Annotated in this window: 55 protein-coding genes, 1 tRNA gene, 2 pseudogenes and 1 riboswitch (2 of these 59 running past the window's edge); of the genes and pseudogenes, 27 read left to right on the forward strand and 31 right to left on the reverse strand. The window is 60.8% G+C overall.

Annotation, left to right across the window (positions count from 1 at the left end; all coding sequences use genetic code 11):
• The 4 genes from ACY4LX_RS08125 to ACY4LX_RS08140 all read left to right on the forward strand — a co-directional run.
• On the forward strand, positions 1 to 27 hold the end of the coding sequence (locus ACY4LX_RS08125) for a TPM domain-containing protein (RefSeq protein ID WP_463259628.1). 930 nt of this gene lie to the left of the window's left edge; only the last 27 of its 957 coding nucleotides appear in the window; its start codon lies beyond the left edge, outside the window; its stop codon occupies positions 25 to 27.
• A gap of 34 nt (positions 28 to 61) precedes the next feature.
• On the forward strand, positions 62 to 820 hold the full coding sequence (locus ACY4LX_RS08130; protein ID WP_149657238.1) for a TPM domain-containing protein: 759 nt from the start codon (positions 62 to 64) through the stop codon (positions 818 to 820).
• Positions 821 to 848: 28 nt separating this feature from the next.
• A complete protein-coding gene (locus ACY4LX_RS08135; RefSeq protein WP_149657237.1) occupies positions 849 to 1466 on the forward strand; it encodes a TPM domain-containing protein in 618 nt (205 codons plus the stop codon).
• A gap of 319 nt (positions 1467 to 1785) precedes the next feature.
• Positions 1786 to 3000 carry a class I SAM-dependent methyltransferase gene (locus ACY4LX_RS08140; protein ID WP_149657236.1) on the forward strand — a complete coding sequence of 405 codons (1215 nt, stop codon included), beginning with the start codon at positions 1786 to 1788 and terminating at the stop codon, positions 2998 to 3000.
• Between the two features lie 133 nt (positions 3001 to 3133).
• On the opposite strand, the gene ACY4LX_RS08145 is transcribed toward ACY4LX_RS08140, so the two are convergent.
• Positions 3134 to 4024, reverse strand: a complete 891-nt coding sequence (locus tag ACY4LX_RS08145; protein ID WP_463259629.1) for a DMT family transporter — start codon at positions 4022 to 4024, stop codon at positions 3134 to 3136.
• Between the two features lie 337 nt (positions 4025 to 4361).
• On the opposite strand from ACY4LX_RS08145, the gene ACY4LX_RS08150 reads away from it, so the two are divergent.
• On the forward strand, positions 4362 to 4943 hold the full coding sequence (locus tag ACY4LX_RS08150) for a DJ-1/PfpI family protein (RefSeq protein ID WP_149657233.1): 582 nt from the start codon (positions 4362 to 4364) through the stop codon (positions 4941 to 4943).
• Positions 4944 to 4957: 14 nt separating this feature from the next.
• A complete protein-coding gene (locus ACY4LX_RS08155) occupies positions 4958 to 5263 on the forward strand; it encodes a ribbon-helix-helix domain-containing protein (RefSeq protein WP_149657232.1) in 306 nt (101 codons plus the stop codon).
• A gap of 281 nt (positions 5264 to 5544) precedes the next feature.
• Here the strand turns inward: ACY4LX_RS08155 and ACY4LX_RS08160 are convergent, their stop codons facing one another.
• Together ACY4LX_RS08160 and ACY4LX_RS08165 are read right to left on the reverse strand one after the other, a co-directional pair.
• Positions 5545 to 6492 carry a FecR family protein gene (locus ACY4LX_RS08160; RefSeq protein WP_463259630.1) on the reverse strand — a complete coding sequence of 316 codons (948 nt, stop codon included), beginning with the start codon at positions 6490 to 6492 and terminating at the stop codon, positions 5545 to 5547.
• A pseudogene (locus ACY4LX_RS08165) lies at positions 6489 to 6831 on the reverse strand (sigma factor-like helix-turn-helix DNA-binding protein). The gene ACY4LX_RS08160 and the pseudogene ACY4LX_RS08165 overlap by 4 nt, the downstream one beginning before the upstream one ends.
• Before the next feature lie 140 nt (positions 6832 to 6971).
• Here ACY4LX_RS08165 and ACY4LX_RS08170 point away from each other — a divergent pair.
• Complete coding sequence (locus ACY4LX_RS08170) at positions 6972 to 7316, forward strand: YegP family protein (RefSeq protein ID WP_123597168.1); 345 nt, start codon at positions 6972 to 6974, stop codon at positions 7314 to 7316.
• 268 nt (positions 7317 to 7584) lie between these two features.
• Here the strand turns inward: ACY4LX_RS08170 and ACY4LX_RS08175 are convergent, their stop codons facing one another.
• Entirely contained in the window at positions 7585 to 8604 is a 1020-nt protein-coding gene (locus ACY4LX_RS08175; RefSeq protein WP_463259631.1) for a DUF4917 family protein, read from the reverse strand.
• A 157-nt stretch (positions 8605 to 8761) separates the two neighbouring features.
• Between ACY4LX_RS08175 and yiaY the strand changes: the two genes are divergently transcribed.
• The gene (gene yiaY / locus ACY4LX_RS08180) at positions 8762 to 9910 is read left to right on the forward strand and encodes an L-threonine dehydrogenase (RefSeq protein WP_463259632.1); all 1149 of its coding nucleotides are present in this window, start codon (positions 8762 to 8764) and stop codon (positions 9908 to 9910) included.
• Here the strand turns inward: yiaY and ACY4LX_RS08185 are convergent.
• Positions 9907 to 11073 carry a multidrug effflux MFS transporter gene (locus ACY4LX_RS08185; RefSeq protein WP_463259633.1) on the reverse strand — a complete coding sequence of 389 codons (1167 nt, stop codon included), beginning with the start codon at positions 11071 to 11073 and terminating at the stop codon, positions 9907 to 9909. The two genes, yiaY and ACY4LX_RS08185, sit on opposite strands and share 4 nt — an antisense overlap.
• 17 nt (positions 11074 to 11090) lie before the next feature.
• A complete protein-coding gene (locus ACY4LX_RS08190; protein WP_463259634.1) occupies positions 11091 to 12317 on the reverse strand; it encodes an aminotransferase class I/II-fold pyridoxal phosphate-dependent enzyme in 1227 nt (408 codons plus the stop codon).
• Between the two features lie 201 nt (positions 12318 to 12518).
• Between ACY4LX_RS08190 and ACY4LX_RS08195 the strand changes: the two genes are divergently transcribed.
• The 4 genes from ACY4LX_RS08195 to ACY4LX_RS08210 all read left to right on the forward strand — a co-directional run bounded on the left by ACY4LX_RS08195 (position 12519) and on the right by ACY4LX_RS08210 (position 17299).
• Positions 12519 to 13427: a LysR family transcriptional regulator gene (locus ACY4LX_RS08195; RefSeq protein ID WP_463259635.1), complete on the forward strand. Its 909-nt coding sequence runs from the start codon at positions 12519 to 12521 to the stop codon at positions 13425 to 13427.
• Positions 13428 to 13672: 245 nt separating this feature from the next.
• Entirely contained in the window at positions 13673 to 14866 is a 1194-nt protein-coding gene (locus ACY4LX_RS08200) for a CaiB/BaiF CoA transferase family protein (RefSeq protein ID WP_123597175.1), read from the forward strand.
• A complete protein-coding gene (locus tag ACY4LX_RS08205; RefSeq protein ID WP_149657224.1) occupies positions 14863 to 15789 on the forward strand; it encodes a hydroxymethylglutaryl-CoA lyase in 927 nt (308 codons plus the stop codon). The genes ACY4LX_RS08200 and ACY4LX_RS08205 overlap by 4 nt, the downstream gene beginning before the upstream one ends.
• Before the next feature lie 178 nt (positions 15790 to 15967).
• The gene (locus tag ACY4LX_RS08210) at positions 15968 to 17299 is read left to right on the forward strand and encodes an MFS transporter (RefSeq protein ID WP_463259636.1); all 1332 of its coding nucleotides are present in this window, start codon (positions 15968 to 15970) and stop codon (positions 17297 to 17299) included.
• 77 nt (positions 17300 to 17376) lie between these two features.
• On the opposite strand, the gene ACY4LX_RS08215 is transcribed toward ACY4LX_RS08210, so the two are convergent.
• Entirely contained in the window at positions 17377 to 17865 is a 489-nt protein-coding gene (locus ACY4LX_RS08215) for a DMT family transporter (RefSeq protein WP_463259637.1), read from the reverse strand.
• A gap of 78 nt (positions 17866 to 17943) precedes the next feature.
• On the opposite strand from ACY4LX_RS08215, the gene ACY4LX_RS08220 reads away from it, so the two are divergent.
• Positions 17944 to 18858: a LysR substrate-binding domain-containing protein gene (locus tag ACY4LX_RS08220; protein ID WP_463259638.1), complete on the forward strand. Its 915-nt coding sequence runs from the start codon at positions 17944 to 17946 to the stop codon at positions 18856 to 18858.
• Between the two features lie 9 nt (positions 18859 to 18867).
• Here ACY4LX_RS08220 and ACY4LX_RS08225 read toward each other — a convergent pair whose 3' ends face one another.
• The gene (locus ACY4LX_RS08225; protein ID WP_178128989.1) at positions 18868 to 19173 is read right to left on the reverse strand and encodes a hypothetical protein; all 306 of its coding nucleotides are present in this window, start codon (positions 19171 to 19173) and stop codon (positions 18868 to 18870) included.
• A 164-nt stretch (positions 19174 to 19337) separates the two neighbouring features.
• On the opposite strand from ACY4LX_RS08225, the gene ACY4LX_RS08230 reads away from it, so the two are divergent.
• The 6 genes and pseudogenes from ACY4LX_RS08230 (at position 19338) to ACY4LX_RS08255 (ending at position 23845) form a co-directional block, all read left to right on the forward strand.
• Positions 19338 to 20075 carry a PA3715 family protein gene (locus tag ACY4LX_RS08230; RefSeq protein WP_463259639.1) on the forward strand — a complete coding sequence of 246 codons (738 nt, stop codon included), beginning with the start codon at positions 19338 to 19340 and terminating at the stop codon, positions 20073 to 20075.
• Between the two features lie 26 nt (positions 20076 to 20101).
• Positions 20102 to 20827 (forward strand): PA3715 family protein, encoded by a 726-nt coding sequence (locus ACY4LX_RS08235; protein WP_463259640.1) that lies wholly within the window; start codon positions 20102 to 20104, stop codon positions 20825 to 20827.
• Positions 20828 to 20920: 93 nt separating this feature from the next.
• Positions 20921 to 21560: pseudogene (locus ACY4LX_RS08240) on the forward strand (LysE family translocator).
• Between the two features lie 81 nt (positions 21561 to 21641).
• Positions 21642 to 22991 (forward strand): sensor domain-containing protein, encoded by a 1350-nt coding sequence (locus ACY4LX_RS08245; protein WP_149657217.1) that lies wholly within the window; start codon positions 21642 to 21644, stop codon positions 22989 to 22991.
• A gap of 117 nt (positions 22992 to 23108) precedes the next feature.
• The gene (locus tag ACY4LX_RS08250; RefSeq protein WP_463259641.1) at positions 23109 to 23267 is read left to right on the forward strand and encodes a KGG domain-containing protein; all 159 of its coding nucleotides are present in this window, start codon (positions 23109 to 23111) and stop codon (positions 23265 to 23267) included.
• A 74-nt stretch (positions 23268 to 23341) separates the two neighbouring features.
• A complete protein-coding gene (locus tag ACY4LX_RS08255) occupies positions 23342 to 23845 on the forward strand; it encodes a DUF4142 domain-containing protein (protein WP_463259642.1) in 504 nt (167 codons plus the stop codon).
• Positions 23846 to 23886: 41 nt separating this feature from the next.
• On the opposite strand, the gene ACY4LX_RS08260 is transcribed toward ACY4LX_RS08255, so the two are convergent.
• From ACY4LX_RS08260 to ACY4LX_RS08270, 3 genes are all read right to left on the reverse strand, one after another.
• Entirely contained in the window at positions 23887 to 24297 is a 411-nt protein-coding gene (locus tag ACY4LX_RS08260; RefSeq protein ID WP_463259643.1) for a low affinity iron permease family protein, read from the reverse strand.
• 170 nt (positions 24298 to 24467) lie between these two features.
• Positions 24468 to 25007 (reverse strand): AidA/PixA family protein, encoded by a 540-nt coding sequence (locus ACY4LX_RS08265; protein ID WP_463259644.1) that lies wholly within the window; start codon positions 25005 to 25007, stop codon positions 24468 to 24470.
• 124 nt (positions 25008 to 25131) lie between these two features.
• The gene (locus ACY4LX_RS08270) at positions 25132 to 25635 is read right to left on the reverse strand and encodes an inclusion body family protein (RefSeq protein WP_463259645.1); all 504 of its coding nucleotides are present in this window, start codon (positions 25633 to 25635) and stop codon (positions 25132 to 25134) included.
• Between the two features lie 393 nt (positions 25636 to 26028).
• On the opposite strand from ACY4LX_RS08270, the gene tam reads away from it, so the two are divergent.
• On the forward strand, positions 26029 to 26799 hold the full coding sequence (tam, locus tag ACY4LX_RS08275) for a trans-aconitate 2-methyltransferase (protein WP_463259646.1): 771 nt from the start codon (positions 26029 to 26031) through the stop codon (positions 26797 to 26799).
• Between the two features lie 145 nt (positions 26800 to 26944).
• Here the strand turns inward: tam and ACY4LX_RS08280 are convergent, their stop codons facing one another.
• Both ACY4LX_RS08280 and ACY4LX_RS08285 read right to left on the reverse strand, forming a co-directional pair.
• Positions 26945 to 27673, reverse strand: coding sequence for a class I SAM-dependent methyltransferase (locus tag ACY4LX_RS08280; RefSeq protein ID WP_463259647.1), 729 nt, complete (start codon positions 27671 to 27673; stop codon positions 26945 to 26947).
• A gap of 230 nt (positions 27674 to 27903) precedes the next feature.
• A complete protein-coding gene (locus ACY4LX_RS08285; RefSeq protein ID WP_149657209.1) occupies positions 27904 to 28167 on the reverse strand; it encodes a short-chain dehydrogenase in 264 nt (87 codons plus the stop codon).
• Between the two features lie 496 nt (positions 28168 to 28663).
• Between ACY4LX_RS08285 and ACY4LX_RS08290 the strand changes: the two genes are divergently transcribed.
• Together ACY4LX_RS08290 and ACY4LX_RS08295 are read left to right on the forward strand one after the other, a co-directional pair.
• Positions 28664 to 29365 (forward strand): zeta toxin family protein, encoded by a 702-nt coding sequence (locus tag ACY4LX_RS08290; protein WP_463259648.1) that lies wholly within the window; start codon positions 28664 to 28666, stop codon positions 29363 to 29365.
• A 42-nt stretch (positions 29366 to 29407) separates the two neighbouring features.
• The gene (locus ACY4LX_RS08295) at positions 29408 to 29587 is read left to right on the forward strand and encodes a hypothetical protein (protein ID WP_123507547.1); all 180 of its coding nucleotides are present in this window, start codon (positions 29408 to 29410) and stop codon (positions 29585 to 29587) included.
• 110 nt (positions 29588 to 29697) lie between these two features.
• On the opposite strand, the gene ACY4LX_RS08300 is transcribed toward ACY4LX_RS08295, so the two are convergent.
• The 12 genes from ACY4LX_RS08300 to ACY4LX_RS08355 form a co-directional block, all read right to left on the reverse strand.
• Positions 29698 to 29771 (reverse strand) — tRNA-Gly (locus ACY4LX_RS08300).
• Positions 29772 to 29950: 179 nt separating this feature from the next.
• Entirely contained in the window at positions 29951 to 30835 is an 885-nt protein-coding gene (locus tag ACY4LX_RS08305; protein WP_149657208.1) for an alpha/beta fold hydrolase, read from the reverse strand.
• Between the two features lie 312 nt (positions 30836 to 31147).
• Positions 31148 to 31840: a pseudouridine synthase gene (locus ACY4LX_RS08310; protein ID WP_463259649.1), complete on the reverse strand. Its 693-nt coding sequence runs from the start codon at positions 31838 to 31840 to the stop codon at positions 31148 to 31150.
• A gap of 34 nt (positions 31841 to 31874) precedes the next feature.
• A complete protein-coding gene (locus ACY4LX_RS08315) occupies positions 31875 to 32093 on the reverse strand; it encodes a cysteine-rich CWC family protein (protein ID WP_123507553.1) in 219 nt (72 codons plus the stop codon).
• Positions 32094 to 32098: 5 nt separating this feature from the next.
• A complete protein-coding gene (locus ACY4LX_RS08320) occupies positions 32099 to 33586 on the reverse strand; it encodes a sensor domain-containing diguanylate cyclase (RefSeq protein ID WP_463259650.1) in 1488 nt (495 codons plus the stop codon).
• 203 nt (positions 33587 to 33789) lie between these two features.
• Positions 33790 to 35556 carry an allophanate hydrolase gene (gene atzF / locus ACY4LX_RS08325; protein WP_463259651.1) on the reverse strand — a complete coding sequence of 589 codons (1767 nt, stop codon included), beginning with the start codon at positions 35554 to 35556 and terminating at the stop codon, positions 33790 to 33792.
• 24 nt (positions 35557 to 35580) lie between these two features.
• Complete coding sequence (gene uca / locus ACY4LX_RS08330) at positions 35581 to 39291, reverse strand: urea carboxylase (RefSeq protein ID WP_463259652.1); 3711 nt, start codon at positions 39289 to 39291, stop codon at positions 35581 to 35583.
• Positions 39292 to 39519: 228 nt separating this feature from the next.
• The gene (locus ACY4LX_RS08335; RefSeq protein WP_463259653.1) at positions 39520 to 40161 is read right to left on the reverse strand and encodes an urea amidolyase associated protein UAAP2; all 642 of its coding nucleotides are present in this window, start codon (positions 40159 to 40161) and stop codon (positions 39520 to 39522) included.
• 11 nt (positions 40162 to 40172) lie between these two features.
• Positions 40173 to 40898 (reverse strand): urea amidolyase associated protein UAAP1, encoded by a 726-nt coding sequence (locus ACY4LX_RS08340; RefSeq protein ID WP_463259654.1) that lies wholly within the window; start codon positions 40896 to 40898, stop codon positions 40173 to 40175.
• 14 nt (positions 40899 to 40912) lie between these two features.
• Positions 40913 to 41701, reverse strand: a complete 789-nt coding sequence (locus tag ACY4LX_RS08345) for an ABC transporter ATP-binding protein (RefSeq protein WP_463259655.1) — start codon at positions 41699 to 41701, stop codon at positions 40913 to 40915.
• Positions 41698 to 42513 (reverse strand): ABC transporter permease, encoded by an 816-nt coding sequence (locus ACY4LX_RS08350; protein ID WP_054615877.1) that lies wholly within the window; start codon positions 42511 to 42513, stop codon positions 41698 to 41700. The genes ACY4LX_RS08345 and ACY4LX_RS08350 overlap by 4 nt, the downstream gene beginning before the upstream one ends.
• A 17-nt stretch (positions 42514 to 42530) precedes the next feature.
• Positions 42531 to 43598: a putative urea ABC transporter substrate-binding protein gene (locus ACY4LX_RS08355; protein ID WP_463259656.1), complete on the reverse strand. Its 1068-nt coding sequence runs from the start codon at positions 43596 to 43598 to the stop codon at positions 42531 to 42533.
• Between the two features lie 63 nt (positions 43599 to 43661).
• A riboswitch (guanidine-I (ykkC/yxkD leader) is annotated at positions 43662 to 43762 on the reverse strand.
• A 274-nt stretch (positions 43763 to 44036) separates the two neighbouring features.
• Here ACY4LX_RS08355 and ACY4LX_RS08360 point away from each other — a divergent pair.
• The gene (locus ACY4LX_RS08360) at positions 44037 to 44306 is read left to right on the forward strand and encodes a hypothetical protein (RefSeq protein WP_149657199.1); all 270 of its coding nucleotides are present in this window, start codon (positions 44037 to 44039) and stop codon (positions 44304 to 44306) included.
• Positions 44307 to 44505: 199 nt separating this feature from the next.
• Positions 44506 to 44916 (forward strand): hypothetical protein, encoded by a 411-nt coding sequence (locus ACY4LX_RS08365; protein WP_348132217.1) that lies wholly within the window; start codon positions 44506 to 44508, stop codon positions 44914 to 44916.
• 55 nt (positions 44917 to 44971) lie between these two features.
• On the opposite strand, the gene ACY4LX_RS08370 is transcribed toward ACY4LX_RS08365, so the two are convergent.
• Positions 44972 to 46084, reverse strand: a complete 1113-nt coding sequence (locus ACY4LX_RS08370; protein WP_348132214.1) for an enoyl-CoA hydratase/isomerase family protein — start codon at positions 46082 to 46084, stop codon at positions 44972 to 44974.
• A gap of 132 nt (positions 46085 to 46216) precedes the next feature.
• Here ACY4LX_RS08370 and ung point away from each other — a divergent pair, with 132 nt between their 5' ends.
• Positions 46217 to 46912, forward strand: coding sequence for a uracil-DNA glycosylase (gene ung, locus ACY4LX_RS08375; protein ID WP_149657196.1), 696 nt, complete (start codon positions 46217 to 46219; stop codon positions 46910 to 46912).
• Between the two features lie 105 nt (positions 46913 to 47017).
• Here the strand turns inward: ung and ACY4LX_RS08380 are convergent, their stop codons facing one another.
• From ACY4LX_RS08380 to ACY4LX_RS08400, 5 genes are read right to left on the reverse strand one after another with little or no spacing between them, the layout of a single operon-like run.
• Positions 47018 to 48061, reverse strand: a complete 1044-nt coding sequence (locus tag ACY4LX_RS08380; RefSeq protein WP_149657195.1) for an AbrB family transcriptional regulator — start codon at positions 48059 to 48061, stop codon at positions 47018 to 47020.
• Positions 48054 to 49568, reverse strand: a complete 1515-nt coding sequence (locus ACY4LX_RS08385; RefSeq protein WP_149657194.1) for a tripartite tricarboxylate transporter permease — start codon at positions 49566 to 49568, stop codon at positions 48054 to 48056. The genes ACY4LX_RS08380 and ACY4LX_RS08385 overlap by 8 nt, the downstream gene beginning before the upstream one ends.
• 1 nt (position 49569) lies before the next feature.
• On the reverse strand, positions 49570 to 50028 hold the full coding sequence (locus ACY4LX_RS08390) for a tripartite tricarboxylate transporter TctB family protein (protein WP_463259657.1): 459 nt from the start codon (positions 50026 to 50028) through the stop codon (positions 49570 to 49572).
• A 59-nt stretch (positions 50029 to 50087) separates the two neighbouring features.
• Positions 50088 to 51065 (reverse strand): Bug family tripartite tricarboxylate transporter substrate binding protein, encoded by a 978-nt coding sequence (locus ACY4LX_RS08395; protein WP_463259658.1) that lies wholly within the window; start codon positions 51063 to 51065, stop codon positions 50088 to 50090.
• A 39-nt stretch (positions 51066 to 51104) separates the two neighbouring features.
• Positions 51105 to 52397 (reverse strand): OprD family porin, encoded by a 1293-nt coding sequence (locus tag ACY4LX_RS08400; RefSeq protein ID WP_463259659.1) that lies wholly within the window; start codon positions 52395 to 52397, stop codon positions 51105 to 51107.
• 235 nt (positions 52398 to 52632) lie between these two features.
• On the opposite strand from ACY4LX_RS08400, the gene ACY4LX_RS08405 reads away from it, so the two are divergent.
• Positions 52633 to 53304 (forward strand): response regulator, encoded by a 672-nt coding sequence (locus tag ACY4LX_RS08405; RefSeq protein ID WP_054046730.1) that lies wholly within the window; start codon positions 52633 to 52635, stop codon positions 53302 to 53304.
• Positions 53297 to 54451, forward strand: the 5' portion of a protein-coding gene (locus ACY4LX_RS08410) for a sensor histidine kinase (RefSeq protein ID WP_463259660.1). The gene runs 234 nt beyond the window's last position; 1155 of the gene's 1389 nt are visible here — the first part of the coding sequence; it begins with the start codon at positions 53297 to 53299; its stop codon lies beyond the right edge, outside the window. Before ACY4LX_RS08405 ends, ACY4LX_RS08410 begins: the two co-directional genes overlap by 8 nt.

Genomic DNA, 54451 nt, shown 5'->3' on the forward strand with positions numbered 1-54451 from the left:
GGTGGCGGGGCTTCCGGCAGTTGGTAGTGCGCCGGGGTGAACAATTAAGGAAGAGGTGCTGATGGGAATCTTCAAATCCGGCCTGGTGCTGTTGCTCTGGGTTGTTGCGATCACGGCCCAGGCCGAGTTGAAATTCCCGCCGCTGACCGGGCGGGTGGTGGACAACGCGCAGATGATCGAACCGGCGGTGCGCGAGCAGTTGACCCAGCAGCTCCAGGCCCACGAAACCGCCACCGGCGAGCAATTGGTGGTGGTGACGTTGCCGGATTTGCAGGGCACCGACATCGCGGACTTCGGCTATCAACTCGGCCGCGCCTGGGGCATCGGCCAGAAGGACAAGAACAACGGCGCGCTGCTGATCGTGGCCCGTGACGAGCGCAAGCTGCGGATCGAAGTCGGTTATGGCCTGGAAGATCGCCTGACCGATGCCCAGAGTTCGGTGATCATCAACCAGGTGATCACCCCGGCGTTCAAGACCGGCAACTTCAGCAAGGGCATCAGCGACGGGGTTGCGGCGATGCTGGTGGTGTTGGGCGGTAGTTCGCTGGACGAACCCTCGACGGTGTATGAGCCGCGCGGTGATGAGGACAGCGATTTCATCTCACGGCACCCCGGCGTGTTCATCTTTCTGGTGATGCTGTTCATCCTGACGATTTTCATCTGCCAGATGCTCGGTATCCTGCCAGCCGGTCGCGGCGGCTCCGGTGGTTCGGGAGGCGGTTTCGGCGGTGGTGGGTTTGGTGGCGGCGGTGGAGGTGGCGGGGGCTTCAGCGGTGGCGGGGGCAGTTTCGGGGGCGGCGGTTCGTCGGGCGGCTGGTGACAATAATAATGAGCGAGCGTTTATAACCATGGCATTACTGACTGAACACGAACAACGCAAAGTCGCCGAGGCGATTGCCCGGGTCGAGCGCGAAACCGACGCCGAACTGGTGACGGTGCTCGCGGCCCGCGCCGACGACTACGTGTACATCCCGCTGCTGTGGGCGAGTTTGCTAGCGTTGGTGGTGCCGGGTGTCGTGCATTACCTGACCGGCGTGCTGACCCTGCACAGCCTGTTGCTGGTGCAATGGGCGAGTTTTATCGTGCTGTGCCTGGTGTTCCGGATTCCGAAAATCACCACGCATCTGATCCCGCGCCGGGTTCGCCACTGGCGCGCCTCGAACCTGGCCCGGCGGCAGTTCCTGGAGCAGAACCTGCACCACACCGTGGGCAGCACCGGGATGTTGATTTTTGTCTGCGAAGCCGAGCGTTATGTGGAAATCCTGGTGGATGAAGGGATCTCCAGGCGCCTGGACAACAAGACCTGGGAAGGGATTGTCGCGGCGTTTACCCAACAGGTGAAACAGGGCCAGACGTTGCAGGGGTTTGTGACCTGCATCGAGGCGTGCGGCGAGTTGCTCAAGGTGCATGTGCCGGTGACGCAGGTGCGCAATGAATTGCCGAATCGGTTGGTGGTGTTGGGCTGAGGTCATTTCCAATCTGGAAGTTGATGTGCTTTTGTGGCGAGGGAGCTTGCTCCCGCTGGGCTGCGAAGCGGCCCCAAAACCGGCAACCGAGTTCTGTCGGACCCACCTCATCGTCTGCATTGCGACTGCTGCGCAGCCGAGCGGGAGCAAGCTCCCTCGCCACAGATATCGGTTCACCGCAAATACAGATATCGGTTCACCACAAATAATGCACTTGCCACGGATTCGCACCGTTCGGGAAATTACCCGTGCCCTCGCACCCCATCCCCCCTAAAATACCCGCCATTCCCGATTCGCACCGCCCGAGGCCGTTTTCCCCATGTCTGCTACCGCCACTCCCGCCAGCCTCGCGCCGGATCATCACGCCCAGTTCATCGACCTGTTGCAAACCAGCCTCGACGCCAATGCCTTCATCAAACTGGTGCTGGCCAAGTACGTCGGCAGCGAAGTGGATTTGCAGCGGCTGATCATCAAGCAACTCACGGTCAAGGATCAGCCGTGCCTGTCCTTCGTCTACCGCTACAAGACCCGCGACATCACCAAGAACTTCCCTCTGGCCGAAGGCGTGGCGACCATCGCCGGGCTGTTGCCGGAGGCGTTCAAAAATGCGCATTTACTCTCCCTGACCGACGAAGCCCAGCTCGAATACAGCAAAAAGGGCAAGTCTTCGCTGTTCAAGAGCAAACCCCAGCAATTGCGTGAAGTGCCGTCCGCCGAGCATAACCGCGAGAAGAACCGCTTCCTCGACCTGAACCGGCCGTTCCTCGCCGACCTGGGCGTGACCAACAGCAAGCACGAGCTGATCCCGGCGATGTCGCGCAAGTGGAAGCAGATAAACAAGTTCATCGAAGTGTTCAGCCATGCCCTGACCACTTCGCCACTGGCCCTGGACAAACCGGTGCGCGTGGCGGATTTCGGGTCGGGCAAGGGTTACCTGACGTTCGCGATCCACGACTATTTGCGCAACACCCTGAATGCCGAAGGCGAAGTCACCGGCGTCGAGCTGCGCGAAGAGATGGTCAACCTGTGCAACGCTGCCGCCGCGAAGCTGGAGCATCCGGGGCTGGTGTTCAAGTGCGGCGACGTACGCAGCGTCGCGCCGAGCGAGCTGGACGTGATGATCGCCCTGCATGCCTGCGACATCGCCACCGACTACGCGATCCACACCGGCATCCGCTCCGGCGCCTCGATCATCATGTGCTCGCCGTGCTGCCACAAACAGATCCGCCTGCAAATCCAGAGCCCGGCGCTGCTCAAGCCGATGCTGCAATACGGTTTGCACCTGGGCCAGCAGGCGGAAATGGTCACTGACAGTTTGCGCGCGTTGTTCCTTGAGGCCTGCGGCTACGAGACCAAGGTGTTCGAGTTCATCTCACTGGACCACACCAACAAGAACAAGATGATCCTGGCGGTCAAACGCGCCGAACCGGTGGACCCGGCGCAGCTGTTGGTGAAGATTCAGGAGTTGAAAGATTTCTATCAGATCACCGAGCATTGTCTGGAAACATTGCTGCGTTCCGACGGCTACCTCTGATCGCCACCCCCCTGTAGGAGCAAAGCTTGCTCGCGATAGTGATCTTGAGGACGCCATCGCGAGCAAGCTTTGCTCCTACAGGCGAAGGCGATTTTGAAGACGCCTTCGCCGGCAAGCCTGGCTCCTACAAGAGCTATGCTGTGGCCACCTGCGCCGGTTTAACCGCCGTCTTGCGCCCGAGCATCACCGTCACAATCACCCCACCCGCAAACAGCCAGGTAATCGGCTCGATGTGTTCGCCAAAAAACAACGCCGAAAACGCAATCGTGAAGAAGATCTGCAACAACTGGATCTGACTGACCCGCGCAATCCCGCCCATCGCCAACCCGGCGTACCAGGCAAAGAAACCGATGAACTGCGAGAACAGCGAGACGTAGCCAAACGCCCACCAGGTCTTGGCCGAGATCTCGCCCTGATGTTGCAGCGCCAGGTACGTCACCGGCCCGATCAACAGCGGCGTCGACAGCACCAGCGCCCAGCAGATCACCTGCCAGCCGCCCATTTCCTTGGCCAACCGGCCGCCCTCGGCATAGCCCAGACCGCCCACGGCAATCGCCCCGAGCATCAACAAATCACCGGCCTGAATGCTGCCGGCGCCGCTGATCAGCGCATAACCGAGCACCAACGCGCTGCCCAGTGCGGCGCAGGCCCAGAACGCTTTGGACGGGCGCTCATGGGACAGCCACGCGGCATACAGCGCCACGCACAGCGGTTGCAGGCCGTTGACCAGCGCGCCGTGGGACGCCGGCAAGGTTTGCATGGCCCAGGCTGACAACACCGGGAAACCGAGTATCACCCCTGCGATCACCAGGGTCAGGCCTTTGACCTGTTTCCAGGTCGGCCACTTCTCGCGCCGCCACAGCAACAGCATCGCCGCCGGCACCGCCGCAAACAACGCACGGCCCAGGCCGTTGAGCAGCGGGTGGATTTCCTGCACCACGATGCGGGTGAAGGGCAGGGTGAGGCTGAAGATGATGACGCCGAGCAGGCCGAGGGCCATGCCGGTGTTTTCGCGCGAGGACATGATGGGCAACCAGGATTCAGGGTGATTGGACGTGACTTCATCTAGCCACAAACCGCGGCGATTGCTCTGTTACAGCTAGGTGCGGAAATATCCGTACAGTTTGCCGCGATCTCTGTGGCGAGGGGGCTTGCCCCCGTTTGGCTGCGCAGCAGTCGCAGAACCTGTGCGCACGGTTTAACTGACGGAACGTGGGGGGCGCTTCGCACCCCAACGGGGGCAAGCCACCTCGCCACAAAAAACCATGTTGGCCGTAGTAGTCGGTTATTACCTGCCGCCGCCGATTAGGACTACCGTGAAGACTCCTGCACGCCCACGTATTCCCAGAGGAGTCCTTCCCATGGCTGCCAAGAAAATCCTGATGCTGGTCGGCGATTACGTCGAAGACTACGAAGTGATGGTGCCGTTCCAGGCGCTGCTGATGGTCGGCCATACCGTGCACGCCGTGTGCCCGGACAAGACCGCCGGCCAGACCGTGCGCACCGCGATCCATGACTTCGAAGGCGACCAGACCTACAGCGAAAAACCCGGTCACCTGTTTGCCCTGAACTTTGACTTCGCCAAGGTCAAGGCGGCCGATTACGACGCACTGCTGGTGCCGGGCGGTCGTGCGCCGGAGTACCTGCGCCTGAACGAAAAAGTCCTGGAACTGGTGCGCGATTTCGACAAGGCCGGCAAGCCGATCGCCGCCGTGTGCCATGGCGCGCAACTGCTCGCCGCTGCCGGGATCCTCGAAGGTCGCGAATGCAGCGCCTACCCGGCCTGCGCCCCGGAAGTGCGGCTGGCGGGCGGTACGTTCATCGATATCCCGGTGACGGAAGGCCACGTACAAGGCAATCTGGCCACTGCTCCAGCCTGGCCAGCCCACCCGAACTGGCTCGCCGGTTTCCTCGGCTTGCTGGGCACTAAAATCACGCTGTAACGAGGGACTTTTGCATGTGCGAGCTCTACGTCAAGGCCGATCCGATCCTCTACGAATCGCGCTCCCGCTCGCTGCGCATCTGCGGGGTGGTCACCACCCTGCGCCTGGAGAATCAGTTCTGGGACATCCTCAGCGAAATCGCCGAAGTTGACGGCATGACCACCAACCAGTTGATCGCCAAGCTGTATGAAGAGGTGATGGACTATCGCGGCGAAGTGGTGAATTTTGCTTCGTTCTTGCGGGTGAGTTGCATGCGGTATTTGAGTCAGCGGCGGGGGATGGCGCCGGGGTTGTCGGTGGTGCGTTCGGCGGCCAAATAGTTTATTGACCTTGCGGGCCTCTTCGCGGGCAAGCCTCGCTCCTACAGGTTTGGTGGTGTTCGACCATTTCGCGGACACCACAAAACCTGTAGGAGCGAGGCTTGCCCGCGAAGACGTCAGCCCAGGCGCCACAAACCCCGGATCAGAAGAACCGCGTCACACTCACCTTGGCATTGCGCCCCTGGCTATACGCCCGATCCCCACTCAACGCAGACCCGAGGAAGACGCGGCAGGCAAAAACACCTCACATGCGACTGCAAGATATTCTCATGTGAGGTGTTTCAGCGTGCTTCGATGCGCAATTGGCCATCGGCGAGGGTGACGGTTTTCACCGGAATCAGCGCCGGCAGCGCGTTGAGCAAGGCATCGGGATCATTGACGTCGAGGTCGCCGGAGACCTTGAAGCGCCCCAGTTTCCCATCGGCCAACAGCACCGGGCGGGCGCGATACAGGTTCAACTCATCCACCAGGCTGGCCAGTTCGCGATTGCGAAATGACAAGTGCCCGCTGCGCCAGTCCGCCACTTGCCCGTCGGTCAGCGTCTGCTGTTGCAGGGTGCCACTGGCCAGGTCAAACGCGGCCTGCTGTTGCGCGCCGAGCTGGGTTTGGGTCTTGCTGTCCGGGGCAAACGCGACCTGGCCGTGGGCGACGCTGACCACCACGTGCCTGGGCGTGCGCCGCACATCGAAAGCGGTGCCGACCACCCGCACCGTCGATTCACCGGTATGCACCCACAGCGGTCGCTCTTTATCCGGCGCCACTTCCAGATAAATCTGGCCCTGGTCGAGATAAACCTGGCGCTGCTGACTGTCGAAATCGATGCGCAAACGCGTATTGGCGTTGACCGACAAGGTGCTGCCATCCGGCAGATTGAACGTGCGCGAGCCTTTGGCCTGGGCCGCGATTTGTTGCTGATAGACGCCATGGGGCGTGCCGAGGTTGAACGCCAGAACGGCGCAGACCAACGCCGCCGCAATCGCCAGGGCTGGGCGCCAGACATTCGGTTTACGCCGCAGGCTGATTGGCGCCGGTTTGTTCTGTTGCTTGAGTTCGGCCAGGTCGGCCCACAGTTCTTCGAAGGCGCGGTAGGCCTTGGTGTGTTCCGGTACGCACATCCACAGCTCGAAAGCTTCGCGGTCGGCGCTGCCGTGCGCCTGGCGATTGCGCACAAACCAGCTGGCGGCCTGGGCGTCGATGCCGTCATCCGGCAGATCAGTGTCACGATTCATTCTGGCTGCTCCGTGCCTTTTTCGTGGTCCAGGCGTTGCTTGCAATGCAGCAGGGCGAAGGCGATGTGTTTTTCCAGCATGCTCAAGGAAACCCATGCGTTGCGCGATCTGTGCCTGACTCAGGCCTTCAAAGCGGTGCAGCATAAGGGCTTCACGGCGGCGCGGCGAGGGTTCTGCGAGCACACCTTTGAGTTGCTTCAGGCGTTGCAGGCGTTGCGCGCCGGTCATGTACGCCGCGTCACTGGGGTTATCCGTGCGTTTGCGCAGGTAATTCAGGATGTCCCCGTAGAACCGGCGAAAGGAATCAGCCGACAGCGGGGCGGGCGTGAGGCGAGACATGGAGATCCTGCTTGAGGCGCGGGTGCAGAAAGGTTGCGGGTGGCTGCCGCGTGAGGTCTATTCTCAAGCAGTGGATAAACCCCATGGAAGGTCTTTACTGTCAGGCAACTTTGGTTGGATCAATCGACAGGAGTGGCACCATGTCTGGATGGTATGAGTTGAGCAAAACCAGCACCGGTCAGTTTCGCTTTGTGCTCAAAGCAGCCAATGCCGAAACCATTCTGAACAGCGAGCACTACACCACCCGCGCCGCTGCCGATGGCGGCATCGCCTCGGTGCAGAAAAACAGCCCGCTGGATGAACGCTACGAGAAAAAGACCACCAAGGATGGCCATCCTTACTTCAACCTCAAGGCCGGTAATCACGAGATCATCGGCAGCAGCGAGGCGTACTCCAACGATGCCGCGCGGGAGAAGGGGATTGCCAGTGTGAAGGCCAACGGGCCGACGACGGTGATCAAGGACAAGACATTGCCGGTGCTTTGACGCGAGATCGATCCCACGCGCAGCAAAGGAATGCCTCCAGGGACGCTCCGCGTTCCAATGGGACGCGGAGCGTCCCGGGCTGCATTCCTTTGCTGCGCGTGGGAACGATCCTTAAAGAATGAAGAGTGCTTTTGTGGCGAGGGGGCTTGCCCCCGTTCGGCTGCGAAGCAGTCGTAAACCTGTTGGCACCTTTTTACTGAAAGACCGCTGAGGGCCGCTTCGCGACCCAACGGGGGCAAGCCCCCTCGCCACAAGTTCGGTGTTCTCTTCAGACTTCGACTGGAACCGTCAGCTTCGAACTCCCCAGCGCATGCGTCTTGGAATCAAAAAACCTCAACTCAACCCCCGTCCCCTCAAACACCTTCGCGTAATGCCGCTTCTGATGCTGAACAAACGCCTTGCTGCGCGGCTTGATCGACACTGCCACCACCTTCGGTTTCGCCTGGCGCAGCGCATGGATGATGTGGCTGTCCTGCTCGCCCAGCGCATGCCCGAAGATGCACAACCCCTCGCCATGCCCCAATAACTGGTCATAACAGAACGACAAATAATCCGAACTGCGGATGGTTTTGAGCTTGTCCTGCGCCGGGCCTTCGTTGACGAACAGCGGCACGTCGTCCAGGGTCTTGATGGTGTTGTTGATCGCAAAACTGCCGAGCAACGTGCCCTCGGTCGACTTCAATTTGCGCGCCGTGCCGTCCTGGTTGCGCACCAGGTGCAGGCCACCGTGCAGGTACAGCAAACGGGTTTTATCGGTGGCGCTGGCGCTCAAGTCGAAGCTTGGTTCATCGCCGTGAAACAGGTCAGTGATGGCTTCCGGCTGGTGCTGGAGCGCCCAGTTGCCGAGCAGATCGTAGTTGGTGGTGAACACCGTCCGATAGCGGCCCATCTCTTGATTGATCGTCGCCAACGTCGAAGGCACCACCAGCCGCCACGGGATGTGCACCGCGTGCACGGTGTTGATCAGCGCTTCCTTGATCGCGTAGTAGCGATTGCGCGGCGCGGCGGAGCTGACGGCCAGGGCCTTGTTGACGCGGCTGGTGATTTTCAGCGCGCTCAGCACTTGTTCGAAACTGCGGGTTTGCAGCGCATCGAACACGCTCAGCTCGGACTGGCTCAAGGGCTTTTCTTCGACGGTGCGGGCGTTTTCGAACAGCGAGTCGTAACCGAAGTCATCCCACACCGCACGGCTGGCGCCGTTGCCCAGCAGCAGGCCGCTGAACGAAGCGCTGGTGCGCAAGGCGTTCCAGTCTTCAAGTTGGGCATCGACATCCTGGAAATCGGTCATTGCGTTGGTCGTCTCAAAAAGCGAAGGGTCTGATGGGCGGCGACTTTATCACGACCCGCACTTGAGCCAGATCAACATACGCCGTGACTGATCGGTCGATCCTGTGCACATCCGCTGAATCGGAGCTGTCGATTCGGCCCCTCGCAGGAGATTCGCCATGAGCAGCACGTTTTTCATCCCCGCCGTGAACATCATGGGCAGCGGTTGCCTCGACGAAGCCATGGACGCCATCCGCAAGTACGGTTTTCGCAAAGCGCTGATCGTCACTGACGTCGGGCTGGCCAAGGCTGGCGTGGCGGCGATGATCGCCGAGAAGCTGGCGATGCAGGACATCGATTCGGTGATCTTCGACGGCGCCAAGCCCAACCCGAGCATCGCCAACGTCGAACGCGGCCTGGGCCTGCTCAAGGAAAGTAACTGCGATTTCGTGGTGTCCCTGGGCGGCGGTTCGCCCCACGACTGCGCCAAAGGCATCGCCCTGTGCGCGACCAACGGCGGGCAGATCCGCGATTACGAAGGCGTCGATCAATCCGAGAAGCCGCAACTGCCGCTTATCGCGATCAACACCACCGCCGGCACCGCCAGCGAGATGACCCGTTTCTGCATCATCACCGACGAATCGCGCCACGTGAAAATGGCCATCGTCGACCGCAACGTCACGCCGCTGCTGTCGGTCAATGACCCGGCGCTGATGGTCGCGATGCCCAAGAGCCTGACCGCCGCCACCGGCATGGACGCGCTGACCCACGCCATCGAAGCCTACGTCTCCACCGCCGCCAACCCGATCACCGACGCCTGTGCGCTGAAGGCCATCACCCTGATCAGTAACAACCTGCGCCTGGCCGTGCGCGACGGCAGCGACCTAGCCGCCCGGGAGAATATGGCGTACGCGCAGTTCCTCGCGGGCATGGCCTTCAACAACGCCTCTCTCGGCTACGTGCACGCGATGGCCCACCAATTGGGCGGTTTCTACGACTTGCCCCACGGCGTGTGCAACGCGGTGTTGTTGCCGCATGTGCAAAGCTTCAATGCATTGGTGTGTGCCGATCGCCTGAACGATGTGGCCCTCGCCATGGGCGCCGAGATACGCGGGCTCAGCCCGGAAGAGGGCGCGCAAGCGGCCATCGCGGCGATCCGCAGTCTGGCCCGGGACGTGGAAATCCCCGGCGGTCTGCGTGACCTCGGCGCCAAGCTCAATGACATCCCGATCCTCGCCACCAACGCCCTGAAAGACGCTTGCGGCCTGACCAACCCGCGTGCGGCGGACCAGCGGCAGATCGAGGAGGTTTTTCGCAGCGCGTTCTAAGCCTTTTTGCCACCCGGCGCGAACCTCACGCAGAGCATCGCGCCCAAGGCCAGCAAAACGCACAACACTGACAACGGCCAGGCCTGTTGACTGGCGATCAGGCTGGCGATGCCGCCGATCACGGCGGCCATCAGTTGGTGGATGAAACCGCTCAACGCCATCGCATAAGCCCCGCTGACCGGCGACCCCTCATTGGCCAGCGACAGGCTGATCGGATAATTCAGCGACTGGCCAAGCACCGCAAAGCAGTACGGCAACCAGAACAGCAACGCCACCGACGTCCCCGCCACACTCCCCAGCCACATCACCCCGCTACCGGCCAAAACCAGGCCCACGCCCAGCGTCATCAGCCAATGCTGACCAGTGCGCACCACGAAGCGATTCACGCCCAATGCCCCGAGAAAATACGCCGCGCTGATCGGCCATCCCAACAGCCCATATTCCACGGCAGTCCAGTTGAACGGTCCTTGCAGGATCAATGGCGCGGCGGTGTTGAACGCGATGATCACACCGTATCCCAGGCCACCGGCGAGGGCCGGCAGCAGAAACGCTCGATGACGCAAGATGCGCCAGTAGCTCGGCCAACTGGAGGATGGGCGGTGTTCGTCCGTCAGTACCGGGAACGCGACCCGCGCCACGATCCCGGCCATCAGCAGACTCACCCCACCCAACAGATAAAAAATCGCGGGCCAACCCAGCGCCACCTGGATGATCGACCCCAGGTACTGCCCGATCCCCAGCGCCACTACAAAGGAAATCGAAATCCACGACAGCGCCTTGGCCAGCAAGTCGCCGCGAAAACTGTCGCGGATCAGCACCCGGGCCATCACCGAAATCCCGCTGGCGCCAACGCCCTGGAGCAAGCGAAGGAACAGGAACGACTCCAGCGTCTGGCCCAGGGGCAGGGCCAGGTTGCCGACCCCATAGATGCCAAGCGCCGCGAGCAACACCGGTTTACGCCCGATGCGCTGGCCCAGGCTGCCCCAGAACAACATCGGCAGCGCCATGCCGATCAGGTACACCGCCAACCCCCACGACACTTGCGACGCATCGGCGGACAAATGCCGGGCGATCTCCGGCAATGCAGGCAGGTAAATGCTCATGCCCAATTGCGCGAGAAAAACCGTGCTGCAGGTGACGAGGAGGGTGGTGCTGCTCTTCATGGCATCTTCCCTGGGTTTCAGTGGCCGACATCCTGGCCGTGGGTGCGCAACAGTTCGATGATGAGTTCACAAAAGTGGCGGATCAACCCGGGCTCCATGTCGGCCCGCAGGGTAATCCGGATGGCCGCCTGACCTTGCGCCACCACCGGGAAAAACACCGCCGAAGTGAAGAAGCCGAGGTTGGCCAACTCGGTCGCCAGGCGGTTGGCCAGCGCCGCTTCACCACAGCGGATCAAGCGAATCGCCATGTTGCTGCGGTGCTGCTCGGTGCGGATCAGGCTGTCAAAGAGCCGGATATTAACCTGAAGTTTTTCCTGCAATGCGCTGAATTCCGCCGTGCGATGCAGCTTGATCGAGGCCCGGCCGGCACCGATCGCCGCACTGTTCAGGCTTTGCGACCAATTGCTCGGGCCGCCGTAACGTTGAATGAGCTTCCTCTGCCGTTCGTTGCCGAACATCACCAGGCCACCGCTGGCGCCGAACGATTTGGCCAGTGACGCGACGATCAGGCAGTCATCGTCAAGGGCGTGCAGCCTCGGGCGGACCAGGCCAGCGCCGGAATTGCCGACGGCGGACAGGGCGTGGGAATCATCCAGATAGAGAAACAGCCCGTAGCGATCCTTCAGGTACAACAGACTGTCCAGGTCCGCCACCCCTCCCATGCTGTAAGCGCCGTCGGCGACATACGCGACCGTGCCGTGCTGCTGGCACTGCTTTTCCAGGAAGTCCATGTCGTTATGCGGGCTGGTCACCACCCGGGTTTCGTCGGCACACGCGGCCTTGAGGTGGTTCATCGAGTAATGCGCCAAGCGATCGAACACCATCACCGGCGGGCGGTTTTCAGTGAACACGCCGCTGGCCAGCAGCGGCAGGATCCCGGCACTCGCCGCGCTGCACGACAGGGTGCTCAGGCATCGGGCGCCGAACAGGTCGGACAGTTCGCTTTCGTACTGGTCCAGGATCGCCAGTTTGCAGCGGTTTTTCGAATTGGCGACGCGCAGGGTGCCGGTTTCCCACAAGGTGCTCATGGCGCCTTTGAGCAAGTCGGGGTGGTGATCCAGGCCCAGGTAGGACGTGGTGCAGAAGTGATGAAACGCCCGTCCGTACTGGTCGACCATGCGGTTGGCGCTGCGGATGTCGACGTTGAGCCCCGCGACTTTTCCGGCTTCGGCGGTTTCCCAGTCGTAATCGGCCAAGGCGATCAGTTTTCGATAATTGGTGAAGATGTTGGCTGTCTGGTCCATAGAGAGTGTTGCTCCTTGTGTGATACAGCGTGTTTGTGTGTTTCCAGACTTTACGGAATGCGTCGGGAGCGTTGAATCGGCCGATTCCTGCATGTTTGAGTGTTACAAGAGATTTACGTGTAGGACGGTGGCGTGTGAGGCTGTGGGCCAAAACCGGGCTATCCTGCCGACTCAGCCGAACCCACGCCATCGAGCCCACCCATGCTGCAAAAAAGCCTGATCCGCCGCCTCGACCTGATCACCCTGCAGTTATTCGTCGCCGTCCACGAAGAGGGCACGCTGACCCGTGCTGCCACGCGGGAAGCGATCGCAGTGTCGGCGGCCAGCAAGCGCTTGATGGAGTTGGAGGAGGCGTTCGGCATCAGTCTGTTCGTGCGACAGGCCAAGGGCATGACCCTGACGCCGGCCGGGGAAACCCTGTTGCACCATGCCCGGCAGATGTTGTTCAACGTCGAGAAAATGGGCCTGGAATTGGGCGAGCACAGCCACGGAATTCGCGGGTATGTGCGGATGCTGGCGAACCTGTCGGCGATCATTCAGTTCTTGCCCGAAGACTTGCGCGACTTCTCCGAGCGGCATCCGCAAGTGAAGACCGACCTTGAGGAGCGTCCCAGCAGCGGGGTGATTCAAGGCGTGCTGGATGGTGTGGCGGACCTGGGGATCTGCTCCAGTGACAGCGACGTCAAAGGCCTGCACAGCGTGCTGTATCGCCAGGACAAACTGGTGGTGTTGATGCCGCCGGATCATTCCTTGGCCAGCCGTGAAACCCTGGCCTTCGCCGATACCCTGGACAGCGATTACGTCGGCCTGCATGCCGCCAGCTCGATCAACATGCGCACCCACGCGGCGGCGCGCAAGGCGGGCAAGGTGCTGCGGTTGCGGATTCATGTGCCGGGATTTGATGCGATGTGCCGGATGGTCCAGGCCAACATGGGCATCGGCATCCTGCCGCAAAAGGCCTATGAATTGTTTGGCCGGGCGCTGGGGTTGCACGCGGTGCCGTTGACCGATGACTGGTCGGATCGGGCGTTGATTCTGGTGGTGCGCGATGAAGCGGGGTTGTCGCCGGTGAGTCGGATGTTGTTTGAGCAGTTGCGCGGGCATGCCTGACAGATCGTTGTTGGATGGGCCGGCCTCTTCGCGGGCAAGCCTCGCTCCTACAAGGGCAGCGCCCGGCGTGAAACACCACCAAACCAGTAGGAGCGAGGCTTGCCCGCGAAGGCGGACCTGAGGTCGCGGTAATGTCGGCCGAGCGTTCGCGTTTCACGAACACCCCTTGCCAACTGAAGGTTGGATTACCCACCCCCCGGTCCTCTAGCCTTGGCACATAGTCCAAGAATAAGAGGTACCCCGCGATGACTGCCCCCCTGAGTGCAATCAAGGTGATCGAGATCGGCACGCTGATCGCTGCACCGTTTGCTGCGCGCATGCTCGCCGAGTTTGGCGCCGAGGTGATCAAGATCGAAGCCATGGGCCAGGGCGATCCCCTGCGCAAATGGCGAAAACTGCACGAGGGCACCTCGCTGTGGTGGTACCTGCAATCGCGCAACAAGAAGTCCCTGGCGCTGAATCTCAAATCCCCTGAAGGCATCGAACTGGTCAAGCAATTGGCGACCAGCGCCGACGTGCTGATCGAAAACCTGCGCCCCGGCGCCCTGGAAAAACTCGGCCTGGGCTGGGACGTGCTGCACGCCCTCAACCCCAACCTGACCCTGGTGCGCATCTCCGGCTACGGCCAGACCGGCCCGTACCGCGACCGTCCGGGCTTCGGCGCCATCGGCGAGGCCATGGGCGGGATTCGCTACACCACCGGCACCCCCGGTTCACCGCCGGCCCGGGTCGGGGTCAGCCTCGGCGATTCCCTGGCGTCGTTGCACGCGGTGATCGGCGCGCTGATGTCGCTGCTGCGGGTCAAGACCGGGCAGGGCGGCGGGCAAGTGGTGGACGTGTCGTTGGCCGAAAGCGTGTTCAACGTGATGGAAAGCCTGGTGCCGGAATACGACATGCAAGGCCACATTCGCGAACGCAGCGGCGGCGCGCTGCCGGGCATTGCACCGTCGAATACCTACCTGACCGCCGATGGTGCTTATGTGGTGATTGCCGGCAACAGCGATCCGATCTACAAGCGCTTGATGAACGTGATCGGTCGCAGCGATCTGGCCGACGCCCCGGAATTCGCCCACAACGACGGCCGCGCCTTGAAAAGCAATGTGCTCGACGCCGCCATCACCCACTGGACCAGCAGCCTGCCCATCGATGACGTGCTGGCCGCGCTGGAAGCCGCCGAAGTCCCGGCCGGGCGCATCTATTCGGTGGCCGACATCGTCGCCGATCCGCACTACCAGGCGCGGGACATGCTGCTCAACGCCGACCTGCCCGGCGGCGCCACGGTGAAGATGCCAGGCATCGTGCCCAAACTCTCGGAAACCCCCGGTGGCGTGAACTGGTCCGGGCCGCAACTGGGCCAGCACACCGACGGCATCCTTGCCGGGCTGGGCCTGACCGGCTCCGACATCGAACGGCTGAAAGCCGCAGGAGTGGTGCAATGATCACTGACTTTTCCCAGACGCTGATCGTGCAGGAAGTCTCGCCGCGCGACGGTTTGCAGATCGAGCCGACCTGGGTTGAAACCGCTGACAAAATTGCGCTGATCGATCAGCTGTCGCTGGCCGGGTTCAGCCGGATCGAGGCGGGATCGTTCGTCTCGCCCAAGGCCATTGCGGCGTTGCGCGATGGCGAGTTGGTGTTCAAGGGCATCACCCGGCAACCGGGGGTGATCTACGTCGCATTGATCCCCAATTTGAAAGGCGCGCAACGGGCGTTGGCGACAAGGGCGGATGAACTGAATCTGGTGATGTCTGCCAGCCAGACCCACAACCTGGCCAACATGCGCATGCGCTGTGAAGACTCATTGGCGGCGTTCGGCGAGATCGTGCAGTACGTCGACGGCACACAGGTGCGCCTCAACGGCAGCATCGCCACCACGTTTGGCTGTCCGTTCGAAGGCAAGATCGATGAGGATCGCGTGCTGCAAATCGTCGAGGCTTATCAGGAACTCGGCATTCAAGGCATCACCCTGGCCGACACCACCGGCATGGCCAATCCGCGGCAAGTGGATCGACTGGTGCGGCGGGTGTTGCAGCGGGTGTCGCCGGCGGACCTGACCCTGCATTTCCACAACACCCGCGGTCTCGGTTTGTGCAACGTGCTGGCCGCCTACGAGGCCGGCGCCCGCCGCTTCGACGCCGCGCTCGGCGGCCTCGGCGGTTGCCCGTTTGCCCCGGGCGCCTCGGGCAATATCTGCACCGAAGACCTGGTCAACCTGTGCGATGAAATCGGCATCCACACCGGCATCGACCTGCCGCTGCTGCTGAAACTGTCCCGAGGCTTGCCAGCACTGCTGGGCCACGAAGTGCCCGGCCAACTGGCCAAGGCCGGACGCAACTGCGACCTGCACCCAAGCCCATCCTGACACCACCGAATACTCCCTGTAGGAGCGAGGCTTGCCCGCGAAGAGGCCCTCACATTCAACATCATCGTTGACTGACACACCGCCTTCGCGGGCAAGCCTCGCTCCTACAGAAAAACGATTACAAACCAGACAACAAAAACAATCGGACACCCACGGGCAGTCCGCCTGGAGAAACCCCATGAGCCTCAACGTACTGGAGGCGGACGCCAGCCCGTCCGTTAGCCACGATGTCGAAAAAGCCCTGGTCAGCAAAGTCGCCTGGCGCCTGATGCCGCTGATCATGGTCTGCTACCTGTTCGCATTTTTTGACCGCATCAACATCAGCTTCGCCAAGTTCCAGTTGCAGACCGACCTGAGCCTGAGCGACACCGCCTACGGCCTCGGCGCCGGGTTGTTCGTGGTCGGTTACGTGCTGTTCGAGGTGCCGAGCAACATGATGCTGTACAAGGTCGGCGCCCGGCGCTGGATCGCCCGGATCATGATGTCCTGGGGCGTCGCCACCGCCGCCATGGTCTTCGTCAACAGCGAATGGCAGTTCTATGCGCTGCGCTTTGTGATCGGCGCGATGGAGGCCGGTTTTGCCCCCGGCGTGCTGTATTACCTGACGCTGTGGTTCCCGCAGCACTATCGCGGGCGCATCACTTCGATGCTGTTTTTGTCCTCGGCATTTGCCGGTCTGGTCGGCGCACCGTTCTCCGGTCTGGTGCTGCAACACCTCGACGGCTTTATGGACATGCGCGGCTGGCACTGGCTGTTCCTGCTCGGCGGCGTGCCCTGCATCGTTCTCGGTTTGCTGGTGCTGAAATTGCTCAAGGACCGCATCGAAGACGCCCATTGGCTGACCGCTGCGGAGAAAACCTTGCTGGCCAGCCGCATCGCTCACCATGAACCGCACAAGGGCGGCGGCTCGCTGCTCGCGGCGTTGAAGATTCCGGGGTTCCTGACCTTGGGGCTGATCTACTTTCTGATCCAGGTCGCGTCCTACGGCTTGAATTTCTGGGCACCGCAATTGATCCGCAGCGCGGGTACCGAAAGCCCGGTGATGATCGGTTTGCTGACCGCCATTCCCTACATCTGCGGGGCGATCAGCATGGTGGTGATCGGGCGCTTGTCTGACGCCACCGGCGAACGCCGCAAGTTTGTCGCCGGCCTGGTGACGCTGGGGGCGGTCGGGTTTTTCTGTGCCGGGATCTTCGCCAACCACACAACGTTCCTGATTGTCGCGCTGGGCTTGCTCGGTGCCGGGATCATTGCCTGCATCCCGAGCTTCTGGACCCTGCCGCCGAAACTGCTGGCCGGTGCTGGCGCTGGTGCAGCGGGCGGGATCGCCGTGATCAACACCCTTGGCCAGTTTGGCGGCATCGTCAGCCCGGTGATGGTGGGGCGGATCAAGGACCTGACCGGCAGCACCACCCCGGCGCTGTACGTGATTGGCGTTGCGGCGCTGATTGCGGCTGCACTGCTGATGTGGGGCTTGCCGCAGAAGCTGCGCACCCTCGACAAGTTTTAAAAGATCGCAGGCTGCCCCAGCGCCGACAGGGACCACGCATCCCCGTAGGCGCAGGCGCAGCCTGCGATCTTTTGATTTCAAGAAGTCGCAATCAACGCTTTACCCGATGCTCCACTGAACTGAATCAACACCACCCCCGCCACCAGCAACACCGCGCCCAGCACCCGGGGCAAGGTCAACTGCCGCTCCACCAGCCCGAACAGCCCGAAATGATCGAGCAGCATCGAGGCAATCACTTGCCCGGTCAGCGCCAGCACCACAAAGCCCGACGCACCGAGTTTCGGCAGCAACATCACCGCCAGCGCCACAAAGCACACGCCGAACACGCCACCGGCCCACATCCACAACGGCGCCTTGCTGATAAACGCCAACGACGGCAGCGGCAAACGCAGGGCGAGGATGATCGGCAGCAACACCAGCAAACTCACCAGCAACGAGGCCAGCGTCGCCCATAACGGATGCCCGAGGCCGCGACTCAGGTTGGCATTGATCGCACTTTGAAACGGCACCACCGCCCCGGCAACCACCGCCAGCAGCAACAGGCCGGCCCACTGCAACGTACTCATGTTCATGACTCCAACAGGTTTTGCTGGATTCTAGGGTATTCGCCGCGCAAATTTAAATTCCAATTCGCTATGCAGAACATGCAGCAGATGAATGATCTACGACGCATCGACCTCAACCTGCTGGTGATCCTCGACGCCTTGCTCAGCGAGCAGCATGTGACCCGCGCCGCCGAGCGTCTGCACCTGAGTCAACCGGCGGTCAGCCATGCGTTGGGACGCTTGCGCGATCTGCTCGGCGATCCATTGCTGGTGCGCGCCGGCGCCACGCTCGTGCCGACCCCAAGAGCGCTGGAACTGATCGCACCCTTGGCCGAAGCCCTGGCCCAGGTGCAATCGCTGCTGGCGCCGAACACCTTCGATCCGGCCACCGCCAAACGCACCTTTCGCCTGGCGATGTCCGACTACGGCGCGGCCATCGTCCTGCCGGGGCTGATCCGCACCTTGCGCCGGGAAGCGCCGGGCATCGACCTTCAAATCAGCCACGCCAGCCGCGAAGGCATGCTCGATGGCGTGCTCAACGGTGACATCGACGTCGCGGCGGGGGTGTTCCCGGAATTGCCCAACGAACTGCGCAGCACGCCGTTGTTCGACGAGCACTACGCCTGCCTGGTCGACCGCCACAGCCTGCCCGCCGACGGCACACTTGACTTGCCAACCTACCTGGCCCGCCCCCACGTCCTGCTGGAAATGCGCGGCAGCGGCACCCCGGAAATCGAACGGGCGCTGACCGCCCTGCGCGAACGCCGCCGCGTGGCGATCAGCCTGCCGCACTGGAGCGTTGCGCCGGAATTTATCGCCGGGACGGATTTGATCCTGACGGTGGCCTCACGTGGGTTGCGCGACGTCGATGAAAAGACATTGATCGTCGTGGCGCCGCCGTTTCATATTCCGTCGTTTACCTTTGTGCTGGCCTGGCATAAACGGCGGGGCGGGGATCAGGCGTTGAATTGGTTGAATGGGCGGATTGGGCAGGGGATAAACCCAGTCAGTTAAGCCGATGAGTCACTTGTGGCGAGGGAGCTTGCTCGCGCTGGACTGCATAGCAGTCCCCTTCTTTTTAGGTAAAGAGAGGGCCGCTTCGCAGCCCGGCGGGAGCAAGCTCCCTCGCCACAGGTTCGGTGTCAGGCCTGAATGATCGGTATTAGGCACTGGGCGCCATTTTTCGGCGATTGCATTCAACTCCTCGGTTGTAGCGAAGTCACCTGCATCGGCTTCTTTGATCGCCGCCCGAATGTCCTCCATTTCCCAGGAATGGTTGGTGGAAGTATCGGCGGTGTTAAGTGGCAGATGCTCTGAAAAGTTAGGCATGGAGGTCTCGATTTCACGGCTTGTAACTCGAACATACAATGTGGCCGCGTCGAGTGGCGGTCCGGTCCGTTCTTCTTGTCGTAACAATTTGTTGAGCGGAAGCCGCGCACCGAGGATAGTGCGCGGCAGCATTTGACTGGTTTGAAACACACAAGGAACAGGGAATGACATTGAAGTCTGGCTGGATGGGTTTTGCAGCGCTGTGCGGTTTGGTGATGACGGGGCAGGCATTTGCTGCGTGTGAGAAACCACCGTTTTATGGGGATTTTGGCTATTCGGTGTGTAAGGACTGGCCCGCTTACCCGGGGCTGGCGATTACGGCGATCTCGCAATTCGAGTCGGGTTTTTCGGCCAGCGGTTCCGGTCCCGAGGGCAAATATGATCTCGACCTTGCCGTTGTCTCGGCGGGTGATTCGAAACCGCTGGCGACGTATCACAAGTCATCGGCTTTTGAGTCGGATGCCATTGCCTTTGAAGACCTGCAACTCGATACGGCGCGCTACACGCTTACCCCCAACCTGCGAGCCTTCGGCGTGCGCGCCACGTTCAAGGGCTCGTCACGGGTCAACCCAATGGATGAAACGTTGCTCTCGCTCTACGTCAAAGAGGGCAACACGCTGCGTCCGGTCATGGATCGACTCATCACCTATCAGTACGGCGGTGAATGGGATGGCAATTGTGCCGGCGAGCGTTATGAAATCACCCGAACCCTCGAAATCGGCAAGACCAGTTCCCATGGCTACGCGGACCTGATTGTCAAAACAGTGTCCATGAGCACGGTCGGGAAGGGTGAGGGCGAGGCGTGTGTATCCAACTCCGTGACCGCCAAACCGGTGCAGACGACGCTTCGGTACGACGGTAAAAACTATGTGTTGCCAGGTGACTTCACGAGCGTTCAATGACTGCGCATCCATCAGGGAAGAACATGATGAGCACACGCAAACTGCTGACCTTTCTCACTGTCCTCGGCCTCATCGCGGCGGCCAACCAGGCACAAGCGGGTTGCGAAGAAGCACCCGCAGACACGCCGTCTGTCACCCTTTGCAAAGTCTGGCCGGCGTATGAGGACCAGACCATTGTCGCCACGACGACGTTCAAGCCGGATTCTCCCGACGGCAACGGCGATGTCGGAAACGTCGATCTGGAGTTGGCGCTCATCCGTTCGTCCAGTGCGAAACCGCTGGCCAGCTACCGTAAAAAAGACGCCTATTCTTCCGACGCCGTGGCGTTTCAAGGCCTGAGCATTGATACGGCACGCTACAAGTTGACGCCGGACGCTCGCGCGTTCGGCATCCGCTCGCGTTTTGAAACCAGATCAAGCATCAATTCCTACTACACGAATGAGCTGGCGCTGTATCTGCGCGACGGCGCCACCTTGCGCCCCGTGTTGGAAGGGTTGGTGATGTCGACGGGGCGGGGCGAGTGGGACGGTAACTGTGCGGGAGAGGGCGAGCGAACCGAAAGAACCGTCGATATCGGCAACACGCTTCACAACGGCTTTGCGGATCTGGTTGTCAGCTCCACCGTGACCGTGACCCAACGCTTTCTGGTGGGCGAAGAGTGCCAGGACAAGGCCAAAAAGTTGAAAACCACTCGAGTCATCCTGAATTACGACGGCAAGCAATACGTCATACCAGAAGCGCTCAGAGGTTAATCGGCAGCATCCCTGAAGTTCTTCGACGATCAGTCAGTCGCACACCAAGTCCTGAGATAGACTGGCCAGCATTCGCTTAAACAGGAGTTCCCCATGACCCCATCGCTACTAATGGCCGTGCTCGCCTCAGGCTTCATCTACGGCATCACCCCCGGCCCGGGTGTGTTGGCGGTGTTCGGGATTGGCGCGGCGCGGGGGGCGACGGGCGGGGGCGGGGTTCCTGTGCGGGCATTTGCTTGGGGATGTGGTCTGGTGCAGCACGGCGCTGATCGCAATTGTTGGCGCCCGGGAAATCGGCAGCACGGCGTTTGATGTATTGGGCGTGCTCAGCGGGCTGTATCTGTTCTGGCTCGGTGTGCGCGCGATTCGCGCTCGCCGCAGCAGCGCTGAAACCCCGCAAGGGCCGGCGCGGCAGCCGTTCTGGCACGGCATTCTGTTCGGCCTGACCAACCCGAAAGCCTACCCGGTGGCCGTGGCGACGTTCACCGCGTTGCTGTCCAGCCGCGCCGAATTGCTCCATTGGTCGATGCTGCCCTGGCTGATTGCCCTGAGCTTCGTGGGCGGATTGCTGGCGTACGCTATTCTCATTGGCATCGTCGGTGCGCGGCAGGTGCGCACCGTGTATCAACGGCATGAGCTGTTGATCACCCGGTTGTGCGGGGTGATGTTCATCGGTTTCGCGATCAACGCCTTGGTGCATGCATTGCCGGGCCTGGTCACGAACAAGGCTTGAGGCTGATCGCAGGGAAGCGTCAGCGGCACCGGTCACGGATGGTTTTTCAGCGCTACATGGCCCGGACACGCACCCTGCACCATGACCACTAGAAATTCCGCGCCTTTGGCGAGCTATATCGACCTCTTGCTGGACGCCGTCTGTGCGGTGGATAGGCAAGGTCGCTTTGTATTTGTCAGCGCGGCCTGCGAGCGTATTTTCGGTTACACCCCGGATGAATTGATCGGTCAGCCGATGATCGAGCTGGTACACCCCGCCGATCGCCAGCGCACCCTCGATGCCGCGCGAGAAATCATCGGCGGCGAACCCAAGCTCAACTTCGAAAACCGCTACCTGCGCAAGGACGGCCGGGTGGTTCACATCCTTTGGTCGGCACGCTGGTCGGAAGTCGATCAACTGCGCATCGCCGTGGCCCGGGACATCACCGAACGCAAACAGGCCGAGTCGCGACAAGCGGCGTTGTATGCGATCTCCGAAGCGGCCCATGCGGCGGAAGATTTGCTGGCGCTGTTCAAACGCATCCACACCATCATCGGCGAATGGCTGCCCGCGCTGAATTTTTCCGTGGCGCTGTATGACGAACACTGTGCGCAGCTGAATTTCCCCTATCACGTCGACGACCGTGAACATCAGCCCGAACTGCCCGGCACCGTCACCGGGCGTTTGTGTGCGGAGGTCATTCGCAACGGCCAGTCGATCCTGCTGACCTCGGAACAAGATCAACTCCCCGAAGGCTTCAAGGCGCTGGTGGCGGGGCAGGATTCCCCGTGCTGGCTCGGCGTGCCGCTGAACTCGCAGAACGGCACCATCGGTGCGCTGATCGTCAAAAGCGAGGCCGGCGGCGAGCGCTACACCGAGCAGGACAAAGAGCTGCTGCAATACGTCTGCGCCCAGGTGGCGACCGCCATCGAGCGCAAGCAGCTGCACGCGCGGCTGCAACACATGGCCCAATACGATCAACTCACCCAACTGCCCAATCGCGAATTGCTCCGCGAGCGGCTCAAATCGTCGCTGGCGCAGGCCCGCTCCGAGGGCGGGCGGATGGCGCTGTTGTACGTTGATCTTGACCGTTTCAAACTGGTCAACGACACCCACGGTCATGCGGTCGGCGATATGTTGCTGCAAGCGGTGGCCAATCGGCTCAAGGGCTGCGTGCGGGAAAGCGACACCGTGGCGCGCATCGGCGGGGATGAGTTCGTGGTGCTGCTGCACAGCATCCATGCCGCCGAAGACGCCGACAGCGTCGCCGGAAAAATCCGACAGGTGTTGCTGCAACCCCTGCGCCTGGATGGCCACAGCCTGAACATCGAACCGAGCATCGGCGCGGCGATCTATCCTGAGCATGGCCTGGAAGAAAAGCAGCTGTTCCGCTACGCCGACGAGGCGATGTACGCGGTCAAGCGCCTGCGTCACCGGCCGCTCGAAGCCTGAGTTTTCACCACCGTTCGTCGCAATATCCCCGATTTTTTCTAAACCTTTGGCCGGATCGGAATTCTGATCCTATGCGGGCCTGTGCTCGCCGCGATCAACACCAAGAGGTAGAGAATCATGCCTAACTCAAGAAACTCGAACGCGGATAACCATGCCAACGATCGAACGAAGGCGTCTGAAGCCGGTCGCAAAGGTGGGAAAACTACCACCACGACTGTCGACAAAGACCCTGCGAAACCCGATATGGGCCGCAAAAGTGGTCAGAAATCCAAGTAGTGGATAAGGTAGTTTTGATCGAGAGGCGGGAGCGAAAGCTCCCGTTTGAATTTTTTCGAATGGAGGGCGCGACCATGAGCCGGATGGCCACCCGTATACGCAATGCCAGTTTTGCCACGTTGCTGGGCCTGTGCGCCAGCAGCGCTTTTGCCCAGTCGCCAGCCGACTTCATCAACGATGCCTCCGCCAAAGGCATGGCCGACATCGAAGCCAGTCGCCTGGCGCACCAGAAAACTGAATCCAAGGAGGTCAAGGACTACACCGTCGTGGTTATCAACGACCTGACCACCGCCAACCAGCATCTGGCGAAAATCGCCAAGAAGCTCGACCTGCCGGTCGCGCCTCGGGAAGAAGTGATCGATAAGTCCAAAACGATGATCCCCGAAGTGAAGGATGGTCCGACGTTCGACCAGGCCTACGCGGCCAGTCAGGTGCAAAACGCCCAGGCTGCTATCGACCAGATCCAGCAGGAAGCGCAGACCACCGACGTTCCGGAAATCAAGGCATTCGCCGAAGAAACCTTGCCCAAACTGCAAAACCATCTGCAGATGGCCAAGGCCCTGCAAGCCAGCCGCTAGCCTCTATGCAGCGCGGGTGACCAAGGTCACCCGCCGAGGTTTCAGCATTGATCCAGGTGTGATTTCGGCTGGTCGCCGCTGGGGGCGACGTCCATGGAAATCGTCTCGCCCTCGCCGATCTTGCGGTACTGCTTGCGCAACTCCTCCAACTGCTTCAAATCCAGCGACTCCAGCCCCAACATCGCGTTCTGCGCCTCCTTCGTCACCCGCAGCAACTCATCGATCTTCAAATGCAAGATGTCCGTATCGCGGTTCTGGGTGTTCTGGATCAGGAACACCATGAGGAAGGTGATGATGGTGGTCGAGGTGTTGATGATCAGCTGCCAGGTGTCGTTGTAACCAAAAATCGGCCCGGTTAACCCCCACACAGCAATCAGAATGATCGCGATCAAAAACGTCGTGGGACTGCCGGCCCACAGCGCGAGTTTCTGCGAGACTTTTGCGAATTTCATTGCCGTGTTCCTTCTGGGGATGCGCCTGAAATTCAGACATCGACGGCGTGTTGGAATTTCTTTTTTAACGAGGGTTGTGGGGGGGGCGAAAGATCGCAGCCTTCGGTGGAATACGCTCGGCGGAGCTGCCGAAGGCTGCGATCTTTTGGCGATGTTGAAGCCGAATACACTCAAGCGGAAAACTTCACCTCAACCGCCCAACTGAAATACCCCACCGCTTCGCACTGCTGGTTAACCAACATAAAGCTCAATTCGCAGGCGGCGACGCCCGGGGTCAGTTGCGCGCACTCCCAGTAGTGATCATCGGCCAGGTGGCTGGCCGGTTGGGTCGGGTTTATCGGGTCGGGGGCCGGAACGGTGAGGCCTGCGTGTACCACCAGTTTCGGCGCGGAGAGGACTTGGGTATCGCTCACGGCCATGTCGTAGAACACCACGCTGTTTTCAGCGAGCAGACTCACGGTGCGGCCGCGAATGTGGAAGGTTTTTCCATTGCAGGTGGGTAGCGTCAAATAGCTGTCACTAATCGCTATTTGATTGGCGTCTTTCCCGCCGACGGCAAAGATGAATCCTTCACCGATGGTCGTCGGATCTTGTGCCTCAAGACTGGGTGTCGGGTACTTTGCCAGCAGCGATTCGGCATCAACAATCAGCAGCACATTGTTGGCCGTCGCGACGCTGGATGAAGGCGATTTGATCGGTTCGGAAGTCATCATGGATTCCTTTCATGATGGTGGCACTGCACGGCAGCCGCTTCGGTTCATGCAAGACATCCTGTTCCTGCCGAAACGGCAACGAACGGGGGGAGGCCCCTTGTCGCCAAGGGGCCAGCCTTCGTCAGTTACGGATGGTAATGAACGGGTCCCACGAACAGCAGCCGACGATTTTGCAGTTGCGATCGACGATCAGGAAATGGAAGTGATAGGTCACGCTACCGCAGTCCAGTGTTTCCGAAGACCAATAATGGTTTTCGACTTTCTGGCAGCTCGGCACCGATGGGTTGCTGGTGTTAGGGACGGCGACGCAGGCCGTAGCCTTGCGTGGCATAGGGGTGGAGATCAACTCGCTGCCTTTGTTGCCAATGAACTTGTAGAAAATAACTGCGGTCTCGAAGCTCTGCGACAGGCTGGTTTCACGCCAGCGAATCAAGTCGCCCACCTGTGCTTTCAAGTTGAGTTCGCCACCGGCCTGACCATTTATCACGTTGTCCCGATTGGTCACCATGTACACATGATTAACGTCGATCATCGTTGGCGAAGCAGGGTTTTTGCTGATGTTCGGGTAGTTTTTCAGAATGGTTTCGGTGTCGATAGAGACCAGCACATCCGTGACTCGAGACATAGTAAAGCTCCTTGTTCATAGTGAGTGCCTGATAACCCTCAGGCATGACAACGCTTGCTTGCCTTACGGCCGTTGCTGAAACACTACGGGCGGAACCCTGCTTGCACGAGGCACGAGTTGGCCTTGCTCCTTGCGTGCAAATTGACAGGTCGGGTTCCTTCCGACTGGCCGCGATAAGGACTATAGGTGTGATATTCAGGCTGTCAAAATCGCTTGACTGTTCCCTCGACGAACGGTCGATTGGGTTATGTCTTGCAATGAATCAGCGATAAAAACCGCGCGGCATATCCTCAGCGATCGCCATAAGTCGGATTGGGCGGGCGCACGGGGCGGAGTATCGTAGCGAACCGGTTATCGGCCCAGGCCAGGACACCCCTTCGACAGGAGAACGCAATGAGTTGGTCCGCCAAGCAATACGTCGCTTTTGAAGATGAACGCACTCGCCCGGCCCGGGATCTGCTCGCAGCCATCCCGCCCGTGGATGCGCGCTCGGCCATTGATATCGGCTGCGGCCCCGGCAACTCCACGGAATTGCTGGTAGAGCGTTTCGACAATGCCTGGGTGCGCGGCGTGGACAGCTCGCCCGACATGATCGAAGCCGCCCGCAAGCGCCTGCCACAAGTGAAGTTCGACACCGTTGACATCGGAACCTGGAACGATAGCGGCCCGTTCGACGTGATATTCGCCAACGCCGTATTGCAGTGGCTGCCCGATCACGGGACGTTGCTGCCGTCGCTCGCCTCTCGACTGACCAAGGGGGGCAGCCTGGCAATCCAGATGCCCGACAACCTCAACGAACCGTCCCATCGCCTGATGCGCGAAATCGCCGCCAATGGCCCGTGGGCCAGCAAACTGGCGGACGCCGCCGGGCAACGGACGGAAATGGCCAGTGCCAGCGATTACTACTCGATGCTGCGGCCGCACTGTAAGCGGGTTGATGTGTGGCGCACGACTTACCATCATCCACTGGCGGGTGGTGCCTCGGGCGTGGTGGAGTGGTTCAAGGGCAGTGGCCTGCGGCCGTTTCTCGATCCGCTGGATGAGGGCGAGCAGGCGGAGTATTTGAAGCGGTATCTGGCGGCGGTCGAGCAGGCTTATCCGGCGCTGGAGGATGGGACGGTGCTGTTGCCGTTTCCACGGTTGTTCATCGTCGCGACGCGGTAAAAGCGGATGTCACACTGAACCTGTGGCGAGGGAGCTTGCTCCCGCTGGACTGCGCAGCAGTCCCCTTCTTTTTGGGGCCGCTTCGCAGCCCAACGGGAGCAAGCTCCCTCGCCACAAAGTCATCAGTGTTCGTTCTATTTAAGTGTCAACGTTCCACCGCCACCAACATCATCATCGGCCGCTCTCGCTCCTCCGCCAGAGCCGGCTGCGCCGCCACCTCGGCATCGCTCGGCCCCCATTCATTGACGTGCTGAATCGTGAATCCCGCCGCGATCAAGGTATTCAACAAAGTACCCACCGTGCGGTGCTGCTTGATCACACCTTCCGCCAGCCAATTCGTCACCCGCTCACCTTCCAGCTGATAACTGTCCAGCGGCCAACGCTTGCGACCTTCGCCATCGATCAGCCAACCCGGATTACGCGGCGCCATGAAAATCGGGTGCTCGATGGAAAACACAAAGCGTGAACCGGGTTTCAGGGCTGCGTGGATATTGGCGAACAGGCCCGGCAGATCCTTGATGTAGTGCAGCGCCAAAGAGCTGTAGGCCAGGTCGAAACTGTCGGTAGGCAAGTCGAGATGTTCCAGATCGGCGCGAACGTACTGGATGTTGGCCGCAGACGTCGTCTTGCGCGCCTGCTCCAGCATCTTCTCCGACACATCGAGGCCAAGCACGCTGTGGGCGCCTTGCTCACTGGCCCAACGGCTGAACCAGCCATAGCCGCAGCCCAGGTCCACCACTTTTAAACTTTTCATCGGTGGCAACAGGGATTGAAGTGCAGGCCATTCCGGTGCGGCATCCAAGCCACCGATGGAACGGCCCATTTGGCTGTAACCCTGGAAAAACTCCGGATTGTCATAAATGTTTTGCGTCATGTTCGAATTGCTCTATTGAGTTCGTCACGGGCGGCACCGGTGGTGCGGCCGATTGGTTTCCCTCGAAGAGTTGTGGCGCGTATTCGTTGATGGCCGCGCAGGGGGAGGGGGGTTGTAGATGAGGGAATGCTAGCGGGTTGGGAGAAGAGGGGAAATGGGCGGTGCGTTATGGATGTGTAAGTAAGGTACGAAAAGGGCGCCCCAAAAGGCACCCAATCTAACCGTCAGAACTATTCCGCATCCATGCGTCGAGCGATCACGTCCAGCACATCGCAACCATCGCGCAAGGGCACGCAGCAGAGCAATGCAAAGTCGCTGAGGATCACCGAATCAGAGGTAATGTCGCCTCGCATCGCGAGGTTTTCCAGAAGCTGCGTCACGGCCCGGATTCTGTAACTGGCGGTGCTGAGCAGGGAGTGCAGCGGTTGGGTGGTGTTGACGAACAGGGAAGGTAGATCGTCGGCGTTGCTGGTTAGAGCCATGTATTCGTTCATGAGTGGTTACCGGTTGTAGGTTAAAGACCTACCACTCAATCGTCGCCAAACAAAAGGGTGGTAGCTGTACGCGGGTTGGCGAACCGGACAACGGTAAAACCGGCAGACCCAAAGATCTCCCACGCACAGACACCAAAAAAAGCGCAGCAAAATGCAGTCAGAAAACGCCGAAAAATCTCGGAGGTTTCTGGGTCGTTGTCATCGAGTCGCCAAACCCAATACGCCATTTGGGCGTGGATCGGACTATAGGGCTCATGACAAAGACACAGCAATCCGCAAGTCTACGGACAATTCCTAGAGTAGTGTAGGACGTTGCTTTTTCGACATTTGGCCTAATTCAGCGTCTAGGAAAAGTTCGAGGACTTCAGGTCAAGTGAGATTCGCTACACACGTCGCCACACAAAGATTTTCCAGTTGTCGCGGCGACGTTCTACCCTCTTGGCAATGAACGGGGCGTCGTTGCTTCCACAAAAGAAAAACAAGGGTCGAGTCAGGTATGACGCCACAAGAAATCGCGATAGAACACGCTGCCTTTGAGTTCGCCAGAGCGAACCGAGCATTATTGGCTCGGCAGGTCGCGGACACCTCTGTGTATCTCAGTGAGGAGACACCGTTCACCGTGTTCATGGCTGGATCACCCGGAGCGGGCAAGACAGAAATATCCAAGGCGATGGTTGAGGCACTGGACACGGGAATTTCCAGCCTTCAAGCCAAGCGCGTTCTTCGTATTGACCCTGACGATTTTAGAAGCCTGATCCCAGGCTATAACGGAAGTAATTCATATCTGTTCCAGCGCGCGGTTACGAAAATTTTGGAAAAGGTATTGGATCTAGCATTTCAAAAACGTCTCTCGTTCATTTTGGACGGGACTATGGCTAACCTCGGTGTGGCAAAGCGCAATATCGACCGAGTTTTGGGTAATCATCGAAACGCTCAGGTCATGTACGTATATCAGCGTCCAGAACTCGCTTGGCAGTTTGTTCAGGCCAGGGAGCTGACGGAAGGCAGAAATATTCCATTGCAGGAGTTCGCCAGACAGTTTGTTGCTGCTCGCAGTAATGTCATTGAACTCAAGCGGTTATACGTTGACCAGATCCATGTTGATTTATTGATTAAAAATTTTGACGGCGGAAGTCAGTGGGTAGAACTCGATGCGAGCAGCGATACGATTGACGCTCTGATTTCCCCAGAACTATGATCAAGCCCAGCTCGTTGAGCTGTTAACAGAGGCATGAAATTGATGAGTACAGCCAAGCTTGAGAAGACCAGTGCTTTGACAGAGTTTTTCTCTAAAACCTCCCCTGAGACCCGGCGTGACATTTTGATGGACGTCATCAGCAAGGCTAATGCCTCTCAACGCGAAGTCGTACAGAAAGCTGAGGCAATTAAAGCCGCAAGGAATGAATCTCCGGCGATTTAATTTTTCGTATTGCCTAAACTCCAGACACAAAAAAACCGGCCATCTGGACCGGTTTTTTTCTATCTCTACATCCCCCGTCAAAAACCTTCAACGCGAGACAAAAATTCGATTGGAGCGGGTGAAGGGAATCGAACCCTCGTTATCAGCTTGGGAAGCTGGAGTAATGCCATTATACGACACCCGCTCAGAGCGGCTGACTTTGTACCAGATGTGCGCGCGGATTTGAAGTTTTTCTTTATGTGCGCTGCATTTAGCGTGGGGGACACGCAGGCATGGACCGAGTAACGGCCAATCGCGGGCAAGCCTTGCTCCTACAGAGGTGGTGGCGTCTATGGGCGCAAGGTTGCTCGCGATGACTCTATTTCAGATTGCCAGTGCATGGTGTTCCTGGACGTAGTGGTAACGCGGTCGGCTGGTGTGTTGCGCCGGTTTCAGGAAGCCCAGCAGTGCGTTCTGGCTGTCTCGGCAGGCGGCTTTGTGTTCCATGTCGAGGAAGTGCCCGGTGGCTTGCAGGGTGCTGAAGGTGGCGTGTTGCACGTGGTTGGCGAATAGCCGGGCGCCGTCGGCGGCGGTGTATTCGTCCCATTCGCCGTTCATGAACAGCACCGGCACGTTGATTTTCTCGGCAGCCTTGAGGAAGCACTGACGATCGCTGTGCAACAGGTCGCTGATGTGGAAGTGCATCTGCCCGTATTCGTGCTCGGCCAGGTTACTCACGTGACGATAGTTGAAGCGCTTGAACAGCGACGGCAGGTGTTTGCCGATGGTGCTGTTCACCAGGTTGCCGACCCGGTCGCCATCCCGGCTGCCGAGGTAGTCGACGCCGCGTTCGAGGTAGTCGCGCATGTGCTCGTTGATCTCCGGGGAGAACGAGCTGATCACAGCTTTTTCGATGCGCCGTGGCCGGTGGGCGAGGGCGACCAGGGTCGCGGCGCCGCCCCAGGAAAACGACAGCACGTGTTCGGCGGCGAAGTGGTCGATCAGCTCCAGAAGGATCTGTCCTTCGACTTCCTTTGTGAGCAATTTCTCATGCCGGTTGTGGGCTTTTGACTTGCCCGCGTAGGGCTGGTCGTAGCACACCACATTGAACTGCGGATGAAGGTTTTTCACGGTCTGAGCAAACGACGCAGTCGTGGCCATCGAGCCGTTGACCAGAATAATGGTCTTCTCTGCGGCGTCTGCGCGATAGAACTCCGTGTAAACCCGATACTGACCCTGTATATCCAGCACAGCGATTTCTGGCCTCATGTCATAAGACTCCTGAGCAAGCGGGTATGCGCGCAAATGAGATTGCACGAGCTTTGTGACAGGTAGGCATTCGCCTGGAATTTGGAGCCCATGTCGATCCATTGAAGGCCGGTCGACGGGTTTTATTATTGGCGGGCAGTCTGCCGGTGGAAGGCGGAACCTGAGGGTCCCCGACCGGCAAAAAGTTTCTTAGAAGTATGTTGTGACTCATCGGTCACAATCTGGCCGACGTCCTGATTCAAGCAGGGGTGACGGCATCGCGCAAGTGTCATTGGTAAATTGTTCGACAACTTCTGCTGAGCGGTCGCCTGCTTAGATCAATTGAATCTCTTCGGTGCGCAAGGCGCGGTACTCGCCCGGTTTTAGCGCGTTATCGAGCAGCAACGGGCCCATGCTTTCGCGGTGCAGGCGCAGCACCTTGTTGTCGAAATGGCCGAACATGCGCTTCACCTGGTGATACCGGCCTTCGACAATGCTCAGTCGCGCCGACTTCGCCCCGAGCAGCACCAGCTCGGCGGGCTGCGTCGTCAGGTCTTCGAAAGCGAAGTACAGCCCTTCGTTGAAGGTGACTGCATACTCCGGGCCGATGTCCTGTTCGGTCTCGACGTAATACACCTTGGGCAGTTTGGTCTGCGGCTGGGTCAGGCGTCGTGACCAGCTGCCATCGTTGGTGATGATCATCAGGCCGGTGGTGTTGAAATCCAGGCGCCCGGCGATGTGCAGGTCATCCTTGTCCGGCTCGTGGATCAGGTCGAGCACGGTCGGGTGTTGCGGGTCGCGGGTGGCGCTGACACAGCCGGGCGGCTTGTTGAGCATGAAGTAGCGTGCGGGCTTGCCGACTTGCAGCACCTCGTCGTCGACCTCGATGCGGCTGAATTCCAGTACTTCGCTGTGAGGATCGCTGACGACTTTTCCGTCGATGCGCACGCGTTTTTCCACCAGCAACAGACGAACCTGCTTACGGTTGAAGCGCGGCAGGTTGCTGAGGAAACGGTCTACACGCATCGGTTAAAAATCGGATGGGGAAGGGCCGCGCATCTTACGTGATCGGCCGGGCGGCTGCTTGCAGCTGCGCTTCGACCTGGGCGCAGCGCGGGCACAGGCAGGAGAGGTCGCGCAGTTCCGCCGGCAGCGCTTCGAGCACCGCCGGGTCGATGCTGACGCCAAAGCACCAGCAGGCACGGTCGGCGGTTCGAGGGTCGGCCAGGCTGCAGTCGTTGGGGGCGCCGCAGGCCGGGCAGGTTTCAGGCTTGGTCATCAACGTCATTCATAAACGGAGTGGGGCAATTCCACGCAGGTGCGATTGCGGCCGGCCTGTTTGGCCCGGTACATCGCATGATCGGCCCGGGACAGCAACGTATGCAAGGTTTCATCCGCTTGCAGGGTGGTCAGGCCAATGCTCACGGTCAGCTGCAGCTCCTTGCCGTTGTAGGCATAACGCTGTTTTTCCACATGCTGGCGAATTTTCTCGGCGATTTTCTGACCGGTCTCACCGTCGGTGTCCTTGAGCAGCACGATAAATTCTTCGCCACCCCAACGGCAGACGATGTCGGAATGGCGCAGGCAACTTTCCAGGTCCCGGGCGAAACCGATCAGCACTTGATCGCCGGCGAGGTGACCGTAGGTGTCGTTCAACACCTTGAAGTGGTCGAGGTCCAGCAACAGCGCGGTCAGCGGTTTCGGCTCGCGTTGGGCTTCGTGCATGGCTTGCGCCGCCAGCAGGTCGAAGCCACGGCGGTTGGGCAACTCGGTCAGGCTGTCGAGCGTGGCCTGGGCCTGGATCTTGCTCTGATAGCGTTTGATTACGCGGTTGAGCAGGGCCAGCACAATCAGCGTGACCAGCAGGCAGATCAGCAGGTTGAGGTACAGCGACTGGCGGATTTCACTGAGGGCGCCGTCTTCGCGTTTGTCGACGAACAGGTACCAGTTCAGCTCCGGAATGAACCGCACGTTGAGGAAATGGCCCTGGCCGTGGACGGAATATTCGTAGCTGCCGCTGTGGGGTTTGGGCAACTGGCTGACCAGGCCCTTCATGCTGCTGAGTTCACCCAGGCTCTGACCGGCCCGCGCACCTCCGGGGCCGCCCTCGGCACCGGTAAGCACCAAGCGACCGAAGGTGTCGACGAAGTACACGCTGCGTTGATAGCGCTGTTGATACTTGTCGATCAGCTTGATCACCGCATCCACCGTCAGGCCCACGCCGGCCGCGCCGATGAAGCGTTTGTTGTAGTCATAGACTTTGTAATTGATGAAAAACGTCAGGTTGTCCTTGTTGGCCAGGTCCGGGTCGACGTTGATCTCGTAAGGCTCTTTCATGTCGCGAACGCGGAAGTACCAGGCGTCCCGTGGCTCGTCGACCTTGATCTGCTTGAGCACGCCTTTGGCGTGGTAGTAGGTGAGGCTGCTGTTGGAGACGAAGAACGCGGTGTAGGCGCCGTAGTGGGTCATGACCTCGTTGAGGTAGCGGGTCATCTGGTCGGGGTCGTGCTCGCCGTTGACCACCCAGTCGCGCATGAAGGTGTCGCGGGACATCATCGAGGAAATCAGGATCGGTCTGACCAGGTCTTTCTGGATTTCCGAATAAACCGTGTCGGACGTCAGCGGCAATTCGGTGTTGACGATGTTGTCGCGGATCGACGCTCGCGAGGCGTAATAACTGAGAAAGGACGTGGCGAGGAAACCTGCACCGAGCAATGCGATCAGCGTGAGCACCAACGAACGTTGGGAATACAGCGGCGAGCGAAGCGGCATGGTGGTTCCGTTGGCAGTGACCCGATGGCATGCATTCTAGTGGCCCGGAGCGGAAATAACCGCTCTATGTGCGTGAGATGATCGTTCCCACGCTCCGCGTGGGAATGCATCCGGTGACGCTCTGCGTCACGCTTGCGAAGGGACGCGGAGCGTCCCGGGCGGCATTCCCACGCGGAGCGTGGGAACGATCAGCGTGGGAACGATCATTTGCCGAGGTAAGCACGCCAGCCGCCTAGATGGCTGATATTAACCGCCCCCTCCAGCCCATAGCCCTCACAAATAAACCCACTCTCCCAGCGCCCATCCGCCAGTTGCACCTTGCCCAACCCCAACGGCGCCGGAATCGCGGTCAAAAACGAGCCCAATTCGCTGCTCGGCAATTCCCAAACCTCCACCGCAATCGCCACGCCACCGTCCTTCACCCGCACCATTCCCGGACGAAACGGCGGGCCACCGGCCAACGCATAGAGCTGATAATCCGGCGAACTGAACGTCGTCTCGACCAACCGCGCGCCACGCTGCTTCAGTTGCCAATTCAACGCCAACCCCTCCAGATGCGCGCCACACACCACCAGTCGTGCGCGATCATTGCGGGCCACCGTCGCGGGCGCAGGCGAGCCTGATTGACGTTGAAGCGCATCCGCCACGCTCAACAAATACTGATCGGTAAACGCTCGCCCAAACAGCGTCACGCCCCACGGCAAACCGTTGCCCATGAAACCGCTGGGCACGGCGACGGCGGCGTAGTCGAGCAGGTTCATGAAGTTGGTGTAGTAGCCCAGTTCCGAGTTGCGCAGCACGGGTTCGGCGGTCAGTTCCGCCAAGGTCACGGGGCGGCCGATGGTTGGCGTGAGCACGCAGTCGAGGCCTTCCAGCGCCCGGTCGCACAGCGCCTTCAGTTCTTGCAGTCGATACTGCGCGCGGAAGGTCTGCACGCCAGTCACCGCCGGGGCCTTGGCCAGCACCGCGCGGATCACCGGCAGCACCGCTGGCGGGTTTTGCTCCAGCAACTCGCCGGCCACGCTATAGCGCTCGGCGACCCACGGGCCTTCATAGAGCAATTGCGCGGCTTCGAGGAACGGCGACAGGTCCAGCTCAACCGCTTCGCCACCCAAGGCTTTGAGCTGATCGATGGCATCGCCAAACAACAACGGGCCTTCAGGGCAGCCGAAAAACTCCAGGTCTTGCGCACGTGGCACGCCGAATCGAAACGGGCGCGGCGCACCGAATGCCAAGCCGTCATTCCACAACGGATTGCTGCGGCTGTAGGCATCCCGTGGATCGAGACGCGCCGTCAGCGCCAGCAACTGACTGGCTTCCCGCGCGGTGGCGGTGAACGTGGTGACGCAATCGAGCGTGCGACAGGCCGGCACCACACCGCCTGTGGAGATCAACCCTTTAGTGGCTTTCAATCCCACCAGATTATTCAACGCCGCCGGCACCCGACCGGAACCTGCCGTGTCCGTCCCCAGGGAAAAACTCGCCACCCCCAACGCCACCGCCAGCGACGATCCAGCGCTGGAACCACCCGACGGATATTCCGGCAACACGCTGTTCGGGCACGCGCCATAAGGCGAACGGCTGCCATTGAGCCCGGTGGCGAACTGATCAAGATTGGTCTTGCCCAACGGAATCGCCCCCAGCGCCAGCAACTGCTCGACGATGGTCGCCGAACGCGCCGGCACATAGGCAAAGGCGGGGCAAGCCGCTGTGGTCGGAATGCCTGCCAGGTCGATGTTGTCCTTGATTGCGAACGGCACGCCATACAGCGGCAGACTGTTGAGGTCGCGACCGTCGAGGGCGGCGAGGTACGGTTCCAGCTCCTCGACACTGAGCAAATGAATGAACAGGTGATAGTCCGGGTTCAGCGCTGCGGCTTTGTCCCGCAGGCTGAGCAGCAATTGCCGAGGCGTGGTCTGGCCGTCGCGATAGGCGTTGCGCAGGGCGTCGAGTTGCAGATTGAAATTCATGACTTGATCCTTTTCAAAATGAGTTCAGTCGAGGTCCAGCACCACGACCCGCTGTCCGGCGCGCACCGCCGAACCCGGTTGCACGCGAATCTCCCGTACCACCCCGGCCATCGGCGCCAGCAGCGGGATTTCCATCTTCATCGACTCCAGAATCACCAGCACATCCCCGGCCTCAACCCGGGTGCCGGTTTCAACCTGAACCTGCCAGAGGTTGCCGGCAATGTGGCTGTCGACGCTCTGTTGACCGCTGGCCAGCGGTGCGTCTTCGGTCGCTTCGGGGATCAGTTCTTCACTGTCGAAATGCGCCTGACCGCTGGCGATCCAGCGTTCGCGTTCGGCATTGAACGCGCCTTTTTGCTGGTCGCGGAACGCCGCAATGCTCTCGGCTTCTCGCGCCAGAAACCCTTGGTAATCCGCCAGGTTCAACTGACTGTGCTCAATGTTCAGTTCGAAGCGCCCGAGGGGGAAATCCCGGCGAATGCGCAGCAACTCATCAGCGCTCACCGGGTAGAAACGGATCTGATCGAAGAACCTCAGCAGCCACGGTTTGCCGTCGAACGCCGCCACTTCGCGGTAGCGATTCCACATCTGCAAGGTGCGCCCGACAAACTGATAACCGCCGGGGCCTTCCATGCCATAGACGCACATATACGCGCCGCCGATGCCCACCGAGTTCTCGGCGGTCCAGGTGCGGGCCGGGTTGTATTTGGTGGTCACCAGCCGATGGCGCGGGTCGAGCGGGGTGGCGACCGGTGCGCCGAGGTAAACGTCGCCCAAACCCATCACCAGATAGCTCGCATCGAACACCGTACGCTGCACTTCGTCGAGGTTCGGCAGGTCGTTGATGCGGCGGATGAACTCCAGATTGCTCGGGCACCACGGCGCGTCCTTGCGCACGGTGGTCATGTATTTTTCGATTGCCAATTGGCAGGCCGGGTCGTCCCAGGACAGCGGCAGATGGACGATGCGCGACGGGACTTGTAGGTCCTTGGCGGCGCACACGGCGTCCCATTCACCGGCGATGATGCCGAGCAGATCGGCCAGCGGCAGTTGCTCGGGTTGGTAGTGCACTTGCAGCGAGCGGATGCCGGGTGTGAGGTCGATGACGCCGTGCAGGTGTTTGCTTTCGAGCGCCTGCATGAGGGCGTGAGCGCGGAAGCGCAGGACCAGGTCCAGTTCCGGGGCGCCGATCTCAAGGAGCAGATGTGTGTCGCCCGATAATCTGGCCACCAGTCTCGTGTCGTCCTGTCCAAGATCCAGTACAACGGGCGACATCAATTTATGTAGAGACCCATTACTTGTGGCGAGGGGGCTTGCCCCCGTTGGGGTGCGAAGCGCCCCCAAATTTTCCCGCCACGGCACATCAGGTGTTTGGAGTTGGCCGATTGGCGACTGCTGCGCAGCCGAATGGGACGGTGCGGCGATCCGACAAGCTCCCTCGCCACAGAGGGCTCGTGTGGCCAGTGATCGAGCAGTCTGTAAGTCCACCGGCAAAAACTGCACCTTATCCCCGGCCTTGAGCTGCCCCAACTGCCAAAGATCGGCTTCAATCACCGTCACCGGGCACACAAACCCGCCCAGGCTAGGGCCGTCCGGGCCGAGTATCACGGGCATGTCGCCGGTGAAATCCACGGCCCCGATCGCATACGGATTGTCGTGGATGTTCGACGGATGCAGCCCCGCTTCACCACCATCGGCCCGCACCCATTCCGGCTTCGGCCCGATCAGTCGCACGCCGGTACGACTGGAGTTGAAATGCACTTCCCACTGAGTGGCGAAGAAGGTGCCGATGTAATGTTCGGTGAAGTATTCCGGTGCACCGTGCGGGCCGTAGATCACTCGAATCTGTCGCACGGCAGGCAGATCAGCAATATTCGGAAGCTGCGCACCGGCACTGCGGTCAATCAACAAAGGCACATGCAACACATCCCCGGCCCGCAACGCCCGCCCACCATGACCACCGAACTGGCCCAGGGTGAAGGTGCTTTTACTGCCCAGATAATCTGGCACTTGCAGTCCGCCGCGCAGACTCAGATAGCTGCGGGCGCCGGCCCCGGCCATCGTGCCGAGGCTCAACGTAGCGCCGGCCGGAATCAACAACGCGGTGTTCATCGGCACCGCGTCACCGTTCAACGTCAGCGGAATCACCGCCCCGGTCACCGCCACCACAGCATCACAGTTGAAGCGCAGCAACGGCCCGCTCATGGTGATTTCCAGTGCCGCAAAACCTTCGTCATTGCCCAGCAATCGGTTGCCCAGACGCAACGCCCGACTGTCCATCGGCCCCGACGGCGGCACACCGACCGCCCAGTAACCGAGGCGACCGGGATAGTCCTGAACACTGGTTTGCGTCCCGGCGCTGAGTACTTCAAAGGTGTTGGCTTGGTACACCAGACCTTCCAGGCACCGCGTCCACGGCTGGCCGCTGGCGAACGGTGCGTCGAGCAAAATCTGGCGCAGGTAATCGCGGTTGGTTTCCACGCCGTAGAGCAGGCTGTCGCCCAAGGCCTGATGCAAATCTGTAAGCGCCTGCTCCCGGGTCGGCGCCCAACTGATGAGCTTGGCGATCATCGGGTCGAAGTACGGCGGGATCTCGCAACCGGCCTCGACCCAGGTGTCGATGCGCAATTTTCTGCCATCGGCAGCAGGGAAATTCACCGCCGTCAGCAGGCCCGGACTCGGCTGGAAATCCCGGCCCGGATCTTCCGCGTAAAGCCGTGCCTGAATCGCATGGCCCTCAGGTTTCAATCCACGACTTAGCTCGGACAAGGGCGGCAAATCACCGGCCGCCAGTTCGACCATCCAGCGCACCAGGTCCACGCCCCACACCTGTTCGGTGACGCCGTGCTCAACCTGCAATCGCGTATTCACTTCCAGAAAATAGAAGCGTTGGTCTTCACTGTCGAAGACAAATTCCACCGTCCCGGCGCTGCGGTAATTCACTGCTTTCGCCAGTTTGATCGCCGCCGCGCACAGCTCATCCGCCATGCCCTCGGGCAGGTTCGGCGCCGGGGTTTCTTCGAGGACTTTCTGGTTGCGCCGCTGTACCGAGCAATCGCGCACGCCGAGGGCAATCACTTCGCCGCGACCGTCGCCAAACACCTGCACTTCCAGATGCCGGGCGCGCTGGATGTACTTCTCGATGAACACCCCGGCATCGCTGAAGTTGTTCTGACCGAGGCGTTTTACGGCTTCGAAGGACTCGCTCAACTCGGCCGCGCTACGGCACACGCGCATGCCGATGCCGCCACCACCAGCGGTGCTTTTAAGCATCACCGGATAGCCCACGTGTTCGCCGGCGATCAATGCTGCGTCGAGGCTGTCGAGCAGTTCAGTACCTTCAAGCATCGGTACCCCATGCTGTTTGGCCAACGCGCGAGCCGTGTGCTTGAGGCCGAACACTCGCAACTGCTGTGGCGTTGGGCCGATGAAGGCGATGTTGGCGGCTTCGCAGGCTTCGGCGAAGGCAGCGTTTTCTGAAAGAAATCCGTAGCCGGGATGAATGGCCGTGGCGCCAGAGGTTTGGGCGATGGCGAGGATTTTATCCACCGCCAGATAGGTGCCGGCGGCGGCGCCTTCGCCGAGGCTGTGGGCTTCATCGGCCTGCAAAATATGGAGGCTCGCGGCATCGGCTTCGGAGTAAACGGCGACGCCCTTGACCTGCAATTCACCCAAGGTGCGCAGGATGCGGCAGGCAATGGCACCACGGTTGGCAATCAGGACTTTTTCGAACATGGCAAAACCCCCGGAGGCGATAACGCATCAGCCTCGACCTGGGATGCGGGCCGTCCCGCAGTTTTTCGAAAGGCACCCGGGCCGTCCCGGATGAACGAATTTCGCGCTTTTTTTGGCGAGGGAGCTTGCTCCCTCGCCACAAGGTTTAGCGGTGCTCTCGCTGTTGCAGGCACTGGCCGGAACGGGCCTGGCACAGGGCAAACAACCATTTACGCAACCGCGCCAATTTCAGTTCCATACCAATAACTCCGCAGGTGTCGGGTTGTACGCATTGCACGGGTTGTTCAACTGCGGGCAGTTGGAGATCAACACGATCACGTCCATCTCCGCCCGCAAATCCACGTACTTGCCCGGCGCCGAAATCCCGTCTTCAAACGTCAGCCCGCCATCCGCCGTGACCGGCACATTCATGAAGAAATTGATGTTCGGCCCGATGTCACCCTTGCCCAGTCGCCCGTCGTGGGCACAGGCCCGCAGGTAGTTGTCGCGGCAGCTGTGCATGTAGCGTTTCTCCAACGCATAACGCACGGTGTTGCTCTCCTGGGCGCAGGCGCCGCCGAGGGTGTCGTGACGGCCGCAGGTGTCGGCGACGATGGTCAACATCGGTTTGCCGAGGTTGGAATAGAGCACGCTGCCGGTGCTCAGGTAGACGCTGTTCTGCCGACGCAAGGTGCGTTGCACGTCGTAGCGTTCCTTCGGGTTGGCGACGCTGTAGAACAAGGTATCGACCGCCTGGTTGCCTTCCAGGTCGAGGATGCGCAACGTCTGGCCGGCCTTGACCTCCATCAGCCAGGGTTCCCCGGCGGGGATGGTGGCGCGGTACACGGCGTTCTCAGGCTGCTGGTGTGAAGTAGCGATGGCGAGTGACATGGCAGCGATCCTCAGGCGAACAAACGGTCGGTGTTGATAAAGCCGCGCTCGTTTTCCGGGCGCGAAGTGCGGCAGTGTTCGGCGACGCTCGGGTCGGCGTTCATCCAGCTCAGCTTCAAGGGTTTTGGTGCGTATCCGGGCGACGGATCCATCGGGTGTTGCAGGGCCGTGAGCACCACCAGCGTGTCCATCGGCGCGTACAACTCGATGTAGTCGCCGGCCTTGGAGTTGCCCTCGACGAAGTGGAAGCGTCCGGCCTCGTTGACATTCACCCGGCTGAACAAATTGAGGGTCATCAACAAATCCGACAGGCCCAGCCCCCACTTGCCCAGTTCCACCAACAGGTTGTCGGTGCCGTTGCGGAAGAAGCCGTTGCGCAGTTCCTGATAGCGCCCGGCGCCGTATTTTTCTGCGACTTCTTCAGCGCACAGCACACCGCCGAGGCTGTCGCTCCAGCCGCAGGTGTCGGCGGTAATCGCCGCTAATACGCGACCCATGTCCGAGTACAAACAATGGCCGCTGGTGAGTTTGGCGGTGTGTTGGCATTTGAGGCTGTCGGGCAGGTTCAGGCGTTCGGTTTTTTCGTTAGCGTTGAGCAGCGTCAGGCTGACATTGGCGCCACCGCGCAGGTCGGTCAGACGCAGCAGTTGGCCGCGTTTCAATACGAAGGAGCGATGGCCGCCGCCGGGAAGCATTTCTTCGGCGAAGGGCGGGAACAGTTGGGTTGAATCAGTCATTTTTGAAAGTCCTCTTAAGCGGTGCGAAGCGTGCCTGCCAACTCAGTCGGCAAGGCATCGACGGCGGCGCGAGTGGCGCGGCGGTCGCTGTTCAAAGGGATGTCGTAAGTGATGCGTGCGCCATAGGCGCCGGGGGCATGCGGATCGAGGCGAACCTTGTCGAACACCAGCAAACGGGTGCCGAGGCTGAACCCTTCGGACAGGTCATGGGTGACCATGAACACTGTCAGTCGGGTCTCGCGCCACAACTCCAGCAGCAGAACGTGCATGTCTTTGCGGATGCCCGGATCGAGGGCACCGAAGGGTTCGTCGAGCAGCAACACGCGCGGCTTCATGATCAATGCCTGGGCGATGGCCAACCGTTGTTGCATGCCGCCGGAGAGCTGCGCCGGGTACTTGTCCAGCGAGTGGCCGAGGCCGACTTTGTGCAGCAGCACCGAGGCTTGTTCCCGGGCATCCTTTTTCGCACTGCCGAACAGACGCCCGAGCAGCGGCGAGCGGGGCAGTTCGAGGCCGAGGGCGACGTTGTCCAGCACCGTCAGATGCGGGAACACCGAGTAGCGCTGGAACACCACGCCACGGCTGGCATCCGGCTCGCCGGCCAGGGCCTGGCCGTCGAGCAGGATCTCGCCGCGACTGGCTTTTTCCTGGCCCAGCAACAGGCGCAGGAAGGTCGATTTGCCGCAACCCGACGCGCCGACCAAGGTGCAAAACTCACCTTCGTTGACGCTCAGGTTCAGACCTTCAAGAACAACCTGATCGGCGTATTGCTGCCAGACGTTTTTCACCGTGATGAAGCTCATGCGCGGGCTCCTTCATACCAAGGGAAGGCCCGTTGGGTCAGGCGCTTGAGGCCCCAATCCATCAGCCAGGCGAGGAGGGTGATCCACACCACGTAGGGCAAGATCACATCCATCGCCAGGTAGCGGCGAACCAGGAAAATCCGGTAACCGAGGCCGTCCGTGGAGGCGATGGCTTCGGCGGCGATCAGGAACAGCCACGCCGAACCGAGCATCAGCCGCAACGAGATCAGCAGGCGCGGCAACAATTGCGGCAGCACCACCCGCAGCATCAGCGTCCAGGTCGAAGCGCCCAAGGTCTGCGCCTTGATCAGCAACTCGACGGGGATTTCCCGCGCACGCTGTTCCAGATCCCGGGCCAGCGCCGGGGTGATGCCGATCACGATCAGCATCACTTTCGACAACTCGCCCAGGCCGAAGACGATGAACAGAATCGGCAGGATCGCCAGCGGCGGCACCATCGACAGCACCGTCAGCAGCGGCGACAACGGCGCGCCGAACAGCGGCAACGTCCCGGCTGCCATGCCCAGGCACAACCCGGCCAAGGCGCTGATGCCGAGGCCGATCGCCAGCCGTCGCAGGCTGGACGCGCTGTCTTGCCAGAGCAGGTAGTCGCCGGTGCGGCTGTCGGCGACGAAGGCCAGGCGTTTCACCGCATCGGTCATTTGCACGGCGCTGGGCAGCAGCTTGTCGTTGGGGTTGTCCGTCAGCCGCTCGGCCGAGCCCAGGAAGTAGGCGAGCAGCACCAGGGCGAACGGCAGGATCACCAACAGCAAGCGACTCGGGCGATCCGGGTGGCGATTGATCAGGCGCATGGCCAAGTCCTCCAGTCTTACAACTTGGCGTCGGCAGCCATCTGCACGTAGCTCGGGTCGAAGCGCAGCTTGAGGTTGGCCTTGTCGCCGCTGGTCACGCCGTTGGCGAACGCCATGCCCACGGCGCTGGTGTCCTTGGCGCCTTCACCCAGCAAGCCGTGCTGGAAGGAAAACTCGGCGACCTTGCGCATGGTTTCCGGCAGTTGCTTGCTGGTGGAAAACGCCAGGGCTTCCTGCGGGGTGGAGAACAATTTGGTGGTGTCGAGTTGCGACTGGAAACCCGCCAGATCGGTGCCCGAGGCTTTGGCCATGTGCTCGAGAGCGGCTTTGCTCGCGGCGTTCTTGGCGTTCATCAACTCGACCACTTCAAACCAGGCGCCGGTCAGGGCTTTGCCCAGGGCCGGGTTGTCTTTGAGGGTGGCGCTGTTGACCACCATCATGTCCATGATTTCGCCGGGGATCTGGCTGGAGTTGAAGACTTCGGTCACACCGGGCTTGGCTTTGATGTCCGAGAGCATCGGGTTCCAGGTGGTGACGGCGTTGACCTGGTCGGTGTTGAAGGCGGCCGAGATGTCGGCGTCGGAGGTGTTGACCACTTTCAGGTCTTTCTCGGTGAGATCGACCGAATCCAGGGCCCGGGCCAGCAGGTAGTGCGAGACCGACAGTTCCACCAGATTGACGTCCATGCCCTTGAGGTCGGTAACTTTCTTGCCTTCGCCCTTGAGCACGACGCCGTCGTTGCCGTTGGAGAAATCGCTGACGATCAGTGCGGTGCTGTCCACGCCACCGGCCGCCGGAATGGTCAGCGCATCCATGTTGGTCATGGTGCAGCCGTCAAACTGACCGGCGGTGTATTGATTGATGGATTCGACGTAGTCGTTGAGCTGCACCACATCGATCTTGATCCCGTACTTCTTCGCCCATTTGTCGACGATGCCTTGGCTGCCGGCGTATTCCCAGGGCATCCAGCCGGCATAGATCGTCCAGCAGACGCTGAAGTGGTCTTTCTGGGCGGCGTGGGACGAGACGCTGACGAGGGCGGCAAACACGGCGGCGAGCAGGGCGGGTAAACGAAGTCGGGTCATGGGATGGTTCTCCAGTTGATCAAGGGCGGGCAGGAGTCAACGCGGCACCGCGAACGGTGGCTTGTCTCCCGGGCTTTTGTCCCGCCGTGTAACCTCAACTGGAGGTCGCCAACTCTCGGACCAGCCACTCGCTTAAGCGAGCCGGAACCCTAGTCAGCCATTGCAAATTGTGGTGCCGCGAACCTGTGATGACTCCTGCACGCTTTTACTAAAGCGAGAGCCGTGCCAAGTCCGCGCAAAGCGTCTGGGCTGGGGCATGACGGCGAATGACGGGCGGGAGAGGGCGTGTGATTGCTTTGTCATGGTGCAGCGGCGCACCGCAATGGGCCGCTGATCAGAAGGTTTTGGCCGGCGCGCACTCGGTGTCGGTTTCACAGTCAAAACAGGTGCGAGTCGGGCCTGTGCCGACTGCTGTCGCGGGTCTTTCAGGAGGCCGCCATGGTTTATCAAAAACTGCTTCGTCGATTATTGCTGGGCGCGGTGTTGGGCCTGGGCTTGTCCGGTTGCTATTACTACGCTGGCACTGCGGACGTGTACGCCACACCGTATTACTACCCCGGCTATTACTACTCGCCTTATTACTACGGCTATTCCTACCCTCGGTACTACGGTCGCTATCGCTACTATTACTACGGCAACCACGGGTATTACGGTGGTCACGGGCCGGGCTATTACCACGGCGGTGGCGGTCGCTACGGTCGCCATTGATCAGCACGGCGCCGCCATTGAGGGCGGCGCCGTTTTTTCAGGGCAAAGATGAAAAACCTTTCATCGGCGAGTTGTTTCAATGTGTTTCATGAACGCACCAGATTCCGAAATCGATGTCTGATCTTTCGACAGTCGCCAACAATTGACTGTCGCCTGCCAGCGTCGCTGGTGTGGCTCACCCGCGGTCCAGGAGGCCGCCATGTATCGTCGAATTCTTATGCTGGTCGTGTTGAGTTTGTCCCTTGGTGCATGCGTTCCCTATTCCTACGGAGATGGAGGCAGCTACTACAGTTCTGAGGTCTACTCGTCCCCTGCGCCGGCTTATTACTCGGGCGGTGGCAGCTACTACTCGGCACCACGCTATTACCAACCTGCACCGCGTTACTACCAGCCGGCTCCCCGTTATTACTCGGCGCCGCGTTATTACCAGCCGCAGCCGCGCTATTACCAGTCCCACAACCGTGGCTGGCAAGGGCATGATCGGGGCGGTTGGGATGGTCGCAACCGGGGCAACTGGGACAATGACCGCGGTGGTCGTGGTGGTCGAGGCGACCACCGAGGCGGGCGTGGCGATCATGACGGTCGCGATGGCCGGGGCAATCACCGTTAATCAGCAGCGATAAAAAAAGCGGCGCATCAAGCGCCGCTTTTTTTGTGCCTGGATTTCAGTAATCCGACAAATCCGCCAACGGATGCCGACCTTCCCACACCTTATGGAAATGCGCCTCGACCACCGCATCCGGCACGTTATTGATGTCCGGCCAGTGCCAGCGCGGCTTCTGGTCCTTGTCGATCAACCGCGCCCGCACCCCTTCGCTGAATTCGGGGTGACGGCAGCAGTTGAGGCTCAGGGTGTATTCCATCTGAAAGACTTCAGCCAGCGACAGATGCCGGGCCCGGACGATTTGTTCCCAGACCAGATGAGCGGTCACGGGTGAACCTTCGGTCATGGTCTTCGCCGCGCGGCTGAGCTGCGGATCGGTGGAGTCGCGCAGATGGCTGATGGCTTTCCAGGCGCAGCGCACATCGCTGACATCCAGCAGTTCGTCGATCTGCTGGCGGCGCGGCAGCCATTGCGCTTCGGGCATCTGTGCGACGGCTTCCTGCTGCAACGCCTTGAGCAGGCTGTTGAGCTGCATCGAGGTCTGTTCCTGCCAGTTCAATTGCAGCAGGCCTTCGACCAGTTCTTCTTGCTGTTCTTCGAGCAGGAAGCGGTCCGCCAGATCCAGGTCGATCGCATCCCGCGCGTTCATATGCGCGCCGGTCAGGCCGAGAAACAACCCGAGCTTGCCCGGCAACCGCGACAGGAACCAACTGGCGCCGACGTCCGGGTACAAACCGATGCTGATTTCCGGCATCGCCAAGCGGCTGCTCGGCGTGACAATCCGGATGCTCGCGCCTTGCAGCAGGCCCATGCCGCCGCCGAGGACGTAGCCGTGGCCCCAGCAGATCAGCGGTTTAGGGTAGGTGTGCAGCTTGAAGTCCAGGCGATATTCCGCGGCAAAGAATTGCGCGGCCAGGGGCGGTACTTCCCCGGGATGATTGCGACAGGCTTCGACCAGGCTGCGCACTTCGCCGCCGGCGCAGAAGGCCTTGGCGCCGTTGCCGCGCAGCAGGACGCAGACGATTTGCGGATCCTTGGCCCAGGCGTCCATCTGATCGCGCAGGGCGTTGATCATTGGCAGGGAGAGGGCATTCAACGACTGTTCGGCATCCAGGCTGGCGATGCCGATGCGCGCGCCGTCGGTGCCGGTGAGTTCTTCGAAGTGCAGATTCATCGTGACCTCGATCGGGAATTTGAGCGTTCAGTATGATCGCATTGCAGGAAAGTGCCGGTTCTGTGTCAGATCAATTGACAAGCCTGCCCAGCTTTCCTAGGGTTCGCCCCATTGTTTTTGCCGGGTATGACCATGACTGCTGACGACCGTATCAAACTCGAACCGAGCTGGAAGGAGGCACTGCGTGCTGAGTTCGACCAGCCCTACATGGCAGAGTTGCGCTCATTCCTGCAACAGGAGCGCGCGGCGGGCAAGGAAATCTATCCCCCAGGCCCGATGATCTTCAACGCGCTCAACTCGACGCCGCTGGACAAGGTCAAAGTCGTCATCCTCGGCCAGGACCCGTATCACGGCCCGGGCCAGGCCCATGGCTTGTGCTTCTCGGTGCAACCGGGCGTGCCGGCGCCGCCGTCGCTGGTGAACATCTATAAAGAGTTGAAGCGCGACCTGAACATCGACATCCCGAGCCATGGCTGTCTGCAAAGCTGGGCCGACCAGGGCGTGCTGATGATCAACACCACCATGACCGTCGAGCGCGCCAACGCCAATGCACACAAGGACAAGGGCTGGCAGTACTTCACCGATCGGATCATTGAAGTGGTCAGCGAACATCAGCCGCATCTGGTGTTCATGCTGTGGGGCGCCCATGCCCAGAGCAAGCAGAAACTCATCGATGCCACCAAGCACCTGGTGCTGACCTCGGTGCATCCGTCACCGTTGTCCGCTTATCGTGGTTTTCTGGGGTGTGGGCACTTCAGCCGGACCAACAAGTTTCTGGAACAGAATGGCGAGACGCCGATTGAATGGCGGTTGCCGCCGGTCGCGTAATGATCGTTCCCACGCTCCGCGTGGTAACGCCTCATTGGGCGCTCCGCGTCCGCTTTGGGACGCGGAGCGTCCCGGGCTGCATTCCCACGCAGAACGTGGGAACGATCAGGGTAGGGGGGAATCCGGCGCTCGATTCCAATACTTGAACAACGGCTCCGCCAGAAACAATACGAACAACAGCCGCATCACCTGCATTGCCGTCACCAGCGGCACCGACAATTGCAGCGTCTCCGCCGTCAAACTCATCTCCGCAATCCCGCCGGGCATCATGCCCAGCGTCAGTGAGCGCAAATCCAGATGGGTCAGCGCACTCAACCCCAAGGCCGCCGCCGTGGCGATCAACATGGTCAACACCGTGCCGATCAACGTCCGCCCCATAAAGGACGGCGCCCGGCGGAAGAACTGCCGATTGAAGTGACACCCCAACCCGCTGCCAATCAGCCACTGGCCAATCTGGCTGCCACCGTTGGGCAACCCAATGTGCAGGTCCCAACCAATACTCACCGCGGCACTGACCAGTAATGGCCCGAACAGCCACGGATTGGGTTGACGCAAGCGCTGCCAGCCCCAGGCGAGCAGGGCGCCCGCCGGGAACAGCATCGCCAGCCAGCGCCAATCAACCACCGTGGCATGCCCGATTGGCGTACCGTCCCCCAGCAAATACTTGAACGCCGCTGGCACACACAGCACCACCACCAATACCCGCAAACTCTGCCCCGCCGCGACCCGGCTGAGCACCGCGCCATTGCGCGCGCCGAGGTTGACCATCTCCCCGGAGCCCCCCGGCATGCTGGAAAAGAATGCAGTGGCGCGATCCTCCCCGGTACGCCGCATCAACCAGACCCCGACCACACTGGACAGGCTGGTGACCAGCGCACCGAAGAAGATCAAGCCGAAGTGGCTCAGCACCTGCTCCATCACCACCGGGGTGAAGTGCAGGCCGATGCCGATGCCGACGATCCACTGCCCGCACTTGCGTCCGCCCGGGATTTCCGCCAATTGCCAGGGCGTGAGGCAGCGCACCAGGATGATCGCCAGCAACGAGCCGACCATCCACGGCAACGGCCAGCCGACCTGGCTGGCGAGGTAACCGCCGAGCAGGCCGACCAGCGGTGTTCCCCACCAGGTTTTGAACGGACGATCAGACATCGGCGATAGCGCGCCGGGAGGCCGAACGTTTGCGCCAGATCCGGATGATTGGCATCAGCAGCATGATTGCGGTCAGCACCCAGACACCAAACGTGATCGGGCTGGACCAGAGAATCTCCAGCGCACCGTTGGAAATTGACAGCGCACGACGCAGGTTTTGCTCCATCAAGCCGCCGAGGATGAACCCCAGCAGGACCGGCGACAACGGGAAGTCCAGCTTGCGCAGGAGGTAACCGAAGATGCCGATGCCGACCATCAGGAACAGGTCGAACGTGGTGGCGTGCACCGCGTAGACGCCGATCCCGGTAATGATCGCGATCACCGGCACCAGCGCCCAGTTGGGTACGGCGAGGATGCGAGTGAAGATGCGGATCATCGGGATGTTAAGGATCACCAGCATGATGTTGGCGACGAACAACGATGCGATCAGGCCCCAGACGATGTCCGGTTGTTGCTGGAACAGCAGCGGCCCCGGGGTGATGTTGTACAGCGACAGTGCGCCGATCATCACCGCGGTGGTGCCCGAGCCTGGAACGCCAAGGGTCAGCATCGGCACCAGTGCACCACACGCTGCGCCGCCGATGGCGGTTTCCGGCGCTGCGAGGCCGCGCATGTCGCCCTGACCGAAGGTGCCTTTGGCGCCGGCAATGCGTTTCTCGGTCATGTAGGCCACGGCGCTGGCCAGCGTCGCGCCGGCACCGGGCAACACGCCCATGATAAAGCCCAGCACGCCGCAACGAATGTTCACCACGAACACCGCCGAGGCTTCCTTGAAGTTGAACATCATGCGGCCGGTGGCTTTCACCGCTTCCTGGCCGTGGTGGGTTTTTTCCAGCAGCAGGAGGATTTCGCTGATGGAGAACAGGCCCAGTACCAACACGACGAACTGGATGCCGTCGGTCAGGTGGATGTTGTCCCCGGTGAAGCGGTACACACCACTGTTGGCGTCGATGCCGACCGTCGACAGAAACAGACCGATCAGCGCCGCAATAAACGTTTTCAGCGGACGATCACCCGCCATACCGCCCAGGCAGACAATCGCAAACACCATCAACACGAAGTATTCCGCCGGTCCAAAGGCAATCGCCCATTTCGCCAGCAACGGGGCGAACAGCACCATGCCGCAGGTGGCGATAAACGCGCCGATGAACGAACTCCATGCCGACAACGACAGCGCTACACCGGCCAGGCCTTTGCGGGCCATCGGGTAACCGTCGAGGGTGGTCATCACGGTGGACGCTTCACCGGGTATGTTCAGCAGGATCGAGCTGATCCGGCCGCCATATTCGCAACCCAGGTACACCGCCGCCAGCAGGATCAGTGCTGATTCCGGTGGCAGGCCGAGGGCGAATGCGATCGGGATCAACAACGCCACGCCGTTGATCGGGCCCAGGCCCGGCAGCAGGCCGACCACGGTGCCAATGAGCGTGCCGCACAGTGCGGTCACCAGGTTGTACGGGGTCAGCGCGACGCCAAATCCGTGCCCCAAATAGCCAAGAGTATCCATATCAGTTCTCCAGAACGTCGAGCACGCCTAAGGGCAGCGGCACGTCCATCACCTTGTCGAACAGCAAATAAAGACCGATCGCCATCAGGCTGATGATCACCACGCTGGGCAGCCAGCGGCCGCCGTACAGGCGGGCCATCGGAATCCCGATCAGGATGCTTGCGACAATGAAACCAAGGGGTTCGAAGGTCCCCGCGAACACTAGCAGCAGCACCACGCAGATACCGATTTTGGTCAGGGTCTCGCGGTCCATCGGTGGTTCGTCAGGGTTGTGTTTGATCTGTGCGGGACGAAACACCATGTACAACAGCGCCACGCCCATCAGGGCCAGCATCAACAAAGGGAAGGCCCGTGGCCCCACCGGTTCGTAGGAAAAAGCCGCTTGGTATGGCCACGCCATCAGCGCCAGGCCGACACAGGCCGCCAGCAACACCGAAGCAAAAATGCGTTGTAAGAGCATGAGGAACTCCTGTGCCGCGACCCCGCGAAAACGGGGTCGCAGCCGCTAGACAGAGACGATCACTGGATCAGGCCGAACTCTTTGGCCAGCACTTTGTAGTCCGCGACTTGCTTCTTCACGTAGGTGTCCAGTTCCGTGCCGGTCATGGCGAACGGGAACAGCTCACGCTGGTCGCGCAGCTTGGCGAAATCCTCGGAAGCCAGCAGTTTGTCGAAGGCGTCTTTCCACCAGGCGTAGTCTTCGTCGCTGACCTTCGGCCCGAGGTAGAAGCCGCGAACCACTGGCCAGACGATGTCGTAGCCTTGCTCCTTGGCCGTCGGGATGTCCTTCATTTCCGGCTCGTCCAGACGCTTGTCGGAGAACACCGCCAGCAGGCGCATGTCGCCGCTCTGGATGTGCGGCATGGAGTCGGAAATGTCGGTGCTGCCGACCTGGATGTGGCCGCCCAGCAGGGCGGTGGCGATTTCACCGCCGCCTTCGAGGGCGACATAACGCAGGTCGCGCGGGTTGATCCCGGCGGCCTTGGCGATCAGTGCGGTTTGCATCCAGTCCTGGCTGCCGACAGTGCCGCCGGAACCGATCACCACTTTGCTCGGATCTTTCTTCAGCGCTTGAACGAGATCGTCGAGGGTCTTGTAAGGCGAATCGCTTTTCACCGCGATGGCGCCGTAGCTGGTGCCGACCGCGGCCAGCCAACGCACGTTGGTTTCATCGAAACGCCCGAACTTGCCTTGGGCCAGGTTCAGCAGCGAACCGCTGGACCACGCCACCAGCGTGCCGGCATCCGCCGGGCGCTGGGCGACCACCGCGTTGTACGCCACCGCGCCGACACCGCCGGGCATGTAGGTCACGCGCATCGGTTTGGTCAGCAGTTTTTCATTCACCAGCGCGCTTTGCGCCAGTTTGCAGGTCAGGTCGAAACCGCCGCCGGGGGCGGCCGGGGCGATGCATTCCGGGCGCTTGGGCTCGGCCATCAGTTGGCCGGCGAACAGCAGGGCGCTGGCGGTCAGAGCAACTTTACGCAGTGATAAGTTCATTCAAGTCTCCTTGGGAGTTGTTGTTATGGATGTACTGAATTACCAAAGTGCAACGCTATAGCTCACCAGCAGACGCACTTCATCGGCATCGCGAGCGGAGTAGTTGGAACGGTAGGTGGCATTACGCAGGCGCACGGCGACGTCCTTGAGCGCGCCGCTTTGTACAACATATTTGATCTCGGTGTTGCGCTCCCACTCTTTGCCTTCGTCACCGTTCTTGAGCTTGATGTTGTCACCGCTCAGGTAACGGCTCATGAAACTCAGGCCGGGGATGCCGAGTTTGGCGAAGTCGAAGTCGTAGCGTGCCTGCCAGGAATGTTCTTCGGCACCGGCAAAGTCGTTGATCTGTACAAAGTTGACCAGGTACGGGTCGGCGCCATCGATATACGGGAACGCACTGTCGCCGGACATGTGCTGATAACCGGCGCTGAATTTATGCCCGCTCAAGGCATAGCTCACCAGGCCGTTGAGGGATTTGTTGTCGATCTTGCCGCCACGGGCCGCGCCCTGGTCATCACTGATCGCCAGTCGCAAGTCGGTGCCGAAAGTGCCCGGGCCGAACGGTTGCGAGGCGACCACGCCGAGGAAGTGCTGGTTATAGACTTCATCGAGTTGCGCGAAGTGGTAGCTGCCGGTGATCTTGTCGGTGAACTTGTAGTCCACGCCGCCAAAATCGAAGTGCTTGCCGGCGGCCGTGCCGGCGAAACGGCTGTTCTTGTTGTTGAGGGCAATGTCTTCGAAATCGGTGCTGTCGCGGTCCTTGGCTTTCTCCAGTCGGCCACCGGTGAAGGTCAGGTTCTTGATCTCTTTGGAGGTCAGCAGGCCGCCTTCAAAGGTCTGCGGCAGGATGCGTCCGTCGTTGGGCTTGAGGATCGGCAGTTCCGGAATCAGGCTGCCGATTTTCAGTTCGGTGGCGGAGATTTTTACTTTGCCGGTCAGGCCCAGCTTGGAGTACTCGTCGGCGGCGCGGCCGTCATCATGGGTCGGCAACAAGCCGGTGCCGGTGCGGTCGGGACTCGAGTCGAGCTTGACCCCCAGCATGCCCAGCGCATCGACCCCGAACCCCACGGTGCCGTCGGTGTAACCCGATTGCAGATTGAGCAGGAAACCCTGGGCCCATTCGTCACGCTTGGATTGCTGGGCGCTGGTGCCGTCGCGAAAGTCGCGGTTGAAATACATGTTGCGGGTTTCAAGGGTTGCCGTACTGTCTTCGAAGAAGGCAGCCTGGCTCAACGGCGAAAAGCCGGCGAAGGCGGCGGCACTGGCAAGGACGGTCTGGCTGAGGCGGGAAAAACGAACAGGCGGGCGAGCCTGAAGCTGCATGGACTGCATCGTGAAGTACTCCGTTTATTGTTCTTATTGGCGAAAACGCTTCGAGGCGTTTTTCGTGTTCACTAGTGCGCTAGCGACGGCCAGTTAAGACTGTCCGTGGCTGGACTCTAACCGGCCAACCTTTCGCTAACCTTTCAACTGACTTTCACGGTTTTCGGGCTTCACAGCGGCGGATGCGGCTGTAAACTCCGCGGCAAAGAATGGCGTCGACCATCCCTGAATGAGGTAAAAAGCCATGCGTGTCCTGCTCGTCGAAGACCACCTGCAGCTCGCCGAAAGTGTCGCCCAGGCGCTCAAGAGCACGGGTCTGACCGTGGATGTGCTGCACGACGGCGTGGCGGCCGACCTGGCCTTGAGCAGCGAGGAATACGCCATGGCGATCCTCGACGTCGGCCTGCCACGAATGGATGGTTTCGAAGTGCTGGCGCGTTTGCGAGCCCGAGGCAAGAACCTGCCGGTGTTGATGCTGACCGCGCGCAGCGACGTCAAGGATCGGGTTCACGGCCTTAATCTGGGCGCCGACGATTACCTGGCCAAGCCGTTCGAATTGACCGAACTCGAGGCCCGGGTCAAAGCCTTGCTGCGCCGTAGCGTGCTCGGCGGCGAGCGTCAACAGCGCTGCGGCGTGCTGGCCTATGACCTCGACACCCGGCGCTTCACCCTCGGCGAAGAATTGCTGACCCTGACTTCTCGCGAGCAGGCAGTGCTTGAAGCTTTGATCGCTCGTCCCGGTCGGGTGATGAGTAAGGAGCAATTGGCTTCTCAAGTGTTTGGCCTGGACGAAGAGGCCAGCCCCGACGCCATCGAAATCTACGTCCACCGTTTGCGCAAGAAACTCGACGGCCAACCCGTGGCGATCGTGACCTTCCGCGGCCTCGGCTATTTGCTGGAAAGCCGCGATGCATAAGCCGAGCAGCCTGCGCTGGCGGTTGCTGTGGAATCTGGCGTTGCTGCTGGTGGTGTTGATGCTGGCCAGTGGTTTGAGCGCTTATTGGAACGGTCGCGAAGCCGCCGACACGGCGTATGACCGGACCTTGCTGGCCTCGGCGCGGACCATCGCCGCCGGGGTCTCCCAGCGCGACGGCACCCTCAGCGCCGACGTGCCTTACGTGGCGCTCGATACGTTCGCCTACGACAGCGCCGGGCGAATCTTTTATCTGGTCAACGACATCCACCAGAACCTGATCTCCGGCTACGAAAACCTGCCACCACCACCACCGGGTACGCCGCGCACCGATGACTATCCGGCGCTGGCGCGTTTCTACAACGCCGTTTATCGCGGGCAGAACGTGCGCGTGGTGAGCCTGCTCAAACCCGTCAGCGAGCCGAATATGAACGGCATGGCGGAAATCCGTGTTGCGGAAACCGACGAGGCGCGGGTCAGCATGGCCCGCAGTCTGGCGGCGGATACGCTGCTGCGCCTGGGGATGTTGGCGATTGGTGCGTTGCTGCTGGTGTGGTTTGCGGTCAGTGCCGCTTTACGGCCGCTGGAGCGCCTGCGCACGGCGGTGGAAGAGCGCCAGCCCGACGATTTGCGTCCCTTGCCGTTGGTAGAAGTGCAGCATGAACTGTGGCCATTGGTGCGGGCGCTCAATCACTTTACCGAGCGTCTGCGCGGGCAGTTCGAGCGTCAGGCGCAATTTATCGCCGATGCCGCCCATGAATTACGCACGCCGTTGGCGGCGCTCAAGGCGCGTCTTGAACTGGGCTTGCGCGCCAGCGAACCGCAAACCTGGCGCAGTACGTTGGAGACGGCCGCCCAGAGCACGGATCGCCTGACCCATCTGGCTAACCAGTTGCTGTCCCTGGCGCGGGTCGAAAATGGCGCGCGGGCGATTGCCGAGGGTGGTGCACAGCTGCTGGACCTGAGCCAGTTGGCTCGGGAACTGGGCATGGCCATGGCACCACTGGCCCACGCGCGCGGCGTGGCACTGGCGCTGGAAGCGGACGAACCAGTGTGGTTGCGCGGTGAACCGACGTTGTTAAACGAATTGCTGAGCAATCTGGTGGACAACGCCCTGGCCCACACACCGCCGGGCGGCAATGTGATCCTG

The organism is Pseudomonas sp. Emmai (assembly GCF_055179735.1).

Bases quoted from the DNA above. Each gene is read 5' to 3' on its own strand.
- ACY4LX_RS08335 (WP_463259653.1), bottom strand. From the start codon at position 40,161: ATGTCACTCGCCATCGCTACTTCACACCAGCAGCCTGAGAACGCCGTG.
- ACY4LX_RS08220 (WP_463259638.1), top strand. From the start codon at position 17,944: ATGCAGCAGATGAATGATCTACGACGCATCGACCTCAACCTGCTGGTG.
- ACY4LX_RS08265 (WP_463259644.1), bottom strand. From the start codon at position 25,007: ATGACTTCCGAACCGATCAAATCGCCTTCATCCAGCGTCGCGACGGCC.
- ACY4LX_RS08225 (WP_178128989.1), bottom strand. From the start codon at position 19,173: ATGCCTAACTTTTCAGAGCATCTGCCACTTAACACCGCCGATACTTCC.
- ACY4LX_RS08130 (WP_149657238.1), top strand. From the start codon at position 62: ATGGGAATCTTCAAATCCGGCCTGGTGCTGTTGCTCTGGGTTGTTGCG.
- ACY4LX_RS08160 (WP_463259630.1), bottom strand. From the start codon at position 6,492: ATGAATCGTGACACTGATCTGCCGGATGACGGCATCGACGCCCAGGCC.
- ACY4LX_RS08345 (WP_463259655.1), bottom strand. From the start codon at position 41,701: ATGAGCTTCATCACGGTGAAAAACGTCTGGCAGCAATACGCCGATCAG.
- ACY4LX_RS08350 (WP_054615877.1), bottom strand. From the start codon at position 42,513: ATGCGCCTGATCAATCGCCACCCGGATCGCCCGAGTCGCTTGCTGTTG.
- ACY4LX_RS08360 (WP_149657199.1), top strand. From the start codon at position 44,037: ATGGTTTATCAAAAACTGCTTCGTCGATTATTGCTGGGCGCGGTGTTG.
- ACY4LX_RS08315 (WP_123507553.1), bottom strand. From the start codon at position 32,093: ATGACCAAGCCTGAAACCTGCCCGGCCTGCGGCGCCCCCAACGACTGC.
- ACY4LX_RS08235 (WP_463259640.1), top strand. From the start codon at position 20,102: ATGAGCACACGCAAACTGCTGACCTTTCTCACTGTCCTCGGCCTCATC.
- ACY4LX_RS08305 (WP_149657208.1), bottom strand. From the start codon at position 30,835: ATGAGGCCAGAAATCGCTGTGCTGGATATACAGGGTCAGTATCGGGTT.
- ACY4LX_RS08250 (WP_463259641.1), top strand. From the start codon at position 23,109: ATGCCTAACTCAAGAAACTCGAACGCGGATAACCATGCCAACGATCGA.
- ACY4LX_RS08320 (WP_463259650.1), bottom strand. From the start codon at position 33,586: ATGCCGCTTCGCTCGCCGCTGTATTCCCAACGTTCGTTGGTGCTCACG.
- ACY4LX_RS08175 (WP_463259631.1), bottom strand. From the start codon at position 8,604: ATGACCGATTTCCAGGATGTCGATGCCCAACTTGAAGACTGGAACGCC.
- ACY4LX_RS08290 (WP_463259648.1), top strand. From the start codon at position 28,664: ATGACGCCACAAGAAATCGCGATAGAACACGCTGCCTTTGAGTTCGCC.
- uca (WP_463259652.1), bottom strand. From the start codon at position 39,291: ATGTTCGAAAAAGTCCTGATTGCCAACCGTGGTGCCATTGCCTGCCGC.
- ACY4LX_RS08395 (WP_463259658.1), bottom strand. From the start codon at position 51,065: ATGAACTTATCACTGCGTAAAGTTGCTCTGACCGCCAGCGCCCTGCTG.
- ACY4LX_RS08155 (WP_149657232.1), top strand. From the start codon at position 4,958: ATGTGCGAGCTCTACGTCAAGGCCGATCCGATCCTCTACGAATCGCGC.
- ACY4LX_RS08365 (WP_348132217.1), top strand. From the start codon at position 44,506: ATGTATCGTCGAATTCTTATGCTGGTCGTGTTGAGTTTGTCCCTTGGT.
- ACY4LX_RS08390 (WP_463259657.1), bottom strand. From the start codon at position 50,028: ATGCTCTTACAACGCATTTTTGCTTCGGTGTTGCTGGCGGCCTGTGTC.
- ACY4LX_RS08195 (WP_463259635.1), top strand. From the start codon at position 12,519: ATGCTGCAAAAAAGCCTGATCCGCCGCCTCGACCTGATCACCCTGCAG.
- ACY4LX_RS08150 (WP_149657233.1), top strand. From the start codon at position 4,362: ATGGCTGCCAAGAAAATCCTGATGCTGGTCGGCGATTACGTCGAAGAC.
- ACY4LX_RS08355 (WP_463259656.1), bottom strand. From the start codon at position 43,598: ATGACCCGACTTCGTTTACCCGCCCTGCTCGCCGCCGTGTTTGCCGCC.
- ACY4LX_RS08280 (WP_463259647.1), bottom strand. From the start codon at position 27,673: ATGACGCAAAACATTTATGACAATCCGGAGTTTTTCCAGGGTTACAGC.
- ACY4LX_RS08260 (WP_463259643.1), bottom strand. From the start codon at position 24,297: ATGAAATTCGCAAAAGTCTCGCAGAAACTCGCGCTGTGGGCCGGCAGT.
- ACY4LX_RS08190 (WP_463259634.1), bottom strand. From the start codon at position 12,317: ATGGACCAGACAGCCAACATCTTCACCAATTATCGAAAACTGATCGCC.
- ACY4LX_RS08285 (WP_149657209.1), bottom strand. From the start codon at position 28,167: ATGAACGAATACATGGCTCTAACCAGCAACGCCGACGATCTACCTTCC.
- ACY4LX_RS08230 (WP_463259639.1), top strand. From the start codon at position 19,338: ATGACATTGAAGTCTGGCTGGATGGGTTTTGCAGCGCTGTGCGGTTTG.
- ACY4LX_RS08205 (WP_149657224.1), top strand. From the start codon at position 14,863: ATGATCACTGACTTTTCCCAGACGCTGATCGTGCAGGAAGTCTCGCCG.
- ACY4LX_RS08215 (WP_463259637.1), bottom strand. From the start codon at position 17,865: ATGAGTACGTTGCAGTGGGCCGGCCTGTTGCTGCTGGCGGTGGTTGCC.
- ACY4LX_RS08200 (WP_123597175.1), top strand. From the start codon at position 13,673: ATGACTGCCCCCCTGAGTGCAATCAAGGTGATCGAGATCGGCACGCTG.
- ACY4LX_RS08255 (WP_463259642.1), top strand. From the start codon at position 23,342: ATGAGCCGGATGGCCACCCGTATACGCAATGCCAGTTTTGCCACGTTG.
- ung (WP_149657196.1), top strand. From the start codon at position 46,217: ATGACTGCTGACGACCGTATCAAACTCGAACCGAGCTGGAAGGAGGCA.
- ACY4LX_RS08380 (WP_149657195.1), bottom strand. From the start codon at position 48,061: ATGTCTGATCGTCCGTTCAAAACCTGGTGGGGAACACCGCTGGTCGGC.
- ACY4LX_RS08385 (WP_149657194.1), bottom strand. From the start codon at position 49,568: ATGGATACTCTTGGCTATTTGGGGCACGGATTTGGCGTCGCGCTGACC.
- ACY4LX_RS08170 (WP_123597168.1), top strand. From the start codon at position 6,972: ATGTCTGGATGGTATGAGTTGAGCAAAACCAGCACCGGTCAGTTTCGC.
- ACY4LX_RS08295 (WP_123507547.1), top strand. From the start codon at position 29,408: ATGAGTACAGCCAAGCTTGAGAAGACCAGTGCTTTGACAGAGTTTTTC.
- ACY4LX_RS08185 (WP_463259633.1), bottom strand. From the start codon at position 11,073: ATGAAGAGCAGCACCACCCTCCTCGTCACCTGCAGCACGGTTTTTCTC.
- ACY4LX_RS08340 (WP_463259654.1), bottom strand. From the start codon at position 40,898: ATGACTGATTCAACCCAACTGTTCCCGCCCTTCGCCGAAGAAATGCTT.
- ACY4LX_RS08370 (WP_348132214.1), bottom strand. From the start codon at position 46,084: ATGAATCTGCACTTCGAAGAACTCACCGGCACCGACGGCGCGCGCATC.
- tam (WP_463259646.1), top strand. From the start codon at position 26,029: ATGAGTTGGTCCGCCAAGCAATACGTCGCTTTTGAAGATGAACGCACT.
- ACY4LX_RS08405 (WP_054046730.1), top strand. From the start codon at position 52,633: ATGCGTGTCCTGCTCGTCGAAGACCACCTGCAGCTCGCCGAAAGTGTC.
- ACY4LX_RS08270 (WP_463259645.1), bottom strand. From the start codon at position 25,635: ATGTCTCGAGTCACGGATGTGCTGGTCTCTATCGACACCGAAACCATT.
- ACY4LX_RS08140 (WP_149657236.1), top strand. From the start codon at position 1,786: ATGTCTGCTACCGCCACTCCCGCCAGCCTCGCGCCGGATCATCACGCC.
- yiaY (WP_463259632.1), top strand. From the start codon at position 8,762: ATGAGCAGCACGTTTTTCATCCCCGCCGTGAACATCATGGGCAGCGGT.
- atzF (WP_463259651.1), bottom strand. From the start codon at position 35,556: ATGAATTTCAATCTGCAACTCGACGCCCTGCGCAACGCCTATCGCGAC.
- ACY4LX_RS08400 (WP_463259659.1), bottom strand. From the start codon at position 52,397: ATGCAGTCCATGCAGCTTCAGGCTCGCCCGCCTGTTCGTTTTTCCCGC.
- ACY4LX_RS08145 (WP_463259629.1), bottom strand. From the start codon at position 4,024: ATGTCCTCGCGCGAAAACACCGGCATGGCCCTCGGCCTGCTCGGCGTC.
- ACY4LX_RS08245 (WP_149657217.1), top strand. From the start codon at position 21,642: ATGACCACTAGAAATTCCGCGCCTTTGGCGAGCTATATCGACCTCTTG.
- ACY4LX_RS08210 (WP_463259636.1), top strand. From the start codon at position 15,968: ATGAGCCTCAACGTACTGGAGGCGGACGCCAGCCCGTCCGTTAGCCAC.
- ACY4LX_RS08310 (WP_463259649.1), bottom strand. From the start codon at position 31,840: ATGCGTGTAGACCGTTTCCTCAGCAACCTGCCGCGCTTCAACCGTAAG.
- ACY4LX_RS08135 (WP_149657237.1), top strand. From the start codon at position 849: ATGGCATTACTGACTGAACACGAACAACGCAAAGTCGCCGAGGCGATT.